Source organism: Pseudomonas sp. NBRC 111130 (assembly GCF_001320485.1).
Lineage (GTDB): Bacteria > Pseudomonadota > Gammaproteobacteria > Pseudomonadales > Pseudomonadaceae > Aquipseudomonas > Aquipseudomonas vlassakiae.
In genome coordinates, this window is sequence record NZ_BCBG01000017.1 from 56,859 (window position 1) to 114,128 (window position 57,270).

Below are 57,270 nucleotides of genomic sequence, written 5' to 3' on the forward strand. Positions count from 1 at the left end.
GATCCTGCGCCTGCTCTACACCATCTACCAGCCCACCGACGCCGTACTAGGCTGGCTGCCGGGCACCGAAGGCCAGGTCGACATCCGCAAGCACAAGGACGCCCGTACCGTACCGGGCCTGGTGGTATACCGCTTCGACGACGCGATCCTGTTCTTCAACGCCGACTATTTCAAGATGCGCCTGCTCGAAGCGGTGCAAAGCCAGGCCCAGCCTCAGGCAGTGCTGTTCGATGCGGAAGCGGTGAGCAGCATCGACGTCAGCGGCATCGCCGCCCTGCGCGAAGTGCGCGACACCCTGACGGCACAAGGCATCCACTTCGCCATCGCCCGCGCACGCGGCACCTTTTTGCGCATGCTGGTGCGTTCGGGACTGGCGCGGGAAATGGAAGACAAGCTGCTGTTCGGCTCGGTGCGAGCAGGGATACGCGCGTATCGGGTCTGGCGGAACAGGAGTCGCAAGGAGCCAGTGGCTAAATAAAGAAGCGGACTGCAGCGCAGCCGGAGCCCTCTTTCGTCATGCGGGTCTTGTGCAGCTTGTTCCGGCCTCTTCGCGGGAGCGGGTTTACCCGCGAAGAGGCCGGAACAAGCAGTACAAGGTGGCAATGCAAACACCAACCCTCGCTCACCTTGCACGACATGCTAAAGTCCCCGCCGTTTCCCGCGCCACCGAACGGACCGCACATGCCAGCTCTCGACGCCCGCCTCGCCTCATGGCCAGACCTCAACCAGCGCCACCCGTGCCCAGCCCTGCTGCTGGGCAACGGCGCCAGTCGTGCGCTGTGGAAACCGTTCGGCTACTTCTCGCTGTACGAGGAAGCCCAACGCGCCGGGCGCAAGAAGGGCCTGGCGATCAGCGACCAGGCCTTGTTCAAGTCGCTGGGCACCGAGTTGTTCGAGCCGGTACTGAGCACCCTGAATCACACCGTGCGCGCCAACGCCGCCCTGGCCATCAACTCCACCGCGCCGCTGAACCGCTATTACTCGATCAAGGAAGGCCTGATCCACGCCATTCGCACCCTGCACCTGCCCTGGCCGCTGGTGCCCGCTGCCACCTTGGCGTCGATCAACCAGGCCTTGCGCGAGTACCGCAGCGTCTACACCAGCAACTACGACCTGATCCTGCCATGGGCCCTGCAGCACAACCCTCAGGGCTTTGCCGCGCTGTTCGACGATCAGGGTTTCTTCGACGTACGCCGCACCCGCAGCCAAGGTACCCGTGTGCTGCACCTGCACGGCGGCCTGCACCTGCTCAAGCTGCCCGACGGCAGCACCCGCCAGCGCAGCGCCGACAGCGCCGAGCTGCTGGACGGTTTTGCGGTGAACATTCCGGGTGAAGTACCGTTGTTCATCAACGAAGACCGCAGCGACGAGAAACTGCGCGCCATTCGCAACTCGGATTACCTGGCCTGGGGCTTGGCTCAACTGGCACAGGAAAGCCAGGGTTTATGCCTTTTCGGGCAGCACCTGGACAGTACTGACCAGCACCTGGTCGAAGCCATTCGCCAGGCGCGGCCGGCCCACCTGTCGATTGCCATACGGCCGTTGAGCGAGGCATCGGTGATCAACCAGAAGCAGCACTTCGTCGAACGGTTCGGGGATATGACCGGGACGGCGCTGCACTTCTTCGATGCCAGCACGCATCCGTTGGGGTTCGAAGAACTCGCTATCGAAGTACCGGCAGCTCGTCGCTAGATATCCCAAGCTGTAATCAGATCAGCTTATCCGCCCGCAACAGGGTCTCCAGGCAATGCTCCTGCACCCCGTAAAACGCCTTGAGCTGTTCGATCTTCTCCAGCAAGGCTGCGTTATCCCCCACCTGCCGGCGCTTCACTGCAAGAATCATCTTGTTCTTGTTGGTGTGTTCCAGGGAGATGAACTCGAACACCTTGGTCTCGTAGCCGCAGGCTTCCAGATACAGCGCACGCAAACTGTCGGTGAGCATCTCGGCCTGCTGCCCCAGGTGCAGGCCGTATTGCAGCATTGGCTGCAGCAACCCGGGGCTGTGCAGTTGTGGGCGGATCTGTTTGTGGCAGCATGGCGAACACATGATGATCGCGGCGTTGCAGCGGATACCCGTGTGGATGGCGTAGTCAGTGGCGATATCGCAGGCGTGCAGTGCAATCATCACCTCGATGGCCTCGGGCACCACACTGCGCACGTCGCCGCACTGGAATTCCAGGCCCGGGTGCTCCAGGCGTTGCGCAGCGGCATTGCACAGGTCGACCATGTCCTGGCGCAATTCCACCCCGGTCACCTGCGCCTGGCGGGACAGGGTATTGCGCAGGTAGTCATGCATGGCGAAGGTCAGGTAGCCCTTGCCCGACCCGAAATCAGCTACCCGCAGCGCCTGATCAGCCGCCAGCGGGGCGTTGGCCAGGGCATGGTCAAAGACTTCGATGAACTTGTTGATCTGTTTCCACTTGCGCGACATGGACGGGATCAGTGCACCATGGGCATCGGTCACGCCCAGGTCACGCAAGAACGGCCGCGTCAGCTCCAGGTAGCGTTTTTTCTCGCGGTCATGGCCGCTATTGGCAACCGCTTCGCGGGGGGCCTGCGCGCCGTGGCGCTGAAGCATCGGCTTGCCCTTCTTGCTGAAGGTCAGCTGCACTTCGCCGTCTGCATCGAACAGGTGGGCGTTGCGGAAGCTTGCCGGCAGCAACTCGGCGACCAGCGCCTGGGCCTGGTCCAGCGGCAGGTTGCGGGTGATGTCGCGGGTCTGGTGCCGGTAGACCAAGGACAGCTGGGCCTGGCCCTTCACCTGCAACGGCTTGGCGATGATGCGCTGCAAGGTCTGATCGGCACCGACATGGCGCGCCAGCACCAGCTTGACCAAGGTGCTGCCGTGCAGCGCGGCACTCAGCAGGTCGAGGAACTGGGCGCGGGCATCCGGCGCGGGGGAAGCGGAAGTACTGGCGGACATGGAAAACGGGTGCCTCGGATAGCAGGGGCGCGTTGCGCAATGCCGCGCATTCTACACCCTGCAGCCGCCGCTTCAGTCGAGAATCACCAGACGGTTGGGCAGTTCGTTGCGTGCATGGGTGCGAGGCACCTGTTGGCACAGCAGTTCGCCGCAGGCTTCGATGCATTCGACAAAACCCTGCAAGGTACGCCCTTGGCGCACCTGCTCGGCCAAACGCGCAACCATCGCCGCCCGGACCTGCGCATCGAGATGGCGATCGATCCCCTGGTCGACGAGGATTTCCACATGCCGCTCCGCCTCGGCGACGAAGATCAGTACCCCCGTGGCGCCCTCCGTGCGCTCCAGGTTCTGCTCTCGAAATTGCTGGCGCGCCAGGCTCGAGGCGCGCCAGCGGCGCAAGGTGGCCGGAATCAGCCACGCAGCCACACGAGGGCTACGCAGCAACAGGCAAAGGCCGATGAACAACAGCACATTGGCTACCAGCAGCCCACGCACGCCCGGCCAGCCCAGCAGCCAGTGCAGCAGGCCAGGCACGGCCAGCGCCAGCACCGCAGCCCAGAACAGCGGCAGGTAGGCGTAATCATCGGCCCGTCGCGCCAGGACGGTTACCAGTTGCGCGTCGGTGCGCCGCTCGACGCGGGCAATGGCTTCGGCCACCTGGCGGCGTTCGTATTCGTTGAGGGGCGTCATGCCTTCGGTCTCTCAAGCGTTCTTATAGTTGTTTTCCCGGCACTCGGGGCTTCCTCCGCAGCCGACATATTCAGGCATAATCCGCTGCTGGATGAATTACCGGCGAATCGTACAACAATAGCCGCCTGAAAACTTCGGCCATGCACGTATCCGTTGGGTACGGCAAAGCCTCGACAATGGAATTGATGATGAAACTGTCTTTGCTGGGCCTGGCCATGGGCCTTGCCAGCCAGGCGGCCCTTGCCGCCCCATCCGCCCCGCCCCTGCAGGACAAGCAGGCGTTCATCGATCATCTGATCAGCCAGATGACCGAAGCCGAAAAGATCGGCCAGCTGCGCCTGATCAGCATCGGCCCGGACATGCCCCGCGACAAGATCCGCGAAGAAATCGCCGCCGGGCGCATCGGCGGTACCTTCAACTCGCGTACCGCCCCCGAGAACCGGCCGATGCAGGACGCCGCCATGCGCAGCCGCCTGAAGATCCCGATGTTCTTCGCCTACGACACCATCCATGGCGAGCGCACCATCTTCCCGATCGGCCTGGGCCTGGCCGCCAGCTGGGACATGGATGCCATCGCCAAGGTCGGCCGCACCTCGGCCATCGAAGCGTCGGCCGACGCCCTGGACATGACCTTCGCGCCAATGGTCGACATCGCCCGCGACCCGCGCTGGGGCCGTACCAGTGAAGGCTTCGGCGAAGATACCTACCTGACCTCGAAGATCGGCCAGGTAATGGTCCGCTCGTTCCAGGGCAGTAGCCCGGCCAACGCCGACAGCATCATGGCCATCGTCAAGCACTTCGCCCTGTATGGCGCGGTGGAAGGCGGGCGCGACTACAACACGGTGGATATGAGCCTGCCGAAGATGTACAACGACTACCTGCCGCCCTACCGCGCCGCGCTCGACGCCGGTGCTGGCGGGGTGATGGTAGCGCTGAACTCGATCAACGGCGTGCCAGCCACTTCCAACACCTGGCTGATGAACGACCTGCTGCGCAAGCAATGGGGCTTCAAGGGCGTGACCATCAGCGACCACGGCGCCATCCAGGAGCTGATCCGCCACGGTGTTGCCCGCGACGGCCGCGAAGCTGCCAAGCTGGCGATCAAGGCCGGCATCGACATGAGCATGAACGACACCCTGTACGGCGAGGAACTGCCAGGGCTGCTGAAGTCCGGCGAAGTGACCCAGCAGGAGTTGAACCAGGCCGTGCGCGAGGTGCTCGGCGCCAAATACGACATGGGCCTGTTCAAGGACCCGTACGTGCGCATCGGCAAGGCCGAAACCGACCTGAAAGACTACTACGCCGAAGACCGTCTGCACCGCGACGTCGCCCGCGACGTGGCACGCCGCAGCCTGGTGCTGCTGGAAAACCGCAACCAGACACTGCCGCTGAAAAAGGCCGGTACCATCGCATTGGTCGGCCCGCTGGCCGATGCGCCGATCGACATGATGGGCAGCTGGGCCGCCGACGGCAAGCCGATGCACTCGGTCACCGTGCGCGAAGGCCTGCGCCGCGCCGTCGAGGGCAAGGCGAAGCTTGTGTATGCCAAAGGCTCAAACGTCACTGGCGACAAGGCGATCCTCGACTACCTGAACTTCCTCAACTTCGATGCCCCGGAAATCGTCGATGACCCACGCCCTGCGGCCGTGCTGATCGATGAAGCGGTCAAGGCTGCCAGGCAGTCCGATGTGGTCGTGGCCGTGGTCGGTGAGTCCCGTGGCATGTCCCACGAGTCGTCGAGCCGAACCACCCTGGAAATCCCCGCCAGCCAGCGCGAGCTGATCAAGGCCCTGAAAGCCACCGGCAAGCCGCTGGTACTGGTGCTGATGAACGGCCGCCCGCTGTCGATCAGCTGGGAGCGTGAACAGGCCGACGCCATCCTCGAAACCTGGTTCTCCGGCACCGAAGGCGGCAACGCCATCGCTGACGTGCTGTTCGGCGATTACAACCCGTCGGGCAAACTGGCAATCACCTTCCCGCGCTCGGTCGGGCAAATCCCGATGTACTACAACCACACCCGCATCGGCCGCCCATACACCCCCGGCAAGCCAGGCAACTACACCTCGCAGTATTTCGAAGAACCCAACGGCCCGCTGTACCCGTTCGGCTATGGCCTGAGCTACAGCAGCTTCGAGCTGTCGGGCCTGGCCCTGTCGAGCAAGGACCTCAAGCGTGGCGACACCCTGGAGGCCAAGGTGACGGTGAAGAACACCGGCAAGCTTGACGGCGAGACCGTGGTGCAGCTGTACCTGCAGGATGTTTCGGCGTCGATGAGCCGCCCGGTCAAGGAGCTGAAGAACTTCCAGAAGCTGCTGCTCAAGGCCGGCGAATCGCGGACCTTGAGCTTCCGCATCAGCGAGGAAGACCTGAAGTTCTACAATGGCCAGCTGCAGCGGGTGGCCGAGCCCGGCGAGTTCAATGTGCAGGTCGGGCTGGACTCCGAGGCGGTGCAACAAAAGAGTTTCGAACTGCTGTAACTGAAAGGTTGCCTGTACCGGCCCTTTCGCGGGCTCGCCCGCTCCCACAGGTACTGCACAAGCCCATTGGGCTGTGAGTATCCTGTGGGAGCGGCAAGCCCGCGAAGAGGCCAGGCCTGATATCCCTGAATCCGGATCCGCCCCATGCCCTTGTCCTTTCGCGCCCTGCGTCTGGGGCTGATCACCCTGCTCATCGTACTCGGCACTGTGCTCAGCGCCGGCTGGGCCATGCACTAGGCCAAGCGCCAGGCCATGGAAGACGACGCCCGCCGCGCCAGCCAGCAACTGGTGCTGTACGCCAACGCCCTGCACACCCTGATCGATCGCTACCGCGCCCTGCCCGCCGTGCTGGCACTGGACCCGGAACTGATCGAGGCCTTGCGCGGCCCGGTCAGTGAGCAAACGCAACACGCGCTCAACCTCAAGCTCGAACGCATCAACGGCGCCGCCAACTCTTCTACCCTGGAGCTGCTCGACCGTACCGGGCTGGCCGTGGCCGCGAGCAACTGGCGCCTGCCGACCACCTACGTTGGCTCCAATTATGGCTTTCGTCCCTACTTCAAGCAGGCCCGCAGCCAGGGCAGTGGCCGCTTCTATGCGGTTGGCGTGACCAGCGGTGTGCCGGGCTATTTCCTGGCCAGCGCGGTCAGCGATGAACAGGGGCGCTTCCTCGGCGCCATGGTGGTCAAGCTGGAGTTCCCCGAGCTCGAACGCGAATGGCGCCAGGGCAGTGACATCCTGCTGGTCAGTGACGCCCGGGGCATCACCTTCATCGCCAACCAGGAAGGCTGGCGCTACCGCCAACTCAAGCCACTCACAGGCGCCGACCGCGCCGAGCTGGCCGAAACCCGCCAGTACGACAAGCAGCCGCTGGTGCCGCTTCAGCATCAGGTGCTGACTCGCTTCGCCAGCAACAGTCATCTGAGCCGGGTGCAGAGCCCCGATGGCAGCGCCGAATTCCTTTGGGAGAGCCTGCCGCTGGAAGGCGAAGACTGGACCTTGCACCTGCTGCGCAGCCCCCAGGTCGAAGCTGCCGGTCGCAACGCTGCACTGGGTGCTGCAGCGGTGTGGCTGAGCCTGGTGTTCGCTGCGCTGTTTGTCAGCCAGCGTCTGCGCCTGGCGCGCCTGCGCCAGCGCAGCCGCGAAGAGCTCAAGCGCCAGGTCGAGGAACGTACGCGCGAGCTGCGCACCGCCCAGGAAGGCTTGGTGCAAGCGGCCAAACTGGCTGCCCTGGGGCAGATGTCGGCGGCCATGGCCCACGAGATCAACCAGCCGCTGACCACCCAACGCATGCAACTGGAAACCCTGCGTCTGTTGCTTGACCACGGCCGTTACGACGACGCGCGCAAGGCCCTCGAACCGCTGGAGCAAATGCTCACGCGCATGGCTGCCCTGACCAGCCATCTGAAGACCTTCGCCCGCAACAGCCCGGTCGGCCTGCGTGAACGCCTCGACCTGGCCACCGTGGTCGACCAGGCCCTGCACTTGCTGGACACTCGCATACGCAGTGAGGAAGTCGAAGTGGCCCTGTACCTGGCACGCCCGGCCTGGGTCCGGGGCGATGCCATCCGCCTCGAACAGGTATTGATCAACCTGCTGCGCAACGCCCTCGATGCCATGGCCGACAAACGCTACAGGCGCCTGGAGGTCCGCATCGAACCGGATAATGGGCAGTGGCGCCTCAGCGTGCTGGACTCCGGCGGCGGCATTGCCGAAGCTGACCTGGCCAAGGTCTTCGACCCGTTCTTCACCACCAAGCCGGTAGGCGAAGGCCTGGGCCTGGGCCTGGCGATTTCCTATGGCATCATCGTCGAAGCTGGCGGCCAGTTACACGCCGAGAACCTGCCGGGCGGCGCCCGGTTGAGCATGACCCTGCCCCGTGACCTGGAGCCTGTATGTTGAATTCAGTGATCGTCGTCGATGATGAAGCCAGCATCCGCACGGCGGTCGAGCAGTGGCTAAGCCTGTCCGGCTTCAGCGTGCAACTGTTCGCCCGTGCCGAAGACTGCCTGGCCCAGCTGCCCGCGCATTTTGCCGGGGTGATCATCAGCGACGTGCGCATGCCGGGCATGGGTGGCCTGCAGCTGCTCGAACGCCTGCAGGGGGATGACCCGGACCTGCCGGTGATCCTGCTGACCGGCCATGGAGATGTGCCGATGGCGGTCGAAGCGATGCGCAACGGCGCCTATGACTTCCTGGAAAAGCCGTTTACACCGCAACATTTGCTGGGCAGCCTGCGCCGCGCCCTGGAGAAACGCCAGCTGGTCCTGGAGAACCGACGGCTGCACGAGCAGGCCGACGTCAAGTCACGCCTGGAAACGACCCTGCTGGGCATGTCCCAGGGCTTGCAGCAGTTGCGCCGACAGGTGCTGGACCTGGCCAGCCTGCCGGTCAATGTGCTGATCCGCGGCGAGACCGGTAGCGGCAAGGAGCGCGTAGCGCGTTGCCTGCACGACTTCGGCCCGCGTGCCGAAAAACCGTTTGTCGCGCTCAACTGCGCGGCCATCCCTGAAGCGCTGTTCGAAGCCGAACTGTTCGGCCACGAAAGCGGCGCCTTCACCGGCGCCCAGGGCAAACGCATCGGCAAGCTGGAATACGCCAACGGCGGTACGGTATTCCTCGACGAGATCGAGAGCATGCCGCTGGCCCAGCAGGCCAAACTGTTGCGGGTGATCCAGGAACAGAAGCTGGAGCGGCTGGGGGCTAACCAGAGCATCAGCGTCGACTTGCGGATCATTGCCGCTACCAAGCCCGATTTGCTTGAAGAAGCCCGTGCCGGGCGTTTCCGCGAGGACCTGGCCTATCGCCTGAACGTGGCGGAACTGCGCCTGGCGCCGCTGCGTGAACGGCGTGAGGATATCCCGCTGTTGTTCGAGCATTTCGCCCGTGCGGCCGCGACCAAGCTGGGGCGCACGGCGCCCGCTCTGAGCGGTGCGCAACTGGCGCAGCTGCTGTCCCATGACTGGCCGGGCAATGTGCGTGAGCTCGCCAATGCCGCGGAGCGGCATGCCCTGGGGTTGGGTTCGCCGAACATCGAGGTAGCGCCTGCCGGTCAGTCGTTGGGTGAACAGATGGAAGCGTTCGAGGCCCAGTGCCTGCGTGCTGCCTTGCGCCAGCATGCGGGGGAGATCAAGGCGGTGATGGAGGCCTTGCAGCTGCCTCGGCGCACGCTGAACGAAAAGATGCAGCGCCACGGTTTGGTCCGCGAGGCATTCGTCGAGCGGGAATAGGCGGAAATCCGCTTATCGACGGATCTTGATCGGCGAAAATCCGCTTATCCCTGCGCGATTTCGGGGGCTGCTGGGCAGCCCATCGCGGGCACGCCCGCTGCCACAGGGAACTGCGCCGCGCCAGGTAACACGCGGTTCCCGTGACGCTGCAACGCCCCCATTTGGATCGCTACGCACCCATTTGGCACACCTTCTGCTATTGCCCAGGCAAGCTGCGCTTCGGCGCGCTCCACAAAAACAACGAGAAGGTATCCCTGATGGATAACGCCACCTCCCTGCCAGCCGGGGCGGCCGTCACGCCCGCCGCTGAAAAAACCACCGCCAGCCGCCTGAAGTCGATCTTCAGTGGTTCCATCGGCAATATGGTCGAATGGTACGACTGGTACGTCTACGCCGCGTTCTCGCTGTACTTCGCCAAAGCCTTCTTCCCCGCCGGCGACTCCACCGCCCAGTTGCTCAACACCGCTGCGATCTTCGCCGTGGGCTTCCTGATGCGCCCGATCGGTGGCTGGCTGATGGGCCTGTACGCCGACCGCAAGGGGCGCAAGGCTGCACTGATGGCTTCGGTGCTGCTGATGTGTGCCGGCTCCCTGGTGATCGCCCTGACCCCCGGCTATGAAACCATCGGCGTCGCCGCGCCGATCCTGCTGGTCATCGCACGCCTGATGCAGGGCCTGTCGGTGGGCGGCGAATACGGGACCTCGGCCACCTACCTCAGCGAGATGGCCAGCAAGGACCGCCGTGGCTTCTTCTCCAGCTTCCAGTACGTGACGCTGATTTCCGGCCAGCTCATCGCCTTGGCGGTACTTATCATCCTGCAACAGACCCTGACCACCGAGCAGCTGTATGCCTGGGGCTGGCGCGTACCCTTCGTGATCGGTGCCCTGTGCGCAGTGGTTGCCCTGTACCTGCGCCGCGGCATGGAAGAAACGGCGTCTTTCACCAAGAAGGAAAAGGCCAAGGAAAGCCTGATGCGCACCCTCATGCGCCACCCCAAGGAGCTGCTGACCGTGGTCGGCCTGACCATGGGCGGCACGCTGGCCTTCTACACCTACACCACCTACATGCAGAAGTACCTGGTCAACACCGTAGGCATGAGCATCAGCGATTCGACCACCATCTCGGCGGCCACCCTGTTCCTGTTCATGTGCCTGCAGCCGGTGATCGGTGGCCTGTCCGACAAGATCGGCCGTCGCCCGATCCTGATCGCTTTCGGCGTGCTCGGCACCTTGTTTATCGTGCCGATCCTCAGCACCTTGCACACCATCCAGACCTGGTGGGGCGCGTTCTTCCTGATCATGGCAGCGCTGATCATCGTCAGCGGTTATACCTCGATCAACGCAGTGGTGAAGGCCGAGCTGTTCCCTACCGAAATCCGCGCGCTGGGTGTTGGCCTGCCGTACGCGCTGACCGTGTCGATCTTCGGCGGCACCGCCGAGTACGTGGCGCTGTGGTTCAAGAGCGTCGGCATGGAAAGCGGCTTCTACTGGTACGTCACGGCGTGCATCGCTTGCTCGCTGCTGGTGTATGCGACCATGAAGGACACCAAGCAGCATTCGCGGATTACCACTGACTGAATGCCATTGCGTAATGAAAAAGGGCGCCTTCTCGAGGGCGCCCTTTTTATTTGTCAAACACCCGTAATCAGGACATTTCCAGCACCTGGCGCGGCTCACGCTTCTGGGACCAGCTCGCCATCAGCACCAGCACCAGCAGCACACCGCCCAGCACTGCGGAAGAACCGATGGTGCCGAAATCCAGCCCGCCCTTCTCATGCGGCTTGGTCAGGACGTCGCCAAGGGTCGCGCCGAACGGACGGGTCAGCACGAAGGCCACCCAGAACAACACCACACCGGGAATGCGCGTCCAGTATCGGGCCAGTACCACCAGAGCGATGGCACTGCCAACCAGCAGTGCACCGCCAGCAAAGCCCAGACCTGAGTCATCCGCCAGGTAGTCACCCAGCGCGGTACCCAGGGTGTTGGAGAACAGGATGGCGATCCAGTAATAGATTTCACCGGTGCGGTTCTTGATGCGGGTGACGTCGAGTGGGTTGCCGCTCAGGCGCCAGACCAGGAAGGTCAGCAGCAGGATGCCGATCAGGATTGCCGAACCCGCGGCATAACCCAGGCCCAGGGTGCGGTCCATGAAGTCAGACATGGTGGTGCCAGCCGTGCTGGTGGACAGAATCACCAGCCAATACAGCATCGGATGATAACTGCGCGAAAACAGCTGACCGAACAAGGTCACCAGAAACACGCTGATCAGCACCATCGAACTGACGGCATAACCCACGTTAAGGGTCATCGACAGCAGATCACCGGCAGTTTCGCCAAGGGTGGTGGCGCAGATCTTCATGACCCAGAAGGCCAAGGTGATTTGCGGGAGTTTGTTCATCGTTTGCCGCTCCGGAATTGAGTGCGGCGATGGTGCTGAGCAGCGCCTGAAAAATCGGTTGGCGATATATGAAAAAAGCGTTCATACGCTGTTACAAATTAAGATTTTGCGTTCTTAACCAGCGATTAATCCACCACCCGCAATCTGCAGTGGCTGGCGAAGCATTGCGCTCGCCTGGGCATAACACACCTCATCGACAAGCTTGAGCAAACGCTGGGCGGCAAATCGCACGGCATAAATATCTACTAATTCGATTTTTAAACGCTATTTTTTGCGCTTTTTAATCAATTTAATAGGCGTAGCATTAACCCCATAGAAACAAACAACCTCTCGAATCCAAAGGAGCAACAACCATGAAAAGCAAACTGATCCTCACCCTGGCCCTCTCGGTATTCGCTGCTGGCGCTTTTGCCGAAGATGGTTTTGATCGCACCAATGCCCACACTTTCGCCGCCGCTCAATCTCAATCGGCCAGCTACGCCGAAGACGGTTTCGACCACACTGGCGCACAACGCTTCGCCGAAGACGGCTTCGACCGCACTGGCGGCCAACGCTTCGCCGAAGACGGCTTCGACCGCACTGGCGGCCAACGCTTCGCCGAAGACGGCTTCGACCGCACTGGCGGCCAACGCTTCGCCGAAGACGGCTTCGACCGCACCAACGCCCACCGCATCAGCTAACCCTGTTGTGCGCTACCAGCCCGGCCTCGGCCGGGCTTGATCATTTCCAGACGGCCGAAGGCTTGGCACACTAGGCGCCTCGTTCCAAGGATGCTGGCAGATGTACTACTACGAACCCGCCAAAGGCCACGGCCTGCCCCACGACCCATTTAATGCCATCGTCGGCCCGCGCCCGATCGGCTGGATCTCCTCACAGAGCCGGGACGGCCAGCTGAACCTCGCGCCGTACAGCTTCTTCAATGCCTTCAACTACATTCCACCGATCATCGGGTTCTGCAGCGTCGGGCGCAAAGACAGCCTGAACAACATCGAGCAGACCGGTGAGTTCGTCTGGAACCTGGCTACCCGGCCACTGGCCGAGCAGATGAACCAAAGTTGCGCGGCCGTTGCCGCCGATATCAACGAGTTCGAACTGAGCGGCCTGACTGCGGTGGCATCGAACATCGTCAAGGTGCCGCGCGTTGGCGAAACGCCAGTGGCCTTCGAATGCAAGGTGAGCCAGATCGTCCAGCTCAAGCGCGCCGATCAGGCACTGGTGCCGAGCTGGTTGATCCTGGGTGAAGTGGTGGCGGTGCACATTGCCGAACACCTGCTGAAGAACGGTATCTACGACACCGCTGCCGCCGAACCGATCCTGCGTGGCGGTGGCCCGGCGGATTACTTCGAGTTGGGCAACCTGTTCAAGATGGCTCGCCCACAGGCCTGATCACCAGATCAGTTCGCCTTCCTCGCCCACGCCCTGCAGGCGTGCGAGCTCGGCGCAGGCGGCTTCGTCAGCCGCCACGGCGCTTTTGAACACTTGCTCGTCGAGTACCTTGTGAAAGCGCGGCGCGCCGCCCATGCCCAGGGCCTTGACCGCGATAGCGGCGTGATAGCCGCCGCCTTCCACCGGGACCATCGCCGAAACCGCTTCGAAATGCGGGAATTCTCTACGTGCCATGTTGCCTTCCGCCTGTTGATCGAAGGGCGGCATTCTAACCGTGTTTCAATCGAAGGTATGCAAGTCGAGGCTGCTGACGACCTGCGCCTGGACCAGTTCACCGAACACATCCAGGGTAGGTGAGGCGAAATAACCACTCATCGCCTGCTGATCTCGCCAGCTACCGCTGAGCAGCCACAGGTCGGCGTCGGCCTGGGAACGCTGCACGCTGAAGCTCAGGCAACCCGGGGTACGTAATGACGGCTCCAGCAGGTCGCGCAGGCGGGCGCCGAGTTCTGCGGAGCGACCGCTGCTGGCACGGATGAAAGCCAGATGGGTGACCGGTTGTCGTAGGGTCATTGCACGATCTCCTTGAAGCAAGCGGGCGGAAATACCAGGCTGCCAAGATTAGGGGCTGGCGCACGCGACGCGTTAGGCCATTACTGCTCGGCGATTGCCTGATCCTGCAGCGCGGCAGGATCAGGCAATCGACGTGCAGCTTTCGACTAGCGCCTGTCATTGCCCAAACCTATGCTGCGTCGGTCAGCAGAGGAAAGCTATCATGACCACAGCTCCGTCCATCGACCCGACACTGGAAGTACAACGCCAGGAACTGGCCGACCTGATCCGCAGGCACGCCGGTGAACCCTACGGCCCCGCCTCGGCCATCGACGACCTGTATCTGGTGCGCTACACCGAAAACGTCCGATCGGTGCCGACCCTGGCACAACCGGCGTTGTGCATCCTGGCGCAAGGCAGCAAGAGCCTGTTCCTCGGCGACGAGCAATACGCCTACGACCCGTTGCATTACATGGTGGTGTCGGTGACCTTGCCGCTGAGCGCGGTGCGGCTGGACGCCAGCCCGGAGCACCCCAGCCTTGGCTTGCGCATGGACCTCGACCCGGCCGAAATCAGCCAGCTGATCGCAGAGAGCGGGCCGATGCTGGTGCCCAACCTGCCCTCCGGTCGCGGCCTGTATGTGGAACGCACCGATCCGCAGCTGCTCGACGCGCTGCTGCGGCTGGTCCGCTTGCTGGATGCCCCGCGCGACATCGGCATGCTGGCGCCGCTGATTCGTCGCGAGATTCTTTACCGCCTGCTACGCGGGCCGCAGGGTTATCGCCTGTACGAAATCGCCTTGGCCAACAGCCAGACCCACCGGGTGAGCCAGGCCATCACCTGGCTCAACCAGAACTTCCAGCAGCCGCTGCGCATCGAGGACCTGGCGCGCGAGGTCAACCTCAGCATCTCGACCCTGCATCACCGCTTCAAGGCCGTGACCTCAATGAGCCCGCTGCAATACCAGAAGCAACTGCGCCTGCAGGAAGCGCGGCGGCTGATGCTCAACGACGGCCTGGAAGCAGCGGTGGCGGCCTACCGGGTGGGGTACGAAAGCCCGTCGCAGTTCAGCCGCGAGTACAGCCGGCTGTATGGCGCACCGCCGATTCGAGATGTGGCGCGGTTGCGCGCCAGCGCCGGTTGAAGAATCACGTGAACCCGCGAAGAGGCCCGGGCAGGAAAGACGCTATTTCACTCCACCACTGAAGCCTGCCACTGGTTCTGGTCGACCTGGATCAAGGTCGGCCCCTTGCGCGCCACCGCCTTGCCAAGCGCAGCCTGCAGTTGCGCGACATCGGCCACGTGCACAGCCTCGGCACCCAGCGCCCGTGCCACGCCGATGAAGTCTGGGGTATGGATATCCACCCCGACCGGCTCGATCGCCCGATTGACCATGTACTTCTTGATTTCCTCGTAACCCTGGTTGTTCCACAGCAGCACGATCAGCGGCACCTGCGCCTCCACCGCGCTGGCAAGCTCTGGCAGGGTGAACTGCAGCCCGCCATCGCCAATCAGGCAGACCGTCGGCGCACGCTCGGCCGCTTGCTCGGCGCTGCCCAGCCAGGCACCCATCGCCGCTGGCAATGCATAACCCAAGGTGCCGTAGCCGGTCGAGGCATTGAACCAGCGGCGCGGCTGATGCATGTCCAGGGTCAGGTTGCCGGTGTACACCGGCTGCGTCGAGTCACCGACCAGGATGGCGTTGGGCAGGCTTTGCAGAATGCTGCTGAGCAGGCGCGTCTGGCTCAGCGTCGGCTGGTCCCAACCCGCTGCCAACGTTTCACGCAGGCGCTGCGCACGGGCAACGCCCCAGCCCTCGGCACACACCGGTGCGGGTAGCTGACGCAAGGCCTCAAGCAGGGATTGCGCAGCCAGTTCGGCATCCGCCACCAGCGCCAGTTCCGGCAGGTAGTTGCGTACGGTCTGGTCCGGGTCGATGTCGATGCGCAGCAGGCTGCCGGGAATCTTGAAGCCGCCCTTGAAGGTCACGTCATAGTCGGTCTCGGCCAGTTCGGTGCCGATTGCCAGCACCACATCGGCCTCTTCCACCAACTCACGGGTGGCGACCAGCGATTGGGTCGAACCGATCTGCAGCGGGTGGTTGGCTGGCAGCAGGCCTTTGGCATTGATGGTCAGTGCCACCGGTGCGTGCAAGTGCTCAGCCAGCAGCGCCAGCGGTGCGCCCGCAGCCAGCGCGCCACCACCGGCCAGGATCAGCGGCCGGCGGGCATTGGCCAGGCGTTCGGCCATGGCGGCTACAGCCTGGGGTGCAGCACCTGCGCGAGCACTGCGCACAGGGCGGCCAGGCAGCAGGTGGTCGGCGGGCTCGACCAGCACGTCCAGCGGGATCTCGATATGCACCGGGCGCGGGCGGGCGCCATCGAACACGGCAAAGGCGCGAGCCAGCACCTGCGGCAGGTCATCGGCACTCATCAGCGTCTGCGAGAACGCTGCAACGCCCGACACCAGCGCTGCCTGGTTCGGCAATTCGTGCAGCTTGCCGCGGCCACCGCCCAGCTGATCGCGCGACTGCACGCTGGAAATCACCAGCATCGGGATCGAATCGGCATAGGCCTGGCCCATGGCGGTGGTGATGTTGGTCATCCCGGGGCCGGTGATGATGAAGCACACGCCTGGCTTGCCGCGGGTACGCGCATAGCCATCAGCCATGAACCCGGCGCCCTGCTCGTGGCGCGGGGTGATGTGGCGGATCGACGAGCCCGCCAGGCCACGGTAGAGCTCCACGGTATGTACGCCGGGAATGCCGAAGACATGGTCCACGCCATAGCCTTCAAGGAGTTTGACCAATACTTCGCCGCAGGTTGCCATGGGGTTTCACCTAAGATCTTGTTGGGGAGAATCTTGTTGCAATCTGCGCCCATTGGACCCAAGGCAGCGCTACCGCCACAATGCAAAAAAACACATACTAGCCATGTCCTGTAATCATGGCTCAGCGCAATGAAACGGCTACCCCCCCTGCCCGCCCTGCACACCTTTCTGGTCACCGCACAGCACTGCAATTTCACCCGTGCCGCACAGCAGCTGCATATCACTCAAGGCGCCGTCAGCCGGCAGATCGCCGGGCTCGAGGAGCACCTGGGCTACGCCTTGTTCCAGCGCCAGGCTCGCGGCCTGAGCCTGACCCGCGAAGGCCAGGACTGGCTGCCTCGGGTGCAGCAGATCTTCGGCCTTATCGAACAAGGCGTGCGCGAAGTGGGCGGGCGCAGCGCCACCTTGCAGCTCAAGGCACCGACCTGCGTGATGCGCTGGCTGCTGCCGCGGCTGATGGAGTGGCAGGCGCTGCGACCCGACGTGCCGGTCGAGTTGACCACCACGGTGCAGCACGGGGTGGACTTTCGCCGTGAGGGGTTCGATGCCGCCGTGGTCTATGGCGCTGCGCCGAACCATGGGCTGCGGGTGCGCAAGCTGTTCGACGAGCAACTGACACCGGTGTGCGCGCCTTCGCTGTTGAAAGGGGCGGTCCCCCTGCAGCAGATCCAGGATCTGGCCCGGCACATGCTGCTGCATCCATCACGGGATGAACATGACTGGCGGCTGTGGCTGCAGGCAGCAGGCGTGGTGCTGGAGGCACAGGGGCCGAAGCAGCATTTCGAAACACTGGACATGGCGATGGCCATGGCATCGCAGGGAACCGGGGTGGCGATTGGTGATTGGGCGCTGATCGGTGATGACTTGCGCGGGGGGCGGCTGTGCATGCCGTTTGCGCTGAAGGTGCAGACCGGTAAAGGGTATTACCTGGTGAGCCACCCCAAGAGCCATCCGCCAGGCTTGGTGGAATTGTTTGATTGGCTGGAAAGCCGAGCCAGTCAATGAGGGCCTATTCGCGGGCGCGCCCGCTCCCACAGGTTCGGCACCAGGCTTGAAACCTGTGGCAGCGGGCATGCCCGCGAAGCAGACGACTCAGTAACCGACGGTGAAGCGCTGGCGCGAGTGCGCCGGTTTCTCCAGCTCATCGAGCATGGCAATGGCAAAGTCGGCAAAGGTGATCGTGCTTTTGCCATCAGCACCGATCAGCAGATGGTCCTTGCCCAGTTTGTAGTGCCCGCTGCGCTCGCCTTCGACGAACTCCGCCGATGGCGAGAGAAAGGTCCAGTCCAGCGTCGGCTCCTGGCGCAGCACATCGAGAAAACGCACCCCGGCACTGGCCTCGGCCTTGTAGGCCTCCGGGAAGTCCGGGCTGTCGATCACGCGGTGCCCGGAAGGCAGCAGCAGGCTGCCTGCGCCGCCCACCACCAGCAGGCGCTTGACCCCGGCGCGCTTGACCGGCTCGATGATGGCGTGGGGTTCGAGGGTCGAGAAATGCGCTGCACTGAGCACCGCGTCGACGCCTGCGACCGCCTGCTGCAGGGCGGCACTGTCCTTGGCATCCAATGCCTGGGTGGTTACACCTTCACGCCCCTGCAACTGCGATGGGTCACGGGCAATGGCCACCACACTGTGGCCACGGCGCAGGGCTTCTTCCAGCAATTGGCTGCCGGCACGGCCGGTGGCGCCAATGATTGCGATCTTGCTCATCGAAAATGCTCCTGTCAGTTGAACGCAATTACCACTTCATTTCGCCCTTGGCGACCTTCGCGCCGAGCTCCAGCGAACTCTCATCGGCAAGCGCGGGGTAGCGCTGTTTCATCGCCTCAATCAACGCGCCGCTATCCTTCGCCCTCGCCGCTTCGGCATCGAACGCGCGGATGTAGCCCGCCGTGAAGCGCACGGCGTCGAGTGAGTGGTCGCTCTGGCCCAGGTAATGGCCAGGCACCACCGTACGCGGTGCCAAGGTCTCGATCTTCGCCAGGGTGGCAAGCCAGTCGGCGTGGGACCTGGCTGTCTGGGTGTCAGCCATCCACACGTGGATGTTCTGCGCAACCACGACACCGCCGACCACTGCCCTGATCGACGGAATCCAGACGAAGCTGCGATCCGGTTGCGGGCCATCCAGGCCGACGACCTCCAGAGACCGACCTTCCAGCATCAGGGTGTGGCCGTGCAGCACCTGCGGCAGCACCAGCCGTGCCGGTTTGTCCGCGCCCATCTGTGGCCCCCAGTAGGCCAGTTTGGCGTCCATGGTCTGGCGGATATGGGCCAGCGTGGCTGCCGAGGCGAACACCTTGGCGTCGGGGAAGGCCTGGGTCACGGTGTCCAGACCGAAGTAGTAATCCGGGTCGCCGTGGCTGATGTAGATGGTGGTCAGGCGTTTGCCGCTGGCTTGCAGGCGCCGCACCAGTTGCTCGGCCTGGGCCTTGCCGAACTGGGCATCGACCAGGATGGCCTCTTTCTCGCCACTGACGATCACCGAACTGACCGGGAAAATGGCCTGATGCCCCGGGTTGTAAACCTCCAGCTGCAACGGCTCGGAGGCCAGTGCCGGGCCGGCCAGGGTGATGCAGGCCAGCAGCAGGCCACGCAAGGGGGTGAAGAACGACATGGTGACTCCTGCGGGATGAACGATGGGCAACAGCTTAGTTGCCCGATCCATGACAAAAAATGCGATGCTCAGACATAGTTTGTTTCTAAAATCGGGCAAATAATGGACCGTCTCAACGCCATGCGCGTTTTCGTCACCGTCGTCGATCTGGGCAGCCAGTCGGCAGCGGCAGACCACCTGCAGCTGTCGCGGCCTGTGGTGTCGCGCTACCTGGCCGAGCTGGAGGAATGGGTCGGCGCACGGCTCATGCAGCGCACCACGCGCAAGCTCAGCCTGACTGCTGCCGGCCAGGAAACCCTGCCCCGCTGCCGGCAGTTGCTGGACCTGGCCGGCGACCTGCAGGCCGCCGTGCAACAACCGCAAGATTCGCCTAAGGGTGCCCTGCGTATCAGTGTCAGTACGTCGTTTGGCCAGGCGCAGCTGGCCGATGCGGTCGCCGAATATGTGCGGCGCTACCCTGGGGTGAAGGTTGAACTGCAGATGCTCGATCGCACGGTCAACCTGGTGGACGAGCGGATCGACCTGGCGATCCGCACCAGCAACGATCTGGACCCGAACCTGATTGCCAGGCGCCTGACCGTGTGCCGTTCGGTAATCTGTGCAACACCCGCCTACCTGCGCGAGCACGGCACGCCGCATCGGGTCGAGGAACTGAGCCAGCATAACTGCCTGACCCATGCCTATTTCGGCCACAGCCTGTGGCATTTCGAGGTGGGCGGCCAGCAGATTGCCGTGCCGGTGCAAGGCAACATCAGCGCCAACGAGGTCATGACGCTGCAGAACGCAACACTGGCAGGTGCCGGCATCGCCATGCTGCCAACCTACCAGGCGGCCACGGCACTGCGCAGCGGCGCCCTGGTGCGGCTGCTGCCGCAAGCGCGGCCACGGGAGCTGAACCTGAACGCGGTCTACACCTCGCGCAAGCATATGCCGGCGACCTTGCGCAGCATGCTGGATTTTCTGGTGCAACGGTTCAAGGACGAACCGGAGTGGGACCGGGATTTGTATTGACTATGCTTAGAGTGTCACCTGTGCAGTAACAGGAGGTGAGCACCATGGGCATCAAGTCCAGAAGAGTCGCCATGGTCATGGCCCTGACCGCGGTCGCGGCGCTGTATGGCTCGGCCTGCTGGCGGGCCGAACTGCTACGCAGCCAGCCCAGTGCGGCCAACCGTTGCGAGCAGGAACACTGCGTGCCCCACACCGCAACCTTGAGTGCCGTCCGTTAGTTGATTGGCGCCACGCCAATCACTCCTCGACGCTCATGTACTCCTTGGCCCAGCGAATATAGTCCTCAGGCTGGGTATAGGTGTGCGAGAGCTCGGTGGCGCTCAGGTTCTCGGACTTGTTCTGCTGGCCGCGCTGCAGGCGCAGGCAGTCATAGGTGGCCTTGATCGCGGCAAAGTAGGCGGCATGGCCATCGACCACGATACGCACACCCAGGCGAGCGAGGCGCTCGTCGTCGCGCAGGGCAGGGTTGGCGTAGGTCACCAGCATCAGCGGCACGGTGAGGTGCCCGGCAATCTGCTCCAGCTGCTCGAAATCCTTCACACCGACCATGCAGATACCGTCGGCACCCGCCTTCTGGTAGCTCTGGGTGCGGACGATGATTTCCTCGGTGGAAAGCACCCCGGCGTTGGTCCGGGCAATGATCGACAGCGACGAGTCGACACGCGCTTCCAGGGCCGCACGGATCTTGCCCACCCCCTCCTCGACCGAGATCAGGTCAGTGGACTTGCGCCCGAACTGGGCAGGCAACAAGGTGTCTTCGATGGTCAGCGCAGCTACACCGGCGCGCTCCAGTTCGATGACCGTGCGCATGACATTGAGTGCATTGCCATAACCGTGGTCGGCATCGGCTAGCACCGGCAGTTGTGCGACGCGGCCAATGCGGGTGGCCTGCTCGACGAACTCGCTCAAGGTGATCAAGGCGAAGTCCGGTGCGGCCAGCACCTGCAATGAAGCCACCGAACCGCCGAGGATGCCGACTTCGAAGCCCAGGTCGGCAGCGATGCGCGCCGACATCGGGTCGAATACGGAGGCGGTGTGGTAGCAGGCCCCTGAAGCGAGCAGCTCGCGGAAGGCAAAACGCAGATCTTGATGGGAAGCCTTGGGCATGATCACTCCGCTTATATATGTAGAAATTGAACGGTTGCTACCGACCCCTGAATCGGGTCTACCTGACCTGTTCCAACCGTCGCCATCTGGGCGGTCATGCTCGACATGCAGGCAGAGGAATAAAAGGTGTGGGAGACAGTGGCCTGACAACCTGCGACAAATTGCTGCACCAAGCTGGTGCAGGCCGCGGCTTTCAGCCCCTGTGGCATACCAACGATATCACGCAGCCATGCTGCTCTGGATGAATGCGCCAATGCCGATCTTGCATAGGCGATGCAGATAGTACATAGGAAGCTACCTAACTCGGGTTACAATCGGCCTATCGCGTCACCCTTCCAGACAAGGTACTCCCGTGACAGCCGCCCTGCCCCCGACCGTCCTGCGCAACGTGCTGACCGCCCTGATGCTGGCGATCTTCCTTGGTGCCCTTGACCAGACCATCGTCGCCGTGTCGCTGCCGGCCATCTCGGCCCGGTTCAACGACGTCGGCCTGCTTGCCTGGGTGATTTCTGGCTACATGGTGGCGATGACCGTAGCCGTGCCGATCTACGGCAAGCTCGGTGACCTGTATGGCCGGCGGCGGATGATCCTTACAGGCATCAGCCTGTTCACCCTGGCCTCGATCGCCTGCGCCCTGGCTCAGGACATGCAGCAGCTGGTCATGGCGCGCGTACTGCAAGGCATCGGTGCCGGCGGCATGGTGTCGGTGAGCCAGGCAATCATCGGGGATTTCGTGCCACCGCGTGAACGGGGCCGTTATCAGGGCTACTTCAGCAGCATGTACGCCGTGGCCAGCGTGGCCGGGCCTGTGCTGGGCGGCTGGCTGACCGAATACCTGTCCTGGCGCTGGGTATTCTGGATCAACCTGCCGCTGGGCCTGCTCGCGCTGTGGGCGATTCGTCGCGCCCTGGCCGGCATGCCAGTGCAGCACCGCCAGGCCCGGGTGGATTACCTTGGCGCCGTGCTGCTGATTCTCGGCCTGGGCAGTTTGCTGCTGGGCATCACCCTGGTCGGCCAAGGGCAGCCCTGGACCGCTCCTCCCGTGTTGGCATTGTTCGCCTGCGCGGTGCTCGGCCTGGCCTTGTTCGTCGGCCACGAGCGTCGCTACGATGAACCGCTGCTGCCCATGGACCTGTTCGGCAACCGGGTGGCTGTGCTGTGCTGGGGGGTGATCTTCTTCGCCAGTTTCCAGTCGATCTCGCTGACCATGCTGATGCCGCTGCGCTACCAGGGCATCACTGGCGCCGGTGCCGACAGCGCCGCATTACACCTGCTGCCACTGGCCATGGGCTTGCCCCTGGGCGCCTTCACCGGTGGCCGCATGACCAGCCGCACCGGGCGCTTCAAACCACAGATTCTGGCCGGTGCCGTGCTGATGCCCATGGCAATCTTCGCCATGGCCATCACGCCCCCCCAGTCTGGCTTGCTCAGTGCCGTGTTCATGCTGCTGACCGGTATCGCCTGCGGCTTGCAGTTCCCAACCTCGCTGGTGGGTACGCAAAGCGCGGTGCAAAGCAAGGATATCGGCGTGGCCACCAGCACCACCAACCTGTTCCGCTCGCTCGGCGGGGCCATGGGCGTGGCCTGCATGTCCAGCCTGTTGCTGGCGCTGCTGCAACAAGGTGGTTTCGAGTTGCTGGGCAACCCGCTGCTGGGGAGCCTGAAGGCAGGTGAGGCGGACCCGCACACGCAGATGAAACTGCTGGAGACGTTCCGCCAGTTGTTGCTGGGCAGTGCGGGAATTGCCTTGCTGGGGCTGCTGGCGGCCCTGGCGTTGCCGGACCGGCAATTGCGCGGCCGTTAAGGGCTGTGGGAGCCCACAGCATTAATGCTCACTTAATACAAGAGGGAAACACTTCCTCACAATCCTTAACAAAGTGTCATTTGCGCAACGCAGGGCTCAAGCGCAGCATATCCAGCCCGGCATCGACCCATTTTTCCGCGTCGGGCAGCAGTTCGAAGCTGTCCGGCAGCAGCAACCAGCGTCCGATCAGGCCATCGACATAGGCGAACAAGGCCACGGCTGCTCGCTCTATATCCAGATCCGCGGGTAGCTGGCCACGGCGCACGGCATTGGCCAATGCCAGCTTGATGCCCACATGGCAATCCAGAACCGCGCCTTGGCGCTGCTGGCGAATTTCACACATGTCATCGGTGAACTCGCACTTGTGATGCAGGATTTCATTGATACGCCGGGTACGGGCGTCCAGTACCAGCTCGTTGAGTACCTGCAGCAACAGCTTGCGCATGCAGCCGAGCGGGTCCAGTTCGTCTTCACTTTCACTGGCCCGCGCCAGATGGTCATGGGTTTCATGCAGGCTGTCGAGCAGCGCCTGCACCAACTCCGCCTTGTTGTTGAAATGCCAGTAGATCGCCCCCCGGGTCACGCCCGCCAGTTCGGCGATGTCGGCCAATGTGGTGCGCGCGACGCCGCGCTTGTAGAAGGCCCTTTCCGCTGCCTCGATGATCTGGGCGCGGGTCTCTTGGGCTTCTTCTTTGGTTCGACGGACCATGGCAGTGCAACCTCATCTGGGCCCGCTGCGCTGTGCAGGGGGGAAACCGCCGGGGTCACCTCTGCAGGGTGACTCTCGGATGGGCTAATCAAGGGCTGCGGTAGTAGCCAAGTACTACCCAGCGGTATTTACAAACAACCGTGAATGTAAGTATATTCGTTAGTAAGCTATTTATCCACCGGATAGTTTTTTTCTGACAAGACTCTTCCATTACTCTTGAGCGTCTCCCTGCTCTTGCGACCCGAGGATCCTATGCAATTCAAGCCAGCCGTTACCGCTCTGGTTTCCGCCGTCGCCCTGGCAACCCTGCTAAGTGGCTGTAAGAAAGAAGAAGCCCCGCCCGCAGCGCAGGCTCCTCAGGTCGGCGTCGTGACCATCCAGCCACAACCCTTCACCCTGACCTCGGAACTGCCGGGCCGTACCAGTGCCTACCGCGTCGCCGAAGTACGCCCGCAGGTCAATGGCATCATCCTCAAGCGCCTGTTCAAGGAAGGCAGCGAGGTCAAGGAAGGCCAACAGCTGTACCAGATCGACCCGGCCGTGTACGAAGCCAACCTGGCCAACGCCCAGGCCAACCTGCAGTCCACCAAGTCGCTGGCCGAGCGCTACAAGCAGCTGGTCAACGAGCAGGCGGTGTCGAAACAGGAATTCGACGACGCCAATGCCAAACGATTGCAAGCCGAAGCTTCGCTGAAAAGCGCGCAGATCGACCTGCGCTATACCAAGGTCCTCGCACCGATCAGCGGCCGCATCGGCCGTTCCGCGTTCACCGAAGGCGCCCTGGTAAGCAATGGCCAGACCAACGCCATGGCCACCATCCAGCAGCTCGACCCGATCTACGTCGACGTCACCCAGTCCACCGCCGAGCTGCTCAAGCTGCGCCGTGACCTGGAAAGCGGCCAGTTGCAGAAGGCCGGCGACAACGCCGCCTCGGTACAGCTGGTGCTGGAAGACGGCAGCCTGCTGAAGCAGGAAGGCCGCCTGGAATTCTCCGAAGTCGCGGTCGATGAGACCACCGGCTCGGTGACCCTGCGTGCGCTGTTCCCCAACCCCGACCACACCCTGCTGCCTGGCATGTTCGTGCATGCGCGGCTCAAGGCCGGGGTCAATGCCAATGCCATCCTGGCCCCGCAACAGGGCGTGACCCGCGACCTCAAGGGCGCGCCGACCGCACTGGTGGTCAACCAGGAGAACAAGGTCGAACTGCGCCAGCTCAAGGCCAGCCGTACCCTGGGCAGCGACTGGCTGATCGAGGAAGGCTTGAACCCGGGCGACCGCCTGATCACCGAGGGCCTGCAGTACGTGCGCCCAGGTGTCGAGGTCAAGGTCAGCGACGCCACCAACGTCAAGCAGCCAGGCAAACCTGATCAGGCCAGCGCGGCCAAAGCAGACGCCAAAGCGGAGTAAACCATGTCGAAGTTCTTTATCGATCGCCCGATCTTCGCCTGGGTGATCGCCTTGGTGATCATGCTGGTCGGCGCCTTGTCGATCCTGAAGCTGCCGATCAACCAGTACCCAAGCATCGCGCCGCCGGCTATCGCCATCGCCGTGACCTACCCGGGCGCCTCGGCGCAGACCGTGCAGGACACCGTGGTGCAGGTCATCGAGCAGCAGCTCAACGGTATCGATAACCTGCGTTACGTGTCGTCGGAAAGTAACTCCGACGGCAGCATGACCATTACCGCCACCTTCGAGCAGGGCACCAACCCTGACACCGCCCAGGTCCAGGTGCAGAACAAGCTGAACCTGGCCACCCCGTTGCTGCCGCAGGAAGTGCAGCAGCAGGGTATCCGCGTCACCAAGGCAGTGAAGAACTTCCTGCTGGTGATCGGCCTGGTGTCCGAAGACGGCAGCATGACCAAGGACGACTTGGCCAACTACATCGTTTCCAACATGCAGGACCCGATTTCGCGGACTGCCGGTGTGGGTGACTTCCAGGTGTTCGGTGCGCAGTACGCCATGCGTATCTGGCTCGATCCGGCCAAGCTGAACAAATTCCAGCTGACCCCGGTCGACGTCAAGACCGCGGTGGCTGCACAGAACGTGCAGGTGTCCTCCGGCCAGCTCGGCGGGCTCCCGGCCATGCCAGGCACCCAGCTGAACGCCACCATCATCGGCAAGACCCGTCTGCAGACCGCCGAGCAGTTCGAAAAGATCCTGCTCAAGGTCAACAGCGACGGTTCGCAGGTGCGCCTGGGTGATGTTGCCCAGGTCGGCCTGGGCGGTGAAAACTATGCGGTCAGTGCCCAGTTCAACGGCAAGCCGGCTTCCGGCCTTGCAGTCAAACTGGCCACCGGCGCCAACGCCCTGGACACCGCCAAGGCCTTGCGCAAGACCATTGCCGACCTGGAACCGTTCTTCCCGCCTGGGGTGAAAGCGGTGTTCCCGTATGACACCACCCCGGTGGTCACCGAATCGATCAGCGGCGTGATTCACACCCTGATCGAAGCGGTGGTCCTGGTGTTCCTGGTGATGTACCTGTTCCTGCAGAACTTCCGCGCCACCATCATCACCACCATGACCGTACCGGTGGTGCTGCTGGGCACCTTCGGCATCCTTGCCGCTGCGGGCTTCAGCATCAACACCCTGACCATGTTCGCCATGGTCCTGGCCATCGGCTTGCTGGTGGACGATGCCATCGTCGTGGTGGAAAACGTCGAGCGGGTGATGTCCGAGGAAGGCCTGCCCCCCAAGGAGGCAACCAAGCGCTCCATGGAGCAGATCCAGGGCGCCCTGGTGGGTATCGCCCTGGTGTTGTCGGCGGTACTGCTGCCCATGGCGTTCTTCGGCGGCTCCACCGGTGTGATCTACCGGCAGTTCTCCATCACCATCGTATCGGCCATGGGCCTGTCGGTGCTGGTGGCGCTGATCTTCACCCCGGCCTTGTGCGCAACCATGCTCAAGCCGCTGAAGAAAGGCGAGCACCACACCGCCAAAGGTGGCTTCTTCGGCTGGTTCAACCGTAACTTCGACCGCAGCGTCAACGGTTATGAGCGCAGTGTCGGCGCGATCCTGCGCAACAAGGTGCCGTTCCTGCTGGCCTATGCGCTGATCGTGGTCGGCATGATCTGGCTGTTCGCCCGCATCCCAACCGCGTTCCTGCCTGAAGAAGACCAGGGCGTACTGTTCGCCCAGGTGCAGACACCGGCTGGCTCCAGTGCCGAGCGCACCCAGGTGGTGGTCGACCAGATGCGCGAGTACCTGCTCAAGGACGAAGCCGACACCGTATCCTCGGTATTCACCGTGAACGGCTTCAACTTCGCCGGTCGCGGCCAGAGCTCGGGCATGGCGTTCATCATGCTCAAGCCGTGGGGTGAACGTTCCAAGGAGAACAGCGTGTTCGCCCTGGCCCAGCGTGCCCAGCAGCACTTCTTTACCTTCCGTGACGCGATGGTGTTCGCCTTCGCCCCGCCTGCGGTGCTGGAGCTGGGTAACGCCACCGGCTTCGACGTGTTCCTGCAGGACCGCGGCGGCGTCGGCCATGCCAAGCTGATGGAAGCGCGCAACCAGTTCCTGGCCAAGGCCGCACAGAGCAAGATCCTCAGTGCCGTGCGCCCGAACGGCCTGAACGACGAACCGCAATACCAGCTGACCATCGATGACGAACGTGCCAGCGCCCTCGGCGTGACCATCTCCGACATCAACAACACCCTGTCGATTGCCCTGGGTGCCAGCTACGTCAACGACTTCATCGACCGTGGCCGGGTCAAGAAGGTGTACATCCAGGGTGAACCCAACTCGCGGATGAGCCCGGAAGACCTGCAGAAATGGTACGTGCGCAACGGCGCCGGCGAGATGGTACCGTTCTCGTCCTTCGCCAAGGGCGAGTGGACCTACGGTTCGCCGAAGCTGTCGCGTTACAACGGCGTCGAGGCCATGGAAATCCTGGGTGCCCCGGCCCCGGGCTACAGTACCGGCGACGCCATGGCCGAGGTCGAGCGCATTGCCAGTGAACTGCCAAGCGGCGTCGGCTTCTCCTGGACCGGCACGTCCTACGAGGAAAAACTCTCCGGTTCGCAGATGCCGGCGCTGTTCGCCCTCTCGGTACTGTTCGTGTTCCTCTGCCTGGCAGCGCTGTATGAAAGCTGGTCGATCCCGATCGCCGTGGTGCTGGTCGTACCGCTGGGTATCATCGGTGCACTGATCGCCACCAGCCTGCGCGGGTTGTCCAACGATGTGTACTTCCTGGTCGGCCTGTTGACCACCATCGGCCTGGCGGCGAAGAACGCGATCCTGATCGTCGAATTCGCCAAGGAACTGCATGAGCAGGGCCGCAGCCTGTACGACTCGGCCATCGAAGCGTGCCGCATGCGTCTGCGCCCGATCATCATGACCTCGCTGGCGTTCATCCTCGGCGTGGTACCGTTGACCATCTCCAGCGGCGCCGGCGCCGGCAGCCAGCACGCCATCGGCACGGGTGTGATCGGCGGCATGATCAGTGCGACCGTCCTGGCAATCTTCTGGGTACCGCTATTCTTCGTCGCAGTGTCGTCGCTGTTCGGCAGCAAAGAGCCGGAAAAGGACGCCACCCCTGAAACTCCACGTTATGAGGCTGGGCAATGACCAAGTCTTTGTTGTCCCTGGCGGTAACCGCTTTCATTCTCGGCGGCTGCTCGCTGATTCCTGACTACCAGACCCCGGAATCGCCGGTGGCTGCGCAGTGGCCGCAAGGCCCTGCGTACTCGCCGACCCAGTCGGCCGAAGTCGCCGCCGCCGAACAGGGCTGGCGCCAGTTCTTCCACGACCCGGCACTGCAGCAGCTGATCCAGACCTCGCTGGTCAACAACCGCGACCTGCGTGTGGCGGCGTTGAACATCGACGCCTATCGTGCCCAGTACCGCATCCAGCGGGCCGACCTGTTCCCGGCGGTTTCGGCCACCGGCAGCGGCAGCCGCCAGCGTGTGCCGGCGAACATGTCGCAAACCGGCGAATCCGGCATCACCAGCCAGTACTCGGCCACCCTGGGAGTCAGCGCCTATGAGCTGGACCTGTTCGGCCGCGTCCGCAGCCTGACCGAGCAGGCCCTGGAAACCTACCTGTCCAGCGAACAGGCGCGCCGCTCCACGCAGATCGCCCTGGTGGCCAGCGTGGCCAACGCCTACTACACCTGGCAGGCCGACCAGGCCCTGTTCAAGCTGACCGAAGAGACGCTGAAGACCTACGAGGAAAGCTACAACCTCACCCGTCGCAGCAACGAAGTCGGTGTGGCTTCGGCGCTCGACGTCAGCCAGTCGCGCACCGCCGTGGAAGGCGCACGGGTCAAGTACTCGCAGTACCAGCGCCTGGTGGCGCAGGACGTCAACAGCCTGACCGTGCTGCTGGGTACCGGCATTCCGGCCGACCTGGCCAAGCCGCTGGAGCTCGATGCCGACCAGCTGGCCGAAGTGCCGGCCGGCCTGCCGTCCGAGATCCTGCAGCGTCGCCCGGACATCCAGGAAGCCGAGCACCTGCTCAAAGCCGCCAATGCCAATATCGGTGCGGCCCGTGCTGCGTTCTTCCCGAGCATCAGCCTGACCGCCAACGCCGGCAGCCTGAGCCCCGACATGGGCCATCTGTTCGCCGGCGGCCAGGGCACCTGGCTGTTCCAGCCGCAGATCAACCTGCCGATCTTCAACGCCGGCAGCCTGAAGGCCAGCCTGGACTACTCGAAGATCCAGAAGGACATCAACGTCGCCAAGTACGAAAAAACCATCCAGACGGCCTTCCAGGAAGTCTCCGATGGCCTGGCGGCGCGCAAGACCTTCGAAGAGCAGCTGCAGGCGCAACGCGACCTGGTGCAGGCGAACCAGGACTACTACCGCCTGGCCGAACGCCGCTACCGCATCGGTATCGACAGCAACCTGACCTTCCTCGATGCCCAGCGCAACCTGTACTCGTCGCAGCAGTCGCTGATCACCGACCGCCTCTCGCAGCTGACCAGCGAGGTCAATCTGTACAAGGCGCTCGGCGGTGGCTGGTACGAGCAGAGTGGCCAGGCCAACCAGCAGGCTTCGGTGGACACACCGAAAGGCTGATCGACCGGCAACCGTCTCAAGCCCAGCCTCGCGCTGGGCTTTTTTGTGTCTCGCCTGTACTGGCCTCTTCGCGGGCTTGCCCGCTCCCACAGGTATTGCACAGAATCTGAAGGCTGTGCAGTACCTGTGGGAGCGGGCAAGCCCGCGAAGAGGCCGGTGCAGGCAAATAATTAACTAGACGTTACATAGCGTTCGATTACCGCCCAATACCGTTTGCGGCGAATTGCCTCACCCCCGCCCAGCCCCGCACCATCCCCCACGCAACGCTTCGCAAGTTCATCAAAAGACCCGCACCTACAGGCCGCATCCTGCCGAGTAGCGGGTCGCCCATAAAAACAAGAGATTTACGACAGATGAGCACTTCGCAACCCGCACGCCAGCTGCTGCCCGGCCTGTTGGCCATTTCTTGCGCCCTGCCCGTATACGCCGCCGACAATGGCGGGTTCCTGGAGGACGCCAAGGCCAGCCTCAACCTGCGCAACTTCTACATCAACCGCAACTTCGTCGACCCGGCTCATCCGCAAGGCAAGGCTGAAGAATGGACCCAGAGCTTCATCCTCGATGCCCGCTCCGGTTTCACCCAAGGCACCGTCGGCTTCGGCATTGACGTGCTCGGCCTGTACTCGGTCAAGCTGGACGGTGGCAAGGGAACCACCAACACCCAGCTGCTGCCCGTGCATGACGACGGCCGCCCCGCCGACGACTTCGGCCGCCTGGGCGTGGCCTTGAAAGCCAAGGTCTCCGAGACCGAACTGAAAGTCGGCGAATGGATGCCGGTACTGCCGATTCTGCGCTCGGACGACGGTCGCTCGCTGCCGCAGACGTTCCGTGGTGGCCAGCTCACCTCGAAAGAGATCGAAGGCTTGACCCTGTATGCCGGCCAGTTCCGCGGCAACAGCCCGCGCAACGACGCCAGCATGGAAGACATGTCGCTCAATGGCCGCGCGGCCTTCACCTCCGACCGTTTCAACTTTGGCGGCGGTGAATACACGTTCAACGACAAGCGCACCATGATCGGCCTGTGGGACGCCCAGCTCAAGGACATCTACCGCCAGCAGTACCTCAACGTGGTGCACAGCCAGCCATTGGGCGAATGGACGCTGGGGGCCAACCTGGGCTATTTCTGGGGCAAGGAAGATGGCGCCGAACGCGCAGGCCAGCTGGACAACAAGACCGCCTCGGCGATGCTTTCGGCGCGCTACAAGGGCAACACCTTCTACGTCGGCCTGCAGAAGGTCAGCGGTGACAATGCCTGGCTGCGGGTCAACGGCACCAGTGGCGGCACCCTGGCCAACGACAGCTACAACTCAAGCTTCGACAATGCCAAGGAGCGCTCCTGGCAGGTACGCCATGACTTCAACTTCGTCACCGTCGGCATTCCCGGCCTGACCCTGATGAACCGCTACATCAAGGGCGACAATGTCACCGCCGGCGGCGTGACCGACGGCAAGGAATGGGCACGGGAAAGCGAGCTGGCCTATGTGATCCAGTCCGGCACCTTCAAGGACCTGTCGGTGAAATGGCGTAATTCCACCATGCGCCGGGATTTCAGTACCAACGCGTTCGATGAGAACCGCTTGATCGTGAGCTATCCGCTGAATCTCCTCTAAATCCACCGGCATCTTCGCGGCTAAAGCCGCTCCCACAGGTACTGCGTCAGACCTGTGGGAGCGGCTTTAGCCGCGAAGAGGCCAGCTGCCCTTTAAATAATTAAAAGACATAACCACATCAATAAACCTTCTTTGACGACATATGCAGTAACCGCTTAAATCGAGCCCTGTTCCGCCGCAGAGCCTCGACATGGACCTTCGCCAACTGCGCTACTTCATCGCCCTCACCGAATACCGCAGTTTCGTCCGCGCCGCCGAAGCCATGGGCATCACCCAACCCGCCTTCAGCCGGGCCATCCAGAGCCTCGAACAAAACTTCGGCTGCCCTCTGGTCGACCGCGCCAGCAAAGCCCTGCACCCTACTCCCGAGGGCCTGGTGGTGCTGCAGCACGCCCGCCGCCTGGTGCAAGGCGCCAACCAGTTGAGCAATGAAGTGCTGCAGATGACCAAGCTCGACGCGGGTGAGCTGCATTTTGGCAGCGGCCCGGCCCTGGCTGTGCGCCTGGTCCCGCAAGCATTGCAGCATTTCATCGCCAGCCACCCCGGCATCCGCACGGCGCTGATGGTGGACAATGCCGAGCGCCTGGGCCAGGCCTTACGGCGCGAACAAATCGAGTTCTTCGTTGACGACATCCGCCCCTTCGAAGCCGACCCCAACTTCCATACCGAACCGCTCACGCCGCGCCCCGGGCTGTTCTTCTGCCGCCCCGGCCACCCGCTGCTGGCCAAGGACAGCCTGTCGACCAACGATCTGTTCGCCTACCCCTTGGCCAGCGCCCTGCTCGCCCCTGGCGTGCGCAAGCGCCTGGCCAACCTCAGTGGGCGCAGCGACTTCATCCCGCACCTGCAGACCGAGCACCTGGCGGTATTGCGCAGCGTGGTGCTGGCCAGCGATGCCGTGGGCACGGCCAGTGAAGAGGCCGTGGCCGAGGACCTCGCCAACGGGCGCCTGGTGCGCCTGCACTGGCGCAACCTGCCACCGGCACTGGAAGTGCTGAGCGTGAGGTGTGGAGTGGTCAGCCGCAGCGGCTACCGGTTGTCACCGGCGGCACGGGCAATGATCGAGACCCTGGTGGGGCTGGATGCACCAATGCGCGTGACGGCCATTCGCTGAGCTGATGATGGTGGTGGCTTCCGGCTATTCTGGGCTATATGGGTTGCCAGTCCCGGCCCTGTCGCGGGTACCCCCCCACAGGGATACCACAGCTGCGGAGAACTGCGCCGTACCTGTGGGAGCGGGTTTACCCGCGAAGAGGCCAGCACACCCCGATCAGGCAAACCAGGGAGGAACAACAATGAAAAACCTCGTCGAACACCTGAGTCAATACGCCAACTACCACCGCGACCCACGCAACATCGCCACTCACTTCGTCGGCATTCCGTTGATCGTCGTCGCCGTCACAGTGCTGCTGTCGCGCCCCGGCTGGGACGTTGCCGGTATCTGGCTATCACCTGCCCTGCTCGCCGCGGCCGCTGCCGTGCGCTTCTACCTGCGCCTGGACCTGCGCTTCGGCCTGGTCATGGGCCTGCTGCTGGGCCTGTGCCTGTGGCTCGGCCAGGCACTGGCCACGCAAACCACCGGCCTGTGGCTCGGCGCCGGGCTGGGTGCGTTCGTGGTGGGCTGGATCATCCAGTTCGTCGGGCATCATTACGAAGGCCGCAAACCGGCATTCGTCGACGATATCAGCGGGCTGATCATCGGCCCGCTGTTCGTGGTGGCTGAAGCGGCATTCATGTTGGGCCTGTGCCCGGCACTGAAACAGGCTGTGGAAGCCAATGCCGGGCCGGTGGCCGTGCGCGGGGTTTAACCCCGCGACTCTACGCCCAGCTCATCCCACACCGACTCGGCCAGGTGGAAGGTGGCATTGGCTGCCGGGATGCCGCAGTAGATCGCGCTTTGCATCAGCACTTCTTTGATCTCGTCGCGGGTCACGCCGTTGTTGGCTGCCGCGCGCAAGTGCAGCTTGAGCTCGTCGTTGCGGTTCATGCCGATCAGCATGGCGATGGTGATCAGACTGCGGGTGTGCCGCGGCAGGCCCGGACGGGTCCAGATGTCACCCCAGGCATGCCGGGTGATCATTTCCTGGAATTCGCCGTTGAAGTCGTTGAGCTTCTCCAGGCTGCGGTCCACATGGGCATCACCCAGCACCGCACGGCGAACCTGCATGCCAGCGTCGTAACGTTGTTTCTCATCCATGGCCAAATCCTCAGCGAGCCAGCAGGAAGTCGAGCACGCGGCGGCTGAATGCCTCGCCGATTTCGACGTTGGACAGGTGCGCGGCCGGGAACTCGGCGTAGGTGGCACCGATGATACCGGCCTGCATGAAACGGCCATGCTCCGGCGTGGTGACCACGTCTTCGGTGCCGGCGACGATCAGCGTCGCCACCTGGATGCGGCCCAGGTGCTCACGGAAATCGGCGTCACGCACGGCCGCGCAGTTGGCGGCATACCCTTGCGGGCTGGTTTGCGCCAGCATCTGGCAGATGCGCTGGGCTTCTTGTGGCTGCTGCTGGGCAAACGCCGGGGTGAACCAGCGGGCGATGGACGCATCGCGCAGGTCGACCATGGCTTGCTGGCCGCCCTTGAGCACGGTGTCGATACGGGTGTTCCACACCTCGTCGTTGGCGATCTTGGCGGCGGTGTTGCACAGGGTCAGGCTGTGCAGGCGCGCCCCGGCATGAATACCCAGCCACTGGCCGATCAGGCCGCCCATGGACAGGCCGACGAAGTGCGCGTGTTGAATGTCCAGCGCGTCGAGCAGCGCCAGTACATCCTGGCCCAGTTGCTCGATGCTGTAAGGGCCATCAGTGACCTGCGAAGCGCCATGGCCACGGGTGTCGTAGCGCAGCACGCGAAAGTGCTCGCTCCACAACGGAATCTGGCTGTCCCACATGCCCAGGTGAGTACCCAGCGAGTTGGACAGGACCAGCACCGGCGCATCGGCCGGGCCGTCGAGTTGGTAGTTCAGTACGCCATCGGCCAGTTGCAAGTGCGCCACAGCGGTCTCCTTCAGGCAGTCAAACGTTGATGTTCAGCCACGGCGCGCGCCACCCAGACGCGGGCCTGGCCGAGGTAATGAGCAGGATCGAGCAGGCGGTCGAGTTCTTCCGCGCTCAGCTCGGCACTGACCTGCGGCTCGTCACCCAGCACGGTGCGCAAATGGCGCTGTTCGGCCACGGCCCGCTGGCAGCATTGCTCCAGCAAGTGGTGGGCACGGTCACGGCCCAGGCGCTGGGCGAGCACGATGCTGACCGCTTCGGCCAGCACCAGGCCTTGTGTCAGGTCGAGGTTGCGGCGCATGCGCTCGGCATCCACTTCCATGCCTTCGGCGATCACCTGGGCCTGGCGCAGGGCGCCAGAGACCAGGCAGCAGATATCCGGCAAGGTTTCCCATTCGGCATGCCAAAGGCCGAGGCTGCGCTCATGCTCCTGGGGCATGGCGGCGAACAGCGTCGAAAGCAGGCCCGGCACGCGGATAGCGGCGCCGATAAGCACCGCCGCACCCACCGGGTTGCGCTTGTGCGGCATGGTCGAGGAGCCACCTTTGCCCGGTGCGGAAGGCTCGAACACCTCCCCGGCTTCAGTCTGCATCAACAGGCTGACATCACGGCCGAACTTGCCCAGGCTGCCGGCAACCAGGCCCAATACCGAAGCGAACTCCACCAGCCGATCCCGATGGGTGTGCCAAGGTTGCTCGGGCAGGCTCAGCTTGAGTTGTTCGGCCAGCGCTTCAGCCACCGGCATGGCCTTGCTACCCAAGGCCGCCAGGCTGCCCGAAGCACCGCCGAACTGCAGCACCAGCAGACGCGGGCGCAGTTCCTGGAGGCGCTGGCGATGGCGAGTCAAGGCACCGAGCACACCCGCCAGCTTCATGCCAAGCGTCACAGGCGTGGCATGTTGCAGCCAGGTGCGCCCCACCAGTGGCGTGTCGGCATGCAGCAAGGCCTGGCGAGCCAGGGTCTCGGCCAGCTTGCCGAGATCGGCTTCGATCAGGTCCAGTGCAGCGCGCAACTGCAAGACCAGCCCGGTATCCATCGCATCCTGGCTGGTGGCGCCCAGGTGCACGTAGCGTTCGGCTTCAGGCACACCACTGGCGATCACCTTGCCTAGCGCCTTGACCAGCGGGATCGCCGAGTTGCCGGCAGTGGCGATGGCATCGGCCAGGGCCTGCACGTCATAGCGCTCGGCCTGGCAAGCTGCCTCGATGGCCGCCACGGCGCTGTGCGGTACCAAGCCGGCGGCGGCCTCGGCACGCGCAAGCGCGGCTTCGAAATCGAGCATGCCCTGCAGCCGGCCACGGTCGGAGAACACATCGCGCATGGCCGGCGCGGTGAAGTAGGCGTCGAACAATTGGTTGCTCATGCAACGTCCTTAATCATCGTGGTGCAGGTATTCCGCCTGCTTGGGCAGGCGCAAGCTGAACAGGAAAGCGATTGCCATCATGGCCGTCACGTACCAGTAGAACGTGTTTTCCATGCCCATGGTCTTCAGGCCCAGGGCCACGTACTCGGCCGAGCCACCAAATGCCGCGTTGGCTACTGCATAAGCCAGGCCCACGCCCAGCGCACGGACCTGCGGCGGGAACATCTCGGCTTTCACCAGGCCACTGATCGAGGTGTAGAAACTGACGATGCACAGCGCCAGGGTGATCAGCACGAAGGCCATGAACGGACTGCTCACGGTCTTCAGCGCCATCAGCAGCGGTACGGTGAAGAGCGTGCCCAGCGCCCCGAACAGCAGCATCGAGTTACGCCGGCCGATGCGGTCGGAGAGCATGCCGAAAAACGGCTGCATCACCATGTACAGGAACAGCGCGCCGGTCATCACGAAACTGGCGGTCTTCGCCGGCATCCCGGCAGTGTTGACCAGGTACTTCTGCATGTAGGTGGTGAAGGTGTAGAAGATCAGCGAACCGCCGGCCGTATAACCCAGTACGGTGATGAACGCTGCGGTGTGGTGGCGGAACAGCCCTTTGATGGTGCCGGCGTCCTTGTCCTTGCGGGTTTCGGCGCTGCTGGTCTCGTGCAGCGAGCGGCGCAGCATCAGCGAAATCAGCGCGGCGATGGCGCCAACCACGAACGGAATGCGCCAGCCCCAGGCGCGCAATTCTTCATCGGTGAGCAGTTGCTGCATGATGACGACCACCAGTACCGCCAGCAACTGGCCACCGATCAAGGTCACATACTGGAACGACGCGAAGAAGCCGCGCTGGCCGCGCAGGGCCACTTCACTCATATAGGTCGCGGTGGTGCCGTACTCGCCTCCCACCGACAGGCCCTGGATCAGGCGGGCGAGCAGCAGCAGCGCCGGTGCCCAGGCACCGATGCTCGAATAGGTCGGCAGGCAGGCGATCATCAGCGAGCCGAAGCACATCATCAGCACCGAGATCATCAGGGAATTCTTGCGGCCATGGCGGTCGGCCAGGCGGCCGAACAGCCAACCACCGATCGGGCGCATGAGGAAACCTGCAGCGAAGACACCGGCCGTGTTGAGCAACTGCACGGTGGGGTCGTCGGAGGGGAAGAACGACGCGGCGAAGTAGATCGCGCTGAAGGCATAGACGTAGAAGTCGAACCATTCAACCAGGTTGCCCGATGAGGCACCGACGATAGCGAAGATGCGCTTGCTGCGCTCTTCACCGGTGTAATAGGTTGAGGTCATGGTGTGTTTACTCCTGAAGGGTCACAGGTAAGTCTAGACATACCCGGTAACACACTCGTTCAGCTTGCGGGCTGGCAAATGGCCTTGTGTCGAAAGCGCCGGCCTCTTCGCGGGTAAACCCGCTCCCACAGAGGGAGGCGTGGTTCCCCCTGTGGGAGCGGGTTTACCCGCGAAGAGGCCGGCACTGATCAAACGCGCTCGATGGCCAACGCCAGACCTTGGCCAACGCCCACACACATGGTCGCCAGGCCCTTGCGGCCGCCGCTCTTCTCCAGCTGGTGAAGTGCTGTCAGCACCAGGCGCGCACCGCTCATGCCCAACGGGTGGCCGAGGGCGATGGCGCCGCCGTTGGGGTTCACCTGCGGCGCATCGTCGGCAACGCCCAGCTCACGCAATACCGCAAGGCCTTGGCTGGCAAACGCTTCGTTGAGCTCGATCACATCGAAATCACTGACCGCCACACCCAGGCGCTCGGTCAGCTTGCGCACCGCCGGCACCGGGCCGATGCCCATGACACGCGGCGCGACGCCGGCGCTGGCCATGCCCAGTACCCGGGCGCGCGGGGTCAGGCCGTGTTTCTTCACTGCCTCGGCCGAGGCCAGGATCAGTGCCGCAGCGCCATCGTTGACGCCCGAGGCATTGCCGGCGGTAACCGTCTTGTCCGGGCCGTTGACCGGCTTGAGCTTGGTCAGCGCTTCCAGGGTGGTTTCCGGGCGCAGGTGCTCGTCACGCTCGACGATGGTTTCACCCTTCTTGTGGGCGATACGCACCGGCACGATCTCTTCGGCGAAGAAGCCGGCGGCCTGGGCCGCAGCCGCCTTCTGCTGGCTGCGCAGGGCGAAGGCGTCCTGGTCAGCGCGGGACACTTTGTAGTCATCAGCCACGTTGTCGGCGGTTTCCGGCATGGCGTCGACGCCATACTGGCTTTTCATCAGCGGGTTGATGAAACGCCAGCCGATGGTGGTGTCTTCCAGCTTCATGTTGCGCGAATAGCCGCTTTCGGCCTTGCCCATGACGAACGGCGCACGCGACATCGACTCGACGCCGCCGGCAATCACCAACTCCATCTCGCCGCTGGCAATGGCACGGAAGGCAGTACCGATGGCATCCATGCCCGAAGCGCACAGGCGGTTCAGGGTCACGCCCGGCACGCTCTCTGGCAGGCCGGCCAGCAACAGGGCCATGCGCGCGACGTTGCGGTTGTCTTCACCGGCCTGGTTGGCGCAGCCGAAGAACACTTCGTCGAGCTCGCCCCACTGTACCGACGGGTTGCGTTCGATCAGCGCCTTCAGCGGCACAGCCGCCAGGTCGTCGGCACGCACGCCGGCCAGGGCGCCGCCGAAGCGGCCGATCGGGGTGCGGATGGCGTCACAGATAAATACTTCACGCATCAGGCTTCTCCTGCCAGGGGTGCTACGTTGAGCCCAGATTAAGGAGACAGAGGGGTCGCTTACAATTCGATAATCGACTATATGTGCGATTATCGAACCAAATGTTGCTCTGCTATCCATCTCCGTTTACGGGGCCGCAGTGCAGCCCCGCCGGATCAGGTCGCGTCGGCGTGGCTCACCAGCCCTTTGACGATCACCCCCACCGTCGCCAGCGCCGCCGGCACCAGCAAGGCGGTCAAGACCTGCTCGAAATTCCAGCCCAGGCCCAACAGCGTTGCACCACTCCAGGCCCCAAGGATGGCGCCGAAGCGGCCGATACCCAGCATCCACGATACGCCTGTGGCGCGGCCTTGGGTCGGGTAGAAGCGTGCTGCAAGCGACGGCATGGCCGACTGCGCGCCGTTGACGCACATGCCAGCCACCAGCACCAGGGTCGCGAGCACGGTGATATTGCCCAGGCTCTGGCCCACGGCGTAGGCAAACACACCGGCCAGCAGGTAGAAGATGCCAATGACCTTGTGCGGGTTGAAGCGGTCCATGGCCCAGCCTACCGCTACAGCGCTGAGCACGCCGCCGAACTGGAACAGCGCACCGATGAACGCAGCCTGCTCCATGCTGGCGCCGCTGTCGCGCATCAGCGTCGGCAGCCAGCTGGTCAGCAGGTAGACGATCACCAGGCCCATGAAGTAGGTCAGCCACAGCAGGACCGTGCCCAGGCCATAAGTACCCGAGAAGATCACCGCAAACACATTGCGCGCAGCCACGGCCTTCTGCTCCGGCACACTGAAGCTGGTCGCCTGGGCCACCACCGCCGGCGCGATCGGTGCCAGGGTCTTGCGCACCTTGTCGTTACCGCGGTTGCGCACCACCAGGAATCGCGCCGACTCCGGCAGCCAGACCATCAGCACCACGGCCAGCAGCAGCGGCAGCACGCCACCGACCACCAGCAGGCTGTGCCAGCCGTAGGCCGGGATCATCTTCGCCGAAATGAAGCCACCGCCGGCCATGCCCAGGTTGAAGCCGCAGAACATGCTGGTCACCAGCAGCGACTTGAGGCGCTCAGGGGTGTATTCGGACAACAGCGTGGTGGCATTGGGCATCCCCGCCCCCAGCCCCAGGCCCGTGAGGAAGCGCAGCACCAGGAGCTGATCAACGTTGCTGGCATAGGCCGAAGCCAGGCTGAAACCACCGAACACCAGCACCGCACCGACAAGCACACCCTTGCGCCCGAAACGGTCGGCCAGCGGCCCGGAACCCAGGGCACCGAACACCATGCCGATCAGCGCGGCACTCATTACCGGGCCGAGGCTGGCACGGTCGATCCCCCACTCTTGCGACAGGGCTGGCGCGATGAAGCCCATTGCAGCCGTGTCGAGGCCATCGAGGAAGACGATCAAAAAGCAGAGGATCACCACGCGCCACTGATAGCGCGACAGCGGTTGTTGATTGATGAAGGACTGAACGTCGAGATCGTTCCCGACAGACTGTGGTTGGTTCATTGTTATTATCCAGAAAGGGGGCACGGTTCGGCCACTGCACCAGGGTCGACAGTACAGGGCTTGATAGCGATGAAGTGCGGCCTGAGTCAGCCTGGATACAACGGTACTGCGAACGGGTGCGGCCGCGGCAGTCGAGTGACAGTGGTCATGAGATGCGCCTCTTATGTTTTTCTTGTATCGGTCGGCTGAGCCGACCGTTGCGAGAGACATTAATCAGCGATTGGAGGAGGCGCAATTGACCCGGAGCGACACTGTGCGTTTATCGAACAGGAAACAGTCTCGCCAATGCTGTCAGCCGAACAACTGGTGACAAAGATCGCGGCTGGCCGCCAGCAGGATCGGCAGGAAGCGTTGCTCCAGTTCACTGCGCGTCACCCGCCCGACGTGAGTGCTCACGTTCAGCGCCGCCAGCACCTGCCCGGACGCATCATATATAGGCACGGCGATCGAGCGCAGCCCTTGTTCCAGTTCCTGGTCGACCACGCACCAACCCTGTTCCCGCACTTGCTGAATGCAGGCGAACAATGACTCTGGGTCATTCAGGGTACGACTGGTGCGCGCCTTGAGGTCGGCGCGGTCGAGGTATTCGCGCAGGCTGGTGTCGTCCATCGCCGCCAGCAGGATACGGCCCATGGACGTGCAATAGGCCGGCAACCGCCCGCCGACCGACAGGTCGACCGAAATCAGCCGCTCCACCGTAGCCGAGCGGGCTATATACAGGATGTCGTCGCCTTCGAGGGTTGCCATGTTGGCAGCCTCGTGCAACTGGTCGCTGATGCGGTCCAGGTAGGGCTGGGCCGACACCGCCAGCGGTGTTGACGACAAGTAGGCATGGCCCAGGGTCAACACTTTCGGCAACAGCGAATAGGTACGCCCATCGGTAGTGGCGTAACCCAGCTTGATCAAGGTGTGCAGGCAGCGGCGCACGGCAGCCCTGGGGATTTCCGTGCGATGGCTGATCTGGGCGATGGTCAGGTGGCGCTTGCGCTCCTGGAAGGCCTGGATCACCGCCAGGCCACGCGCCAGGGAGGTCATGAAATCAGGGTCACCCGTAAACGCCTGGATACGCTTGGCCGGCGAAGCCACGATCGGCGGTGCCAGCGCAGGTGCGCTTGGGCGGGGCGCTTCTGGGTTGGCAGTTTCGTTGGCCGTGGTTTCGTCGTTCATCGCTCACCTCAAATAAATCGCTGGCTCGTGCGATTATCGAACGAACGGCCGATAATCGCAATTGACCGCCGACAAATTTACTTATACCTTTCTCCTGCCACATGTGGCTTCTTTGGAGAGACTGGTCAGGTACCCACCGTAGAAGTCCCAAGGCAACGGCCTCGCCTCGTGCGGGGCCGTTTTATTTCTGCTTTGGTTAAAAAACAGTGAACTGCAGCAGGTACTGTTTGCTCAAAGTTTGTACGAACCGCCAAGGTTATTGAAACTTTGCACGCCATTACATAAACACCCCCTGTTTGACGATTTACTGATTGCTATAATCGATTCCGCTGGCCCGGATCGACACGCTGCCATGCAACACTGGCCAGGTTTCGTTCGCCCACAGCAGTCGCATGTATGGACAATTTGTCCTGTGCACAACACCAACCCACGACTACTCATTCAGGTATTACTGTGACGAAAGATGAACTGCGCGCAGAACTCGAGCGCCAGGCAGAACGTTACAAGGAAGTTTACGGTGGTGAAGTCACCACCTATGCCGCGCAACCGGAACCGGAACGCAAGCCGTGGCGCAAACGTGCCACTGTCCAGGACCAGGCGTTCAGCCAGGAACTGGAAAAAATGGAAAAGGAACTGCGCAGCGAGCAACCCTGATCTGCTCGCTGCACGGCCATCACGTCGCGGGCGCAGCGCCCTCGACGCGGCTTATCTTTACTGAAAAGCCGAGGATGAAATGGAATCACACAAATTTCATACAACCGTTTGAAGCCTGATCGCCCCTGGATTTTCCCGGATATTTGCCGTTTTTTTTGCTTTTTTCTCGTCTTTTTGCGGAACTTATTCCGCCAAATCTCGCCGCCAGCCAGGCTGAGAGCGCACTCACAACGCTGCCATCGGTCAGCAGTGGGTGCATCGATTGCCATGGTTTTCTGGCATAATCCCGCCCCCCTATGACCGCCAGACAACCTTCATGATCGATTTATTCAGCGGACTGGATGCCTGGGTATTGGTGAGCCTGCTGCTCGCCCTGACCTTCGTGCTCGCATTCGAGTTCATCAATGGCTTTCATGACACCGCCAACGCGGTAGCCACCGTCATCTATACCAAAGCCATGCCACCACACCTGGCCGTGTTCTTCTCCGGGGTGTTCAACTTCCTCGGCGTTCTGCTCGGTGGTGTCGGGGTGGCCTACGCCATCGTGCACCTGCTGCCGGTCGAGCTGCTGATCAATGTGAATACCGGGCATGGCCTGGCCATGGTCTTCTCGTTGCTGGCCGCCGCCATCACCTGGAATCTCGGGACCTGGTACTTCGGCATCCCCGCATCCAGCTCGCACACCCTGATCGGCTCGATCCTCGGGGTGGGCCTGGCCAATGCACTGATCAACGACATCCCGCTGGGCGATGGCGTCAACTGGCAGAAGGCGATCGACATCGCCATGTCGCTGGTGGTCTCGCCGATCGCCGGCTTCGCTGTCGCAGCCCTGGTGCTCATCGGCCTGAAATGGTGGCGCCCGCTGTCGAAGATGCATAAGACGCCGGAACAGCGCCGCAAGCTCGACGACAAGAAGCACCCACCGTTCTGGAACCGCCTGGTCCTGGTGATTTCGGCCATGGGCGTGAGCTTCGTGCACGGCTCCAACGATGGCCAGAAAGGCATCGGCCTGATCATGCTGGTGCTGATTGGCATCGTTCCGGCCAAGTTCGTCCTCGACCTGAACAGCACCACCTACCAGATCGAGCGCACCCGCGACGCCACCTTGCACATGAGCCAGTTCTACCAGCGCAACGCCGCCACCCTCGGCGAGTTCCTGGCACTGGGCAAGGCCAAGTCGACCGACTTGCCGGAGCAGTTCAGCTGCAACCCGCAACAGACCGAACCGACCATTGCCGCCTTGCAGGCGTCGCTGCAAAGCGTGACCGACTACCATGCGCTGGATGCCGAGAAGCGTGTTGAAGTGCGCCGCTATTTGCTGTGCCTGGACGACACTGCGAAGAAAGTAGGCAAGCTGCCTGGCCTGGAGGCCCGTGAAAAGGCCGACCTCGAGAAGCTGCGCAAGGACCTGACCGCCACGACCGAATACGCTCCGTTCTGGGTGATCGTGGCCGTTGCCCTGGCCCTGGGCCTAGGCACCATGGTCGGCTGGAAGCGTGTGGTACTGACCGTCGGCGAAAAGATCGGCAAGCAGGGCATGACCTATGCCCAGGGCATGTCTGCGCAGATCACCGCAGCCTGCGCCATTGGCATGGCCAACGTGTTCGCCCTGCCGGTGTCGACCACCCACGTGCTGTCGTCCGGCGTTGCCGGCACCATGGTCGCCAACAAGAGCGGCCTGCAAGGCGGCACCGTGAAGACCATCCTGCTGGCCTGGGTACTGACCCTGCCGGCCTCGATGGGCCTGGCGGCCGGCCTGTTCTGGCTGGCGTCCAAGGCACTGGCCTGAGCGATCCCGCTGCACTGAAAAGGCGCCCTGTGGGAGCGGCCTTGTGTCGCGAAAGGGCTGCGAAGCGGCCCCAGGATCTATGCAAAAGCACAGATTGCTGGGGCCGCTGGGCGGCCCTTTCGCGACACAAGGCCGCTCCCACAAAGGCCGCGCTGCCTTCACTTCTTCTTGCCACCCAGCAATGACCCCATCAACCCCCGCACCAATTGCCGCCCGAACTGATTGGCCGCCTGGCGCACCGCCGACTTGATCGCCTGCCCCGCCGCACTCTGCAAAAAATCCCCTGCCTTGTCGGCGAAACTCTCTTCATCCGCTTTCGGCACTGGCGCCGGCTCGACCGGCTCACCTTTGCGCTGGGTCAGCATCTCATACGCCGACTCCCGGTCGATCGCCTTGTCATACCGCCCCAGCAAAGGCGAAGCCGCAATCAACGCGCTGCGCTCGGCCGCACTCAGCGGCCCGATCCGCGATTGCGGTGGCGCGATCAGCACCCGCTGGACCATCGCCGGCGTGCCCTTGTCTTCCAGGGTGCCGACTAACGCCTCGCCAATCCCTAGTTCGGTCAGCACCGCCAGGCTGTCAAACGCCGGGTTCGGGCGGAAGCCATCCGCCACGGCCCTGAGCGATTTTTGCTCTTTGGCGGTAAAGGCGCGCAGGCCATGCTGGATACGCAAGCCCAATTGGGCCAATACGCTATCGGGCAGATCGCCCGGCGACTGGGTGACGAAATACACGCCAACCCCCTTGGAACGGATCAGCCGTACCACCTGTTCCAGACGGTCCTGCAGTGCTTTCGGCGTGCCGTTGAACAACAGATGCGCCTCATCGAAGAACAGCGCCAGTACCGGTTTGTCAGCATCACCGCGCTCCGGCAGTTGCTCGAACAGCTCAGCCAGCAACCACAGCAGGAATGTCGCGTACACCTTCGGCGCCTCATGCACCAGCCGGCTGGCGTCGAGCAGGTGGATACGCCCGCGGCCATCGGCATCCGGCCGCAACAGGTCCTCCAGTTGCAGCGCCGGTTCGCCAAACAGCGCCTCGGCCCCTTGCTGCTCCAGCGTCGCCAGCCGGCGCAGCAAGGCCTGAGTCGAGCCAGTGGTCATCAACGCACTGTCTTCGCCGAGCAGTTGCGGGTTGTCCTTCAGGTGCGCCAACAGGGCCTTGAGATCTTTCAGGTCGAGCAGCAGCAAGCCTTCGCGATCCGCCACCTTGAATGCCGCATACAGGGCGGCCTGCTGGCTGTCGGTCAACTCCAGCAGGTTGCCAAGCAGCAGCGGGCCCATTTCGCTGAGCGTGGTCCGCAACGGGTGCCCCGACTGCCCCGCCACATCCCAGAGCGTTAACGGATAGGCTTGGGGGGTATGCCCAAGCCAAGGCATGCCAGCGATTCGCTCGGCCACTTTGCCTTGTGGCGTGCCTGCAGCACCCAGGCCGCACAGGTCGCCTTTGACGTCTGCCGCGAACACCGCCACCCCGGCATCGCTGAACACCTCCGCCAGGTGCTGGAGGGTCACGGTCTTGCCAGTACCCGTAGCACCGGCGACCAGGCCATGGCGATTGGCCAGACGCATGGCTTGCTGGACTGGCTGACCGCCTGGGTCAGCACCTACAACTATGGTCGAACTATCCGACATCTCTCTCATCCCCCGCTCAAGCTTTGGCTTAATTCGGCCGATACCATTGGGTGATATTCGCCTTAATAGACAGGAGCAACCGAAAAGGACTTTTCGGGATGTTGCACTGTTTGCAGCGATACCGTGCGAACGCCCGATAAAACCTTAGCGGAATCGATTACGCCATGAACAAAAACCTGCGTTTCAGCCACAAGATCCTTCTGGCTGCGTCATTGATCGTGATACTCGCCTTCAGCCTGTTCACCGTTTACAACGATTACCTTCAGCGTAATGCGATCCGCCAGGATCTGGAGAATTATCTGGCTGAAATGGGCGAGTCCACTTCGACCAACATCCGCAACCTGTTCGATGGCCGTATCAAACTGGTCGAAAACCTGGCGCAGAACATTGCCCAGCAACCGGCCAACGCTGAAACACTGATGGGCCAGAATGCCCTGATCTCGAGCTTCCTCACGGTCTACCTGGGCAAGGTCGATGGTGGCTTCAGCGTGCGCCCTGATTCCAAGATGCCCGATGGCTACGACCCGCGCACCCGCCCCTGGTACAAGGACGGCATGAACGCGCAGGGCACCATTCTCACCGAGCCTTACATCGACATGGCCACCAACAAGATGGTCATCGGCATCATCAGCAAGGTTTCCGCCAACGTCGGCGTGGTCGGTGGCGACCTTGCCCTCGATGGCCTGGTACAAATCATCAACTCGCTGAACTTTGGCGGCATGGGTTATGCCTTCCTGGTCAACGACCAAGGCAAGATCCTGGTCCACCCGGACAAGGATCTGGTGATGAAGTCGCTGTCGGACCTGTTCCCACAGGACACGCCGAAACTGTCCGGCGCGCTGACCGAAGTCAGCGCCGACGGCCAAGCCCGCCTGCTGACCTTCACCCCGATCAAGGGCCTGCCTTCGGCCAACTGGTACATCGGTCTTTCGGTGGACAAGGACAAGGCCTTTGCCATGCTCAGCACCTTCCGCACCTCGGCGGTGATCGCCACGCTGGTGGCGGTGGTGATCATCATCGGCCTGCTCGGCCTGCTGATCCGCGTGCTGATGCAGCCGCTGCTCACCATGACCCGGGCCATGGAAGACATCGCCGAAGGTGAAGGCGACCTGACCAAGCGCCTGAGCATCCACAGCGACGACGAGTTCGGCATCCTCGGCAAAGCCTTCAACCGCTTCGTCGAACGCATCCACGGCTCGATCCGCGAAGTGTCGTCGGCGACCGAGCAGGTCAATGAAGTGGCCCTGCGCGTGATCAGCGCCTCGAATTCATCGATGGCCAACTCCGACGAGCAGTCCAACCGCACCAACAGTGTCGCCGCAGCCATCAACGAACTTGGCGCCGCTGCCCAGGAAATCGCTGGCAATGCCGCTCAAGCCTCGCAGCACGCCAGCTCCGCGCGCCTGCTGGCCGAGGAAGGCCAGCAGGTGGTGGAGCGCAACATCGCCGCGATGAACCGCCTGTCCGACCTGATCGTCACCTCGAGCGCGCACATCGAGACGCTCAACAGCAAGACCGTGAACATCGGCCAGATCCTCGAAGTGATCACCAGTATTTCCCAGCAAACCAACCTGCTGGCGCTCAATGCTGCGATCGAAGCGGCCCGCGCCGGTGAGGCCGGGCGTGGTTTCGCCGTGGTTGCCGACGAGGTACGCAACCTGGCGCACCGCACCCAGGAGTCGGCACAGCAGGTGCAGACCATGATCGAAGAGTTGCAGGTCGGCGCCCGCGAGTCGGTCGATACCATGAGCCAGAGCCAGCGCCACAGCCAGGACAGCATGCAGATCGCCAACCAGGCCGGCGAGCGCCTGGACAGCGTGACCGTGCGCATTGGCGAAATCGACGGCATGAACCAGTCGGTGGCCACTGCCACGGAAGAGCAGACCGCAGTGGTCGACTCGATCAACATGGACATCAACGAAATCAACATGCTCAACCAGGAAGGTGTCGAGAACCTCCAGGCCACCCTGCGCGCCTGCTCGGACCTGGAGCAGCAGGCCACCCGCCTGAAGCATCTGGTCGGCAGCTTCCGGATCTGACCGCCAGACCGCGTCGCCTGCTTCGCGGCTAAATCCGCTCCTACAGGATTGCGCAATTCCCTGCAGGAGCGCGGCTTAAGCCGCGAAGAATCCACCCCTGCCCTGCCGCCCAACCCGATCGAACAAACTATCCTTCTGGTAGGTCAACCTTTAGGCGCGTCATCGCCAGATGACAAACCCGAAGACGATCCCGGAGGGATGCTGATCGTGCACATCGCCGACATCACCATGTTCTACGCCCCGGCCAGCGGCGGCGTGCGGACTTACCTCGACGCCAAACACCATCGCCTCGACGCGCTTGCGGGCGTACGCCACAGCCTTCTGATCCCCGGCCCCAGCGCCAGCCATGCCGATGGCATCTACCAGGTCCCTGCACCGCCCCTGCCTTTCGGCAACGGCTACCGCTTCCCGGTGCGCCTGGCGCCCTGGTGCAACGTGCTGCGCCACCTCAAGCCCGACCTGATCGAAGTCGGCGACCCTTACCTGACTGCCTGGGCGGCGCTGGAAGCCCGGCGCAAACTGGACGTGCCAGTGATCGGCTTCTACCACTCCGACCTGCCACTGCTGGTGAGCAACCGCATGGGTAACTGGTTCACACCGAATGTCGAAGCCTATGTGAGCAAACTCTATGGCAATTTCGACCGGGTGCTGGCGCCGAGCCTGGTGATGGCCGACAAACTGCGCCGCCTCGGCGTGCGCGACGTGCACGTGCAGCGCCTGGGTGTCGACCTGCAGACCTTCCACCCTGACCGGCGCGACCCGCAACTGCGGGCCCAGCTGGGCATCGCCGATACCAGCCGCCTGCTCATCTATGCCGGGCGAGGCTCACGGGAGAAGAACCTGCCCGTGCTGCTCGAATGCATGCAACACCTTGGGCAGCCCTACCACCTGTTGCTGGTCGGCTCGAACATGCCGGCCAGCGTGCCCGGGAACGTCACCGTCATCGACCATTTCCGCCCGCCGCAAGAAGTCGCCCGGCTGATGGCCAGCGCCGACCTGCTGGTGCATGCCGGCGACCAGGAAACCTTCGGCCTGGTCATCCTCGAAGCCATGGCCAGTGCCACGCCGGTGGTCGCGGTTCGCGCCGGGGCGTTCGGCGAAATCGTCAACGATCAGTGTGGCCGCCTGTGCCCGGCCAATGATGGCCGGGCGATGGCCTTGGCGGTGCGCGAAGCGTTCGAAGCCGGCGTGCGCAAGCTGGGTGCCCAGGCTCGCCGCCATGTGGAGCAACATTATTCATGGGACAACGTGGTCTGCGGCCTGCTGCAACACTACCAGGCAGTGCTCGGCCACCAACCTCAGGTCCGCGCCCATGGCTGAGGCCGCTACCGCCTCGGGCAGCCTGATGCTGGTGCTGCACGATGTGGCGCCCGAGACTTGGCCGGACTACCAGCCGTTCGTGCAGGCCGTGGACGAGATGGGTGACGTGCCAATGACTTGGCTGGTGGTGCCGGACTTTCATCACCGCAACCCGCTGACCCGCTCACCAACCTTCTGCCGCCTGCTCGAACGGCGCCTGGCGCAGGGTGACGAGCTGGCCCTGCACGGCTTTTACCACGCCGACGATGGGCCCACCCCGCGCAGCCTCGGCGAGTACTTCATGCGGCGCATCTACACCCACGAAGGCGAATTCTATGCCCTGGACCAGGCCCAAGCCCTGCAGCGCCTGGAACGAGGCCTGGCGCTGTTCGCCGGGCAAGGCTGGCCAGTGGCCGGGTTCGTCGCCCCGGCCTGGCTGATGAGCCAAGGCACCCGGCAGGCACTGAGCCAGCTCCCCCTGCGTTACACCAGCACGCCCCGGCACCTTTACCGCTTGCCGGACTTCACCGCGTTCGAGGCGCCGGGGCTGGTATGGAGCGCACGCAGCGCCTGGCGCCGGGGGCTGTCGAAGGTGGTCTGCGACTGGCAGTGTCGGCGCTGGCGCAGCGCTGACACCCTGCGTCTGGGTTTGCATCCTGTCGACATGCGCCACCGCTCATCGCGCAATTACTGGCTGCACACCCTCGATCACTTGCTGCAGCAAGGCCGGGAGCCACTGACCAAGTCGGCGTGGCTGGAGCGCCAGGTGGGCGCATGAACCGCTTCGGCTGGCTCGCCCTGGCACTGGCTGGCGCCCTGCTGGTGCCGGCTTGGCTCGGCGGCGACGAACTGCTGCCCAGGCTGGCGGCCTTCGACACCCGGTTATTGCTGGCCCTGCTCGGCATGATCCTGCTGTGCTGGCTGATCAATGCCATGCGCCTGCGCCTGCTGCTCGGCCAGCAGGCGGCGCAGCTGGGTCGGGTGCGCAGCCTGGGCGTGGTGATGGCCACCGAGTTCGCCATCTGTACCACGCCTGGCGGCAGCGGCGGCCCGATCACCCTGATGGCCCTGCTCGCCCGTGACCGCATCGGGCCGGCCCGTAGTGGTGCGGTATTTGCCATGGATCAGTTGAACGACCTGCTGTTCTTTTTCTGCGCGATGCTGGCGATTGCCGGTTATGCCCTGTTCCACAGCCTCGGGCGCAGTCAGCAAAGCATGTTGCTGGGCAGCGCTTTGCTGCTGTGTGCAGCCCTGACCATGATCGTGGTACTGCTGCGTTATCGCCGGGCTGTGATGCGCTTCAACGGGCGCCTGCTGCAACGCCTGGGCATGCCCGCCAGGCGCAAACGCCGCTGGGCCCGCAAGGTTCTGCATTTCATCGACGCCCTGGCACAGACCTGGCAGCTGCCCAAACGCACCCTGGCGCTGGTGTTCACCCTCACCTGCCTGCACTGGAGCCTGCGCTACAGCGTGCTGTACCTGGTGCTGCAGGGACTGGGGGTGGAGCTATCGTGGATCCCGAGCTTCCTGGTGCAGATGCTGTCGCTCAGCGCCGGGCAATTCAGCCTGCTGCCAGGTGGCGCTGGTGCCGCCGAGCTGACATCAGCCAGCCTGCTGACGCCGCTGGTGGGCAGTTCGACAGCCGCAGCGGCGATCTTCATCTGGCGGGCGATCACTTACTACTTTTATCTGCTGGCGGGCGGGCCGGTGTTTTTCTGCCTGCTGGCGCGTCCGTTGCTGGAGCGCTGGCGGGGTCAGGCGGGTTGAGCTGGCGCCACAATTGGGCGGCATCGGGGAAGTCGGTACCGTCGTCGTCGCTCAACGCTTCGGGGTCGTAGCGGGCCAGGCAGCCTTCGCCGAGGGTGGGTGGGGATGAGGCTGTGGGCTGGTTACGCTTGGCCATAAGTGACTCCCGTTAACGAGGGTGCTTCACGCCCCTGTGGGAGCGAGCGTGCCCGCGAACACCGGCGAAGCCGGTGCCATCCATCGCACCGCCTGATTGGAGGGCACGCCCGCTCCCACAAGGGCTGCTGCGCAGCCCCACTGACTATCAGTCGAATACCACGGTCTTGTTGCCATGCACCAGTACGCGGTCTTCCAGGTGATAGCGCAGGCCACGGGCCAGAACCATCTTCTCGACATCACGGCCGAAGCGGACCATGTCTTCGATGCTGTCGGCGTGGCTCACACGCACCACGTCCTGCTCGATGATCGGGCCGGCGTCCAGCTCCTCGGTTACATAATGGCAGGTCGCACCGATCAGCTTCACGCCACGCAGGGCTGCCTGGTGATACGGCTTGGCGCCGACGAACGATGGCAGGAAGCTGTGGTGGATGTTGATGACCTTTTCGGCATAGTCCTGGCACAGTTGCGGCGGCAGGATCTGCATGTAACGCGCCAGCACCACCACGTCAGCCGCGTGCTCCTGAACCAGGCGCGACACTTCGGCAAAGGCCGGGGCCTTGTCCTTGGGGTCGACCGGCACGTGGAAGAACGGAATACCGTGCCACTCGACCATGCTGCGCAGGTCGTTGTGGTTGGAAATCACGCACGGGATCTCGCAGTCCAGTTCATCGGTGTGCCAGCGGTGCAGCAGGTCAGCCAGGCAGTGCGATTCGCGGCTGGCCATCAAGACCACACGCTTCTTCTGCGCCGAGTCGGTAATACGCCAGGTCATGGAGAACTCTTCGGCGATCGGCGCGAAGGCCTCACGGAACGCCTCGATACCGAATGGCAGCGATTCGGCGCGGATTTCATGGCGCATGAAGAACCAGCCGCTCTGTTCATCAGAGTGGTGGCTGGCTTCGTTGATCCAGCCATTGTACAAGGCCAGGAAATTACTGACTTTCGCCACGATGCCAACACGGTCGGGGCAGGCGATCACCAGACGATAGGTGCGCATGAATTAAGACTCCAGAACTTCGCAAAGGCGCTCATTCTAGCGGCCCGACCAGAAAAACGCAGTAATCATCGCGCCCGCCGGCAATGATATGCCCGGCCACCGTGGCCGTGAGCCCGGCGGCTACAGCCTGATGACAACCAGGCCGAAGTCCAGGGCCTTATGTAAAATTTTCTTAATCTTGAGATATTTTGTCACAGGGCTAATAACAGTTAAGTACTGAATAATATGTTTACTTGAGAGTATCGCCTGTCTATTATTGCCTCACACATTTCTGAACACGCATTAAAGGAACACTCCATGTCCCTGATCAACGAGTACCGCGCTACCGAAGAAGCCATCAAGGAACTTCAGGCCCGCCTGGCCAACCTGTCGCAGGATGACAAGCTGAAGAAAGAACTGGAGTTCGAAGGCAAACTGCGCAACCTGATGGGCGAATATTCCAAGTCGCTGCGCGACGTCATTGCCCTGCTCGACCCAGAGTCGAAACTGAGCAAAGGCCCACGCGGTGCAGCGAAACCTGTTGCTACCAAGCGTGCGCGCAAGGTCAAGCAATACAAGAACCCGCACAACGGTGAAGTGATCGAAACCAAAGGCGGCAACCACAAGGCCCTGAAAGAATGGAAAGCCAAATGGGGCGGCGACGTGGTTGAAAGCTGGGCGACCCTGCTGGACTGATTGTCCGCAGCAACGCTGCTACATATACCAACAAGAACGCCGGCATGATGCCGGCGTTTTTGTTTGTTCATTCAACACTGATGGCAAACTGCTCAGCCAAGTTGCGGGCATGCGCCTGCCACGCCTCCAACACCCGCCGTCCGGCCTCGTCGGCGCTGGCCCAGGCGCTCAGCCTGGCCTGCTCGAAATCCCCCAGCGTGTTCGGTGCGCCCCACTGCGGTTCGCTCAGGCGTTGCTGGCAGAAGCCATACCAGCGTTGACGCTCTTCGCTGTTCAGGGTCTGCGGGAAGTTACGGGCGCGATACCGGAACAGCAACTCCGGCAGGCGCGGATCATCGAACATCCAGTGGCCATGCGCTAACTGGGCAGGGTCCAGCGTACGAACTTGCTCGCACAAGCGACGGTCGCGATCACCGATGAAACCGTCATACAACTGCTGTTCCGGGTCTTCCACCGCAGCGAAATCTTCCTTGCCATAGATAAACTCCAGCTTGTCTTGCCACAGCGCCTGTTGCTTAGCCAGTTGTTCAGCACGTGATTGCACCTGTGGCAAATCGATGCCCAGTCGCTGCTGATCGGCAGGGCGCAATACCGAAAGCGGAGCCACTACGGGGCAGCGATTGATCTGCACCAACTTGAGCGGAACCGGTAATTGCCCCTCGGACAATTGTTCATGCCGCGTGTACAAACGCTCGCGCAGTACCTCGGCACTTTCCCTTATTAACGGTAGGGTTTCCTGGTGCAGGTCGCACACAATCAGTGCATTGCGATTACGCGGGTGCCAGGCCAACGGCAAGACCACGCCCAGATAATTACGCGCCGCAGAAAAGCGCCCGGATATATGCACCATCGGCTGCAACAGGCAGATCTGTTCCATCACTTTGTGCTTGCTGCGCAACTGGAACAGCCATTCGTACAACTTGGGTTGTTTCTGCCTGATCAGGCGTGCCAAAGCAATGGTGGCCCGTACGTCGGAAAGCGCTTCATGGGCATGCCCGTGGTCGATGCCATTGGCCTGGCTGAGCAATTCCAGGCGCAGGCTGGTGCGCCCGTCCTGTTGTGGCCAGACGATACCCTCCGGGCGCAGGGCATAGGCAGTGCGCACCACGTCGATCAGGTCCCAGCGGCTGTTGCCGCCCTGCCACTCGCGGGCATAAGGGTCGAAGAAGTTGCGGTACAGGCTGTAGCGGGTGACTTCATCGTCAAAACGCAGGGTGTTGTAGCCGGCGCTGCATGTGCCGGGGCGCGCCAGTTGCGCGTGCACCCGGGTCATGAACTCGGCTTCGCACAAGCCCTGCCTGGCGAGTTGCTCGGGGGTGATGCCAGTGACCAGGCAGGCCGCCGGGTGCGGCAGAATATCGTCCGAGGGGCGGCAGTAGAGGTTGATCGGTTCTTCGATCTCGTTGAGTTCGAAATCGGTGCGCACACCTGCAACCTGCAGCGGCCGGTCGCAGCGCGGGTTGATGCCTGTGGTTTCGTAGTCGTGCCAGAAGATGCTGGAAGTCACGGGGTCGTCCTGTTTCAAGGTCGACCGATTCTAGCGGAGACAGGCTCAGGCGGAAGCGTTGGCGGGGCGGAAACTGAAATAGTCGCGCAGCGAGCGGACGAATTCATCGTATTCGCGCGGCGCCTGCAACAGCATGAAGCCAGAATCGTAGTGGCCCGGGGTCTGGTCTTCCCGGCACCACAGGCAGCTGGCGGTCAGGTTGATGAACTGAAACCCGCCACCCGCCAACGGCAGGCGCAATTGCAGTTCAAAGTCCGGCCCGACCAGCACGGGTAGCGAGCTGATCAGCATGATGCCGTCTTCGGAGGCATTGCCCAGCTGACCGATCGGCTGATCGGTGAAACGGTTGTAGACCGTCAGCACACAAGGCAACTGATGGCGTTCGATATGGCGCTGGATGAACATGATAGCGAGTGCAGTCCTGTACCTGGTGCCAGGAATGCGAGGTACTGGCGGTTGCTGTAACGACTGAGTTACAGATTAGCGCAGCAGCCCGGGCAAATCCCGTGAAATTAAAGACACCTTGGTGTTAACGCCAAGTGGGGGTAGTCACCGGGTTGGTCACTGCCGCCTCCCCACCCCGGTAGTGACCGAGCTTCTGCAGGGTGTCCAGGCGCGCCTTGGCGCGATAGGCGTATTCATTGCCCGGGTACTGCTGGATCAGGTACTCGTAGGTTTGCGCGGCATCCACATAAAGCATGTCACGCTCAAGGCATTGACCGCGCAGCAGCGACACTTCCGGGTGGATGAACGGCCGCGCACGGCTGGTGCGGTCGACCTGCGACAACTCCAGCATGACCTTCGAACAGTCGCCCCGGTCATAGGCGCGGTAGGCGTTGTTCAGGTGGTGGTCCATGGACCAGCGGGTGCAACCGACGGTGCTGGCCGCCAGGGCAATGATGATCAGGGCGCGCATGGGGTATCTCCTTTGATGCCAGTGTATCGGCCATTGCCGGCAAATCTTCACAGCGTTTTGCAAGGATACTCCCACCCGTTCAAATGCCACCCTGCATCGGCCGCAGGTAGTGCAACGGAACAATGACTACAGCGCAATTGAGGAGTAGCCTTTCGCTGCGCTTCACTATAGGAGTCTGTGCATGAGCATCCGCCGTACCAAAATCGTCGCCACCCTTGGCCCCGCCAGCAACTCGCCGGAAGTGATCGAACAGCTGATCCTTGCCGGCCTGGACGTGGCACGCCTGAACTTCTCCCACGGCACGCCGGACGAGCACAAGGCACGCGCCCGCCTGATCCGTGACATCGCCGCCAAGAACGGCCGCCATGTCGCACTGTTGGGCGACCTGCAGGGTCCGAAGATCCGCATCGCCAAGTTCGCCAACAAGCGCATCGAACTGAAGATCGGTGACAAGTTCACGTTCTCCACCGCCCACCCGCTGACCGAAGGCAACCAGGACATCGTCGGTATCGACTATCCCGACCTGGTCAAGGACTGCGGCGTCGGTGACGAACTGCTGCTCGACGACGGCCGCGTGGTCATGCGCGTCGAGACCGCCACCGCAGATGCCCTGCACTGCGTGGTGATCATCGGTGGCCCGCTGTCGGACCACAAAGGCATCAACCGCAAAGGTGGCGGCCTGACCGCTCCGGCCCTGACCGAAAAAGACAAGGCCGACATCAAGCTCGCCGCGGAAATGGACCTGGACTACCTGGCCGTCTCGTTCCCGCGTGACGCCAGCGACATGGAATACGCCCGCAAGCTGCGTGACGAATCTGGCGGCAGCGCCTGGCTGGTGGCCAAGATCGAACGCGCCGAAGCCGTTGCCGACGATGAAACACTCGACAAGCTGATCCTCGCCTCCGACGCCGTCATGGTTGCCCGTGGCGACCTGGGTGTGGAAATCGGCGACGCCGAGCTGATCGCCATCCAGAAGAAGATCATCCAGCACGCCCGCCGCAACAACAAGGCGGTGATCGTCGCGACCCAGATGATGGAGTCGATGATCCAGAACCCGATGCCGACCCGCGCCGAAGTGTCCGACGTGGCCAACGCCGTACTCGACAACACCGATGCGGTGATGCTGTCGGCCGAAAGCGCCGCAGGTGCCTACCCGATCGAAGCCGTACAGGCCATGGCGCGTATCTGTTCCGGTGCCGAAAAGCACCCGACCAGCCAGAAGTCCAGCCACCGCCTGCACACCACCTTCGAGCGCTGCGACGAAAGCATCGCCCTGGCGGCCATCTACACCGCCAACCACTTCCCGGGCGTGAAGGCGATCATCGCCCTGACCGAAAGCGGCTACACCCCGCTGATCATGTCGCGCCTGCGTTCGCACGTGCCGATCTTCGCGCTGTCACCGCACCGCGCCACCCAGGCCCGCGCCAACATGTTCCGCGGCGTCTACCCGATTGCCTTCGACCCGGCTTCGCTGCCGGCCGACAAGGTCAGCCAGGCGGCCGTCGACGAGCTGCTCAAGCGCGGCCTGGTGGAGCAAGGTGACTGGGTAATCCTGACCAAGGGCGACAGCTACCACACCATCGGTGGCACCAACGGCATGAAGATCCTCCACGTCGGTGACCCGATGGTCGGTTGATCTGCTCCAAATGGGGCCGCTTTGCGGCCCAATCGCGACACAAGGCCGCTCCTACAGGCGATTGCATTTCCCTGTAGGAGCGGCCTTGTGTCGCGAAAGGAGGGCAAAGCCCTCCCTGCTCATTCAGGCATGCTCGACGAACACATCGGCAAACACCTGCCCCCGCGGCACCCCGGCAATGAACAGCCGCCGGGCAAACCGCTCGACACTCCCCGGCGCCCCGCACACCAGCGCCACTGTCTGCCGCGATGACGGCCGCAACCCCGCCAGCGCCTCCTCCATCTGTTCCGCCAGTACCAGCTCGACCGTCACCCCCTGCAGTTGCATCAGCGACTCAGCCATGTAGTGCCCTGCGTTGTCCCGCGCCACATGCATTACCCGGATATCCGCTTGATGCCCCTGGCGCAACGCTTCGCGCAAGATGCCCCATAACGGCGCCAGGCCAGTGCCCGCTGCCAGCAGCCAGAGCGGCCGCGCCTGCCAGTCCGGGTCGTAATGCAGCGCCCCGCCCCGCAACTCGCCCAGGCGCAACTCGTCGCCCACCTGCAACCCACGCGCCTTGTCGCAAAAGGCACCGGGATGCTGGCAATCGATATGAAACTCGAGGAAGTCATCCTCCCCCGGCAAGCTGGCAAGTGAGTAAGGCCGGGCAACAGCGCCATTCCACAACACCACATGCTGCCCCGCCTGATAACGCAGCGCCCGCTCCGGTCGCAGCCGCACGCGCAGCACATCGCCAGACCAGTCGACCGCGCACACCTGCGCCGGCACCCCGTCCTGCTGCGGGTCGAACACGGCCACCCGCAGGTCCTCTACCACCTGGCACTGGCAGGCCAGGCGCCAGCCCAGGGCATGTTTGTCGAGCGCCAGGGCCTCGGGCAAGGCGTCCGCCGGCTGCCCTTCCAGGCAATGCACCAGGCAGGCGTGGCAACTGCCGGCACGGCAGCTGTAGGGCACATTCAGCCCGGCACCGTTGAGGGCATCGAGCAGGTTGCTGCCGTTCGGCACCGCCCAGCGGCGCTCGCCCACGCAAAGTTCGGGCATGGTAAGTCTGTCTCCGTCGATCATCGAGTCACTGTATGCCAAGCGCGCATTGGCAGCAAAAAGGATGCCTGCCAGCTGCCGACCATGGTCCTGACCACACGCAGGT

At 63.1% G+C, this 57,270-nt stretch carries 49 protein-coding genes and 3 pseudogenes (1 of these 52 cut by a window edge); 28 read left to right on the forward strand and 24 right to left on the reverse strand.

Features of this window, described 5'->3' with window-relative positions; all coding sequences use genetic code 11:
* Together APH33_RS10290 and APH33_RS10295 are read left to right on the forward strand one after the other, a co-directional pair.
* Window positions 1-478, forward strand: the final stretch of a protein-coding gene (locus APH33_RS10290; protein ID WP_054885026.1) for a SulP family inorganic anion transporter. 1,223 nt of this gene lie to the left of the window's left edge; the window shows 478 of its 1,701 coding nt (coding positions 1,224-1,701); its start codon lies beyond the left edge, outside the window; it ends in the stop codon at window positions 476-478.
* A gap of 203 nt (window positions 479-681) precedes the next feature.
* Window positions 682-1,692, forward strand: a complete 1,011-nt coding sequence (locus APH33_RS10295; RefSeq protein ID WP_054885027.1) for a DUF4917 family protein — start codon at window positions 682-684, stop codon at window positions 1,690-1,692.
* A 16-nt stretch (window positions 1,693-1,708) separates the two neighbouring features.
* Here the strand turns inward: APH33_RS10295 and APH33_RS10300 are convergent, their stop codons facing one another.
* Window positions 1,709-2,923: an SAM-dependent methyltransferase gene (locus tag APH33_RS10300; protein WP_054885028.1), complete on the reverse strand. Its 1,215-nt coding sequence runs from the start codon at window positions 2,921-2,923 to the stop codon at window positions 1,709-1,711.
* Window positions 2,924-2,995: 72 nt separating this feature from the next.
* On the reverse strand, window positions 2,996-3,613 hold the full coding sequence (locus APH33_RS10305) for a TPM domain-containing protein (protein ID WP_054885029.1): 618 nt from the start codon (window positions 3,611-3,613) through the stop codon (window positions 2,996-2,998).
* Window positions 3,614-3,798: 185 nt separating this feature from the next.
* Here APH33_RS10305 and bglX point away from each other — a divergent pair, with 185 nt between their 5' ends.
* From bglX to APH33_RS10325, 4 genes and pseudogenes are all read left to right on the forward strand, one after another.
* Window positions 3,799-6,090, forward strand: coding sequence for a beta-glucosidase BglX (gene bglX / locus APH33_RS10310; RefSeq protein WP_054885089.1), 2,292 nt, complete (start codon window positions 3,799-3,801; stop codon window positions 6,088-6,090).
* A 144-nt stretch (window positions 6,091-6,234) separates the two neighbouring features.
* A pseudogene (locus APH33_RS10315) lies at window positions 6,235-7,992 on the forward strand (ATP-binding protein).
* A complete protein-coding gene (locus APH33_RS10320) occupies window positions 7,986-9,320 on the forward strand; it encodes a sigma-54 dependent transcriptional regulator (RefSeq protein ID WP_054885030.1) in 1,335 nt (444 codons plus the stop codon). Before APH33_RS10315 ends, APH33_RS10320 begins: the two are co-directional and overlap by 7 nt.
* Window positions 9,321-9,577: 257 nt before the next feature.
* Entirely contained in the window at window positions 9,578-10,897 is a 1,320-nt protein-coding gene (locus tag APH33_RS10325; RefSeq protein WP_054885090.1) for an MFS transporter, read from the forward strand.
* 67 nt (window positions 10,898-10,964) lie between these two features.
* Here APH33_RS10325 and APH33_RS10330 read toward each other — a convergent pair whose 3' ends face one another.
* Window positions 10,965-11,717: a hypothetical protein gene (locus APH33_RS10330; protein WP_054885031.1), complete on the reverse strand. Its 753-nt coding sequence runs from the start codon at window positions 11,715-11,717 to the stop codon at window positions 10,965-10,967.
* Between the two features lie 353 nt (window positions 11,718-12,070).
* On the opposite strand from APH33_RS10330, the gene APH33_RS10335 reads away from it, so the two are divergent.
* Both APH33_RS10335 and APH33_RS10340 read left to right on the forward strand, forming a co-directional pair.
* The gene (locus APH33_RS10335) at window positions 12,071-12,397 is read left to right on the forward strand and encodes a hypothetical protein (protein WP_054885032.1); all 327 of its coding nucleotides are present in this window, start codon (window positions 12,071-12,073) and stop codon (window positions 12,395-12,397) included.
* 100 nt (window positions 12,398-12,497) lie between these two features.
* Window positions 12,498-13,103 (forward strand): flavin reductase family protein, encoded by a 606-nt coding sequence (locus tag APH33_RS10340; RefSeq protein ID WP_054885033.1) that lies wholly within the window; start codon window positions 12,498-12,500, stop codon window positions 13,101-13,103.
* Here the strand turns inward: APH33_RS10340 and APH33_RS10345 are convergent, their stop codons facing one another.
* Window positions 13,104-13,337 carry a hypothetical protein gene (locus APH33_RS10345; RefSeq protein WP_099815646.1) on the reverse strand — a complete coding sequence of 78 codons (234 nt, stop codon included), beginning with the start codon at window positions 13,335-13,337 and terminating at the stop codon, window positions 13,104-13,106.
* Between the two features lie 45 nt (window positions 13,338-13,382).
* Window positions 13,383-13,676, reverse strand: a complete 294-nt coding sequence (locus APH33_RS10350; protein WP_054885035.1) for a putative quinol monooxygenase — start codon at window positions 13,674-13,676, stop codon at window positions 13,383-13,385.
* 202 nt (window positions 13,677-13,878) lie between these two features.
* On the opposite strand from APH33_RS10350, the gene APH33_RS10355 reads away from it, so the two are divergent.
* Complete coding sequence (locus APH33_RS10355) at window positions 13,879-14,799, forward strand: AraC family transcriptional regulator (protein ID WP_054885036.1); 921 nt, start codon at window positions 13,879-13,881, stop codon at window positions 14,797-14,799.
* A 47-nt stretch (window positions 14,800-14,846) separates the two neighbouring features.
* Here the strand turns inward: APH33_RS10355 and APH33_RS10360 are convergent, their stop codons facing one another.
* Window positions 14,847-16,484 carry a 5-guanidino-2-oxopentanoate decarboxylase gene (locus APH33_RS10360; RefSeq protein WP_054885037.1) on the reverse strand — a complete coding sequence of 546 codons (1,638 nt, stop codon included), beginning with the start codon at window positions 16,482-16,484 and terminating at the stop codon, window positions 14,847-14,849.
* A gap of 129 nt (window positions 16,485-16,613) precedes the next feature.
* Between APH33_RS10360 and APH33_RS10365 the strand changes: the two genes are divergently transcribed.
* Window positions 16,614-17,489 (forward strand): LysR substrate-binding domain-containing protein, encoded by an 876-nt coding sequence (locus APH33_RS10365; RefSeq protein WP_054885038.1) that lies wholly within the window; start codon window positions 16,614-16,616, stop codon window positions 17,487-17,489.
* A gap of 87 nt (window positions 17,490-17,576) precedes the next feature.
* Here APH33_RS10365 and APH33_RS10370 read toward each other — a convergent pair whose 3' ends face one another.
* Entirely contained in the window at window positions 17,577-18,191 is a 615-nt protein-coding gene (locus APH33_RS10370; RefSeq protein ID WP_054885039.1) for an NAD(P)-dependent oxidoreductase, read from the reverse strand.
* A 28-nt stretch (window positions 18,192-18,219) separates the two neighbouring features.
* Complete coding sequence (locus APH33_RS10375) at window positions 18,220-19,095, reverse strand: MBL fold metallo-hydrolase (RefSeq protein WP_054885040.1); 876 nt, start codon at window positions 19,093-19,095, stop codon at window positions 18,220-18,222.
* Window positions 19,096-19,197: 102 nt separating this feature from the next.
* Between APH33_RS10375 and APH33_RS10380 the strand changes: the two genes are divergently transcribed.
* Together APH33_RS10380 and APH33_RS27400 are read left to right on the forward strand one after the other, a co-directional pair.
* A complete protein-coding gene (locus APH33_RS10380) occupies window positions 19,198-20,106 on the forward strand; it encodes a LysR family transcriptional regulator (protein WP_054885041.1) in 909 nt (302 codons plus the stop codon).
* Between the two features lie 44 nt (window positions 20,107-20,150).
* A complete protein-coding gene (locus tag APH33_RS27400; protein WP_165837344.1) occupies window positions 20,151-20,324 on the forward strand; it encodes a hypothetical protein in 174 nt (57 codons plus the stop codon).
* Window positions 20,325-20,343: 19 nt separating this feature from the next.
* Here the strand turns inward: APH33_RS27400 and APH33_RS10385 are convergent, their stop codons facing one another.
* Window positions 20,344-21,213, reverse strand: coding sequence for an oxaloacetate decarboxylase (locus APH33_RS10385; RefSeq protein WP_054885042.1), 870 nt, complete (start codon window positions 21,211-21,213; stop codon window positions 20,344-20,346).
* Window positions 21,214-21,565: 352 nt separating this feature from the next.
* Here APH33_RS10385 and APH33_RS10390 point away from each other — a divergent pair, with 352 nt between their 5' ends.
* A complete protein-coding gene (locus APH33_RS10390) occupies window positions 21,566-23,017 on the forward strand; it encodes an MDR family MFS transporter (RefSeq protein ID WP_054885043.1) in 1,452 nt (483 codons plus the stop codon).
* Between the two features lie 76 nt (window positions 23,018-23,093).
* Here the strand turns inward: APH33_RS10390 and ttgR are convergent, their stop codons facing one another.
* Window positions 23,094-23,726, reverse strand: coding sequence for an efflux transport transcriptional regulator TtgR (ttgR, locus tag APH33_RS10395; protein WP_054885044.1), 633 nt, complete (start codon window positions 23,724-23,726; stop codon window positions 23,094-23,096).
* 252 nt (window positions 23,727-23,978) lie between these two features.
* On the opposite strand from ttgR, the gene ttgA reads away from it, so the two are divergent.
* The 6 genes from ttgA to APH33_RS10425 all read left to right on the forward strand — a co-directional run bounded on the left by ttgA (window position 23,979) and on the right by APH33_RS10425 (window position 33,158).
* Window positions 23,979-25,133, forward strand: a complete 1,155-nt coding sequence (gene ttgA, locus APH33_RS10400; protein WP_054885045.1) for a toluene efflux RND transporter periplasmic adaptor subunit TtgA — start codon at window positions 23,979-23,981, stop codon at window positions 25,131-25,133.
* 3 nt (window positions 25,134-25,136) lie between these two features.
* Window positions 25,137-28,289, forward strand: a complete 3,153-nt coding sequence (ttgB, locus tag APH33_RS10405; RefSeq protein WP_054885046.1) for a multidrug efflux RND transporter permease subunit TtgB — start codon at window positions 25,137-25,139, stop codon at window positions 28,287-28,289.
* On the forward strand, window positions 28,286-29,740 hold the full coding sequence (locus APH33_RS10410; RefSeq protein WP_054885047.1) for an AdeC/AdeK/OprM family multidrug efflux complex outer membrane factor: 1,455 nt from the start codon (window positions 28,286-28,288) through the stop codon (window positions 29,738-29,740). The genes ttgB and APH33_RS10410 overlap by 4 nt, the downstream gene beginning before the upstream one ends.
* A 353-nt stretch (window positions 29,741-30,093) precedes the next feature.
* On the forward strand, window positions 30,094-31,350 hold the full coding sequence (locus APH33_RS10415) for an OprD family porin (RefSeq protein WP_054885048.1): 1,257 nt from the start codon (window positions 30,094-30,096) through the stop codon (window positions 31,348-31,350).
* Between the two features lie 190 nt (window positions 31,351-31,540).
* Window positions 31,541-32,464, forward strand: a complete 924-nt coding sequence (locus tag APH33_RS10420) for a LysR family transcriptional regulator (RefSeq protein WP_054885049.1) — start codon at window positions 31,541-31,543, stop codon at window positions 32,462-32,464.
* 181 nt (window positions 32,465-32,645) lie between these two features.
* A complete protein-coding gene (locus APH33_RS10425; RefSeq protein ID WP_054885050.1) occupies window positions 32,646-33,158 on the forward strand; it encodes a DUF962 domain-containing protein in 513 nt (170 codons plus the stop codon).
* On the opposite strand, the gene pcaC is transcribed toward APH33_RS10425, so the two are convergent.
* The 7 genes from pcaC to pcaR form a co-directional block, all read right to left on the reverse strand.
* Entirely contained in the window at window positions 33,155-33,547 is a 393-nt protein-coding gene (gene pcaC / locus APH33_RS10430; protein ID WP_028635111.1) for a 4-carboxymuconolactone decarboxylase, read from the reverse strand. The two genes, APH33_RS10425 and pcaC, sit on opposite strands and share 4 nt — an antisense overlap.
* A gap of 10 nt (window positions 33,548-33,557) precedes the next feature.
* On the reverse strand, window positions 33,558-34,349 hold the full coding sequence (gene pcaD, locus APH33_RS10435) for a 3-oxoadipate enol-lactonase (RefSeq protein ID WP_054885051.1): 792 nt from the start codon (window positions 34,347-34,349) through the stop codon (window positions 33,558-33,560).
* A gap of 11 nt (window positions 34,350-34,360) precedes the next feature.
* The gene (locus APH33_RS10440; protein ID WP_054885052.1) at window positions 34,361-35,713 is read right to left on the reverse strand and encodes a 3-carboxy-cis,cis-muconate cycloisomerase; all 1,353 of its coding nucleotides are present in this window, start codon (window positions 35,711-35,713) and stop codon (window positions 34,361-34,363) included.
* Window positions 35,714-35,722: 9 nt separating this feature from the next.
* A complete protein-coding gene (locus tag APH33_RS10445; RefSeq protein ID WP_054885053.1) occupies window positions 35,723-37,012 on the reverse strand; it encodes an MFS family transporter in 1,290 nt (429 codons plus the stop codon).
* Between the two features lie 188 nt (window positions 37,013-37,200).
* Window positions 37,201-38,406 carry a 3-oxoadipyl-CoA thiolase gene (gene pcaF, locus APH33_RS10450; protein WP_177332383.1) on the reverse strand — a complete coding sequence of 402 codons (1,206 nt, stop codon included), beginning with the start codon at window positions 38,404-38,406 and terminating at the stop codon, window positions 37,201-37,203.
* Window positions 38,407-38,558: 152 nt separating this feature from the next.
* The gene (locus APH33_RS10455) at window positions 38,559-39,902 is read right to left on the reverse strand and encodes an MFS transporter (RefSeq protein WP_054885055.1); all 1,344 of its coding nucleotides are present in this window, start codon (window positions 39,900-39,902) and stop codon (window positions 38,559-38,561) included.
* 291 nt (window positions 39,903-40,193) lie between these two features.
* Window positions 40,194-41,069: a pca regulon transcriptional regulator PcaR gene (pcaR, locus tag APH33_RS10460; protein WP_054885056.1), complete on the reverse strand. Its 876-nt coding sequence runs from the start codon at window positions 41,067-41,069 to the stop codon at window positions 40,194-40,196.
* Window positions 41,070-41,522: 453 nt separating this feature from the next.
* Here pcaR and APH33_RS10465 point away from each other — a divergent pair, with 453 nt between their 5' ends.
* On the forward strand, window positions 41,523-41,723 hold the full coding sequence (locus tag APH33_RS10465) for a hypothetical protein (RefSeq protein WP_027917930.1): 201 nt from the start codon (window positions 41,523-41,525) through the stop codon (window positions 41,721-41,723).
* Between the two features lie 316 nt (window positions 41,724-42,039).
* Window positions 42,040-43,512, forward strand: coding sequence for an inorganic phosphate transporter (locus APH33_RS10470; protein ID WP_054885057.1), 1,473 nt, complete (start codon window positions 42,040-42,042; stop codon window positions 43,510-43,512).
* A 158-nt stretch (window positions 43,513-43,670) separates the two neighbouring features.
* Here the strand turns inward: APH33_RS10470 and APH33_RS10475 are convergent, their stop codons facing one another.
* Window positions 43,671-45,146, reverse strand: a complete 1,476-nt coding sequence (locus tag APH33_RS10475) for a helicase HerA-like domain-containing protein (protein WP_054885058.1) — start codon at window positions 45,144-45,146, stop codon at window positions 43,671-43,673.
* A 164-nt stretch (window positions 45,147-45,310) separates the two neighbouring features.
* Between APH33_RS10475 and APH33_RS27950 the strand changes: the two are divergent.
* The 5 genes and pseudogenes from APH33_RS27950 to APH33_RS10495 form a co-directional block, all read left to right on the forward strand.
* Window positions 45,311-46,327 (forward strand): annotated as a pseudogene (locus APH33_RS27950) (cache domain-containing protein); the annotation flags it as partial.
* Window positions 46,328-46,588: 261 nt separating this feature from the next.
* Window positions 46,589-47,185 (forward strand): annotated as a pseudogene (locus APH33_RS27955) (methyl-accepting chemotaxis protein); the annotation flags it as partial.
* Between the two features lie 198 nt (window positions 47,186-47,383).
* Window positions 47,384-48,505, forward strand: a complete 1,122-nt coding sequence (locus tag APH33_RS10485) for a glycosyltransferase family 1 protein (protein WP_054885060.1) — start codon at window positions 47,384-47,386, stop codon at window positions 48,503-48,505.
* Window positions 48,498-49,262 (forward strand): DUF2334 domain-containing protein, encoded by a 765-nt coding sequence (locus tag APH33_RS10490; RefSeq protein ID WP_054885061.1) that lies wholly within the window; start codon window positions 48,498-48,500, stop codon window positions 49,260-49,262. The genes APH33_RS10485 and APH33_RS10490 overlap by 8 nt, the downstream gene beginning before the upstream one ends.
* A complete protein-coding gene (locus APH33_RS10495) occupies window positions 49,259-50,251 on the forward strand; it encodes a lysylphosphatidylglycerol synthase transmembrane domain-containing protein (protein ID WP_054885062.1) in 993 nt (330 codons plus the stop codon). Before APH33_RS10490 ends, APH33_RS10495 begins: the two co-directional genes overlap by 4 nt.
* Here the strand turns inward: APH33_RS10495 and APH33_RS27960 are convergent.
* Both APH33_RS27960 and purU read right to left on the reverse strand, forming a co-directional pair.
* Window positions 50,157-50,387 carry a hypothetical protein gene (locus APH33_RS27960; protein WP_082433544.1) on the reverse strand — a complete coding sequence of 77 codons (231 nt, stop codon included), beginning with the start codon at window positions 50,385-50,387 and terminating at the stop codon, window positions 50,157-50,159. The two genes, APH33_RS10495 and APH33_RS27960, sit on opposite strands and share 95 nt — an antisense overlap.
* Window positions 50,388-50,534: 147 nt before the next feature.
* Complete coding sequence (gene purU, locus APH33_RS10500) at window positions 50,535-51,386, reverse strand: formyltetrahydrofolate deformylase (RefSeq protein WP_023378897.1); 852 nt, start codon at window positions 51,384-51,386, stop codon at window positions 50,535-50,537.
* A 297-nt stretch (window positions 51,387-51,683) separates the two neighbouring features.
* Here purU and mvaT point away from each other — a divergent pair, with 297 nt between their 5' ends.
* Complete coding sequence (gene mvaT, locus APH33_RS10505; protein WP_054885063.1) at window positions 51,684-52,061, forward strand: histone-like nucleoid-structuring protein MvaT; 378 nt, start codon at window positions 51,684-51,686, stop codon at window positions 52,059-52,061.
* Window positions 52,062-52,128: 67 nt separating this feature from the next.
* Here the strand turns inward: mvaT and sbcB are convergent, their stop codons facing one another.
* The 3 genes from sbcB to APH33_RS10520 all read right to left on the reverse strand — a co-directional run bounded on the left by sbcB (window position 52,129) and on the right by APH33_RS10520 (window position 54,484).
* Window positions 52,129-53,568: an exodeoxyribonuclease I gene (gene sbcB / locus APH33_RS10510; protein WP_054885064.1), complete on the reverse strand. Its 1,440-nt coding sequence runs from the start codon at window positions 53,566-53,568 to the stop codon at window positions 52,129-52,131.
* 45 nt (window positions 53,569-53,613) lie between these two features.
* The gene (locus APH33_RS10515; protein ID WP_054885065.1) at window positions 53,614-53,973 is read right to left on the reverse strand and encodes a PilZ domain-containing protein; all 360 of its coding nucleotides are present in this window, start codon (window positions 53,971-53,973) and stop codon (window positions 53,614-53,616) included.
* 124 nt (window positions 53,974-54,097) lie between these two features.
* Entirely contained in the window at window positions 54,098-54,484 is a 387-nt protein-coding gene (locus APH33_RS10520) for a hypothetical protein (RefSeq protein WP_054885066.1), read from the reverse strand.
* A gap of 181 nt (window positions 54,485-54,665) precedes the next feature.
* Here APH33_RS10520 and pyk point away from each other — a divergent pair, with 181 nt between their 5' ends.
* Window positions 54,666-56,120 (forward strand): pyruvate kinase, encoded by a 1,455-nt coding sequence (gene pyk / locus APH33_RS10525; protein ID WP_054885067.1) that lies wholly within the window; start codon window positions 54,666-54,668, stop codon window positions 56,118-56,120.
* Window positions 56,121-56,243: 123 nt separating this feature from the next.
* Here pyk and APH33_RS10530 read toward each other — a convergent pair whose 3' ends face one another.
* Window positions 56,244-57,164 (reverse strand): iron-sulfur-binding ferredoxin reductase, encoded by a 921-nt coding sequence (locus APH33_RS10530; RefSeq protein ID WP_054885068.1) that lies wholly within the window; start codon window positions 57,162-57,164, stop codon window positions 56,244-56,246.
* Window positions 57,165-57,270 lie beyond the last annotated feature (106 nt).

Excerpts from the sequence above, each read along its gene's own strand:
- APH33_RS10295 (WP_054885027.1), top strand. The coding sequence starts at position 682 with ATGCCAGCTCTCGACGCCCGCCTCGCCTCATGGCCAGACCTCAACCAG.
- APH33_RS10300 (WP_054885028.1), bottom strand. The coding sequence starts at position 2,923 with ATGTCCGCCAGTACTTCCGCTTCCCCCGCGCCGGATGCCCGCGCCCAG.
- APH33_RS10305 (WP_054885029.1), bottom strand. The coding sequence starts at position 3,613 with ATGACGCCCCTCAACGAATACGAACGCCGCCAGGTGGCCGAAGCCATT.
- bglX (WP_054885089.1), top strand. The coding sequence starts at position 3,799 with ATGATGAAACTGTCTTTGCTGGGCCTGGCCATGGGCCTTGCCAGCCAG.
- APH33_RS10320 (WP_054885030.1), top strand. The coding sequence starts at position 7,986 with ATGTTGAATTCAGTGATCGTCGTCGATGATGAAGCCAGCATCCGCACG.
- APH33_RS10325 (WP_054885090.1), top strand. The coding sequence starts at position 9,578 with ATGGATAACGCCACCTCCCTGCCAGCCGGGGCGGCCGTCACGCCCGCC.
- APH33_RS10330 (WP_054885031.1), bottom strand. The coding sequence starts at position 11,717 with ATGAACAAACTCCCGCAAATCACCTTGGCCTTCTGGGTCATGAAGATC.
- APH33_RS10335 (WP_054885032.1), top strand. The coding sequence starts at position 12,071 with ATGAAAAGCAAACTGATCCTCACCCTGGCCCTCTCGGTATTCGCTGCT.
- APH33_RS10340 (WP_054885033.1), top strand. The coding sequence starts at position 12,498 with ATGTACTACTACGAACCCGCCAAAGGCCACGGCCTGCCCCACGACCCA.
- APH33_RS10345 (WP_099815646.1), bottom strand. The coding sequence starts at position 13,337 with ATGGCACGTAGAGAATTCCCGCATTTCGAAGCGGTTTCGGCGATGGTC.
- APH33_RS10350 (WP_054885035.1), bottom strand. The coding sequence starts at position 13,676 with ATGACCCTACGACAACCGGTCACCCATCTGGCTTTCATCCGTGCCAGC.
- APH33_RS10355 (WP_054885036.1), top strand. The coding sequence starts at position 13,879 with ATGACCACAGCTCCGTCCATCGACCCGACACTGGAAGTACAACGCCAG.
- APH33_RS10360 (WP_054885037.1), bottom strand. The coding sequence starts at position 16,484 with ATGGCAACCTGCGGCGAAGTATTGGTCAAACTCCTTGAAGGCTATGGC.
- APH33_RS10365 (WP_054885038.1), top strand. The coding sequence starts at position 16,614 with ATGAAACGGCTACCCCCCCTGCCCGCCCTGCACACCTTTCTGGTCACC.
- APH33_RS10370 (WP_054885039.1), bottom strand. The coding sequence starts at position 18,191 with ATGAGCAAGATCGCAATCATTGGCGCCACCGGCCGTGCCGGCAGCCAA.
- APH33_RS10375 (WP_054885040.1), bottom strand. The coding sequence starts at position 19,095 with ATGTCGTTCTTCACCCCCTTGCGTGGCCTGCTGCTGGCCTGCATCACC.
- APH33_RS10380 (WP_054885041.1), top strand. The coding sequence starts at position 19,198 with ATGGACCGTCTCAACGCCATGCGCGTTTTCGTCACCGTCGTCGATCTG.
- APH33_RS27400 (WP_165837344.1), top strand. The coding sequence starts at position 20,151 with ATGGGCATCAAGTCCAGAAGAGTCGCCATGGTCATGGCCCTGACCGCG.
- APH33_RS10385 (WP_054885042.1), bottom strand. The coding sequence starts at position 21,213 with ATGCCCAAGGCTTCCCATCAAGATCTGCGTTTTGCCTTCCGCGAGCTG.
- ttgR (WP_054885044.1), bottom strand. The coding sequence starts at position 23,726 with ATGGTCCGTCGAACCAAAGAAGAAGCCCAAGAGACCCGCGCCCAGATC.
- ttgA (WP_054885045.1), top strand. The coding sequence starts at position 23,979 with ATGCAATTCAAGCCAGCCGTTACCGCTCTGGTTTCCGCCGTCGCCCTG.
- ttgB (WP_054885046.1), top strand. The coding sequence starts at position 25,137 with ATGTCGAAGTTCTTTATCGATCGCCCGATCTTCGCCTGGGTGATCGCC.
- APH33_RS10410 (WP_054885047.1), top strand. The coding sequence starts at position 28,286 with ATGACCAAGTCTTTGTTGTCCCTGGCGGTAACCGCTTTCATTCTCGGC.
- APH33_RS10415 (WP_054885048.1), top strand. The coding sequence starts at position 30,094 with ATGAGCACTTCGCAACCCGCACGCCAGCTGCTGCCCGGCCTGTTGGCC.
- APH33_RS10420 (WP_054885049.1), top strand. The coding sequence starts at position 31,541 with ATGGACCTTCGCCAACTGCGCTACTTCATCGCCCTCACCGAATACCGC.
- APH33_RS10425 (WP_054885050.1), top strand. The coding sequence starts at position 32,646 with ATGAAAAACCTCGTCGAACACCTGAGTCAATACGCCAACTACCACCGC.
- pcaC (WP_028635111.1), bottom strand. The coding sequence starts at position 33,547 with ATGGATGAGAAACAACGTTACGACGCTGGCATGCAGGTTCGCCGTGCG.
- APH33_RS10440 (WP_054885052.1), bottom strand. The coding sequence starts at position 35,713 with ATGAGCAACCAATTGTTCGACGCCTACTTCACCGCGCCGGCCATGCGC.
- APH33_RS10445 (WP_054885053.1), bottom strand. The coding sequence starts at position 37,012 with ATGACCTCAACCTATTACACCGGTGAAGAGCGCAGCAAGCGCATCTTC.
- APH33_RS10455 (WP_054885055.1), bottom strand. The coding sequence starts at position 39,902 with ATGAACCAACCACAGTCTGTCGGGAACGATCTCGACGTTCAGTCCTTC.
- pcaR (WP_054885056.1), bottom strand. The coding sequence starts at position 41,069 with ATGAACGACGAAACCACGGCCAACGAAACTGCCAACCCAGAAGCGCCC.
- APH33_RS10470 (WP_054885057.1), top strand. The coding sequence starts at position 42,040 with ATGATCGATTTATTCAGCGGACTGGATGCCTGGGTATTGGTGAGCCTG.
- APH33_RS10475 (WP_054885058.1), bottom strand. The coding sequence starts at position 45,146 with ATGTCGGATAGTTCGACCATAGTTGTAGGTGCTGACCCAGGCGGTCAG.
- APH33_RS10485 (WP_054885060.1), top strand. The coding sequence starts at position 47,384 with ATGCTGATCGTGCACATCGCCGACATCACCATGTTCTACGCCCCGGCC.
- APH33_RS10490 (WP_054885061.1), top strand. The coding sequence starts at position 48,498 with ATGGCTGAGGCCGCTACCGCCTCGGGCAGCCTGATGCTGGTGCTGCAC.
- APH33_RS10495 (WP_054885062.1), top strand. The coding sequence starts at position 49,259 with ATGAACCGCTTCGGCTGGCTCGCCCTGGCACTGGCTGGCGCCCTGCTG.
- APH33_RS27960 (WP_082433544.1), bottom strand. The coding sequence starts at position 50,387 with ATGGCCAAGCGTAACCAGCCCACAGCCTCATCCCCACCCACCCTCGGC.
- purU (WP_023378897.1), bottom strand. The coding sequence starts at position 51,386 with ATGCGCACCTATCGTCTGGTGATCGCCTGCCCCGACCGTGTTGGCATC.
- mvaT (WP_054885063.1), top strand. The coding sequence starts at position 51,684 with ATGTCCCTGATCAACGAGTACCGCGCTACCGAAGAAGCCATCAAGGAA.
- APH33_RS10515 (WP_054885065.1), bottom strand. The coding sequence starts at position 53,973 with ATGTTCATCCAGCGCCATATCGAACGCCATCAGTTGCCTTGTGTGCTG.
- APH33_RS10520 (WP_054885066.1), bottom strand. The coding sequence starts at position 54,484 with ATGCGCGCCCTGATCATCATTGCCCTGGCGGCCAGCACCGTCGGTTGC.
- pyk (WP_054885067.1), top strand. The coding sequence starts at position 54,666 with ATGAGCATCCGCCGTACCAAAATCGTCGCCACCCTTGGCCCCGCCAGC.
- APH33_RS10530 (WP_054885068.1), bottom strand. The coding sequence starts at position 57,164 with ATGCCCGAACTTTGCGTGGGCGAGCGCCGCTGGGCGGTGCCGAACGGC.